This window comes from Phenylobacterium soli, assembly GCF_003254475.1.
In the GTDB taxonomy this organism is placed as follows: Bacteria; Pseudomonadota; Alphaproteobacteria; order Caulobacterales; family Caulobacteraceae; genus Phenylobacterium; species Phenylobacterium soli.
Genome location: NZ_QFYQ01000001.1, coordinates 1 through 53450, shown reverse-complemented (window position 1 = coordinate 53450; position 53450 = coordinate 1). Strand labels below are relative to the sequence as shown.

Annotated in this window: 56 protein-coding genes and 1 tRNA gene (1 of these 57 running past the window's edge); 33 read left to right on the top strand and 24 right to left on the bottom strand. The window is 70.5% G+C overall.

Annotation, left to right across the window (positions count from 1 at the left end):
- The 4 genes in view from DJ017_RS00285 to DJ017_RS00270 are tightly spaced (at most 25 nt apart) and all read right to left on the bottom strand, a layout consistent with a single transcriptional unit that may run on beyond the window.
- On the bottom strand, nt 1–194 hold the start of the coding sequence (locus tag DJ017_RS00285) for a glycosyltransferase family 2 protein (protein ID WP_111526831.1). Its footprint begins 577 nt before the window's first position; the window shows 194 of its 771 coding nt (coding positions 1–194); its start codon is at nt 192–194; its stop codon lies off the left edge, out of view.
- Nucleotides 194–811: a class I SAM-dependent methyltransferase gene (locus tag DJ017_RS00280; protein ID WP_226999962.1), complete on the bottom strand. Its 618-nt coding sequence runs from the start codon at nt 809–811 to the stop codon at nt 194–196. Before DJ017_RS00280 ends, DJ017_RS00285 begins: the two co-directional genes overlap by 1 nt.
- A 25-nt stretch (nt 812–836) precedes the next feature.
- A complete protein-coding gene (locus tag DJ017_RS00275) occupies nt 837–1637 on the bottom strand; it encodes a DUF72 domain-containing protein (protein WP_111526829.1) in 801 nt (266 codons plus the stop codon).
- Between the two features lie 17 nt (nt 1638–1654).
- Nucleotides 1655–3307 (bottom strand): M28 family metallopeptidase, encoded by a 1653-nt coding sequence (locus DJ017_RS00270; RefSeq protein WP_111526828.1) that lies wholly within the window; start codon nt 3305–3307, stop codon nt 1655–1657.
- Between the two features lie 302 nt (nt 3308–3609).
- Here DJ017_RS00270 and DJ017_RS00265 point away from each other — a divergent pair, with 302 nt between their 5' ends.
- The 4 genes from DJ017_RS00265 (at nt 3610) to DJ017_RS00250 (ending at nt 10376) form a co-directional block, all read left to right on the top strand.
- The gene (locus DJ017_RS00265; RefSeq protein WP_111526827.1) at nt 3610–5028 is read left to right on the top strand and encodes an efflux transporter outer membrane subunit; all 1419 of its coding nucleotides are present in this window, start codon (nt 3610–3612) and stop codon (nt 5026–5028) included.
- A 7-nt stretch (nt 5029–5035) separates the two neighbouring features.
- Nucleotides 5036–6109, top strand: a complete 1074-nt coding sequence (locus DJ017_RS00260) for an efflux RND transporter periplasmic adaptor subunit (protein ID WP_111526826.1) — start codon at nt 5036–5038, stop codon at nt 6107–6109.
- Nucleotides 6106–9267: an efflux RND transporter permease subunit gene (locus tag DJ017_RS00255; protein ID WP_111526825.1), complete on the top strand. Its 3162-nt coding sequence runs from the start codon at nt 6106–6108 to the stop codon at nt 9265–9267. Before DJ017_RS00260 ends, DJ017_RS00255 begins: the two co-directional genes overlap by 4 nt.
- A 101-nt stretch (nt 9268–9368) precedes the next feature.
- The gene (locus tag DJ017_RS00250; protein ID WP_111526824.1) at nt 9369–10376 is read left to right on the top strand and encodes a glutathione S-transferase N-terminal domain-containing protein; all 1008 of its coding nucleotides are present in this window, start codon (nt 9369–9371) and stop codon (nt 10374–10376) included.
- Here DJ017_RS00250 and DJ017_RS00245 read toward each other — a convergent pair.
- Both DJ017_RS00245 and DJ017_RS00240 read right to left on the bottom strand, forming a co-directional pair.
- On the bottom strand, nt 10373–11353 hold the full coding sequence (locus tag DJ017_RS00245) for a threonine ammonia-lyase (protein ID WP_111526823.1): 981 nt from the start codon (nt 11351–11353) through the stop codon (nt 10373–10375). The two genes, DJ017_RS00250 and DJ017_RS00245, sit on opposite strands and share 4 nt — an antisense overlap.
- Nucleotides 11350–11769 carry a VOC family protein gene (locus DJ017_RS00240; protein WP_111526822.1) on the bottom strand — a complete coding sequence of 140 codons (420 nt, stop codon included), beginning with the start codon at nt 11767–11769 and terminating at the stop codon, nt 11350–11352. Before DJ017_RS00240 ends, DJ017_RS00245 begins: the two co-directional genes overlap by 4 nt.
- Nucleotides 11770–11863: 94 nt before the next feature.
- On the opposite strand from DJ017_RS00240, the gene DJ017_RS00235 reads away from it, so the two are divergent.
- From DJ017_RS00235 to DJ017_RS00225, 3 genes are all read left to right on the top strand, one after another.
- A complete protein-coding gene (locus tag DJ017_RS00235) occupies nt 11864–12499 on the top strand; it encodes an acyloxyacyl hydrolase (RefSeq protein ID WP_111526821.1) in 636 nt (211 codons plus the stop codon).
- 92 nt (nt 12500–12591) lie between these two features.
- Complete coding sequence (locus tag DJ017_RS00230) at nt 12592–13878, top strand: adenylosuccinate synthase (RefSeq protein WP_111526820.1); 1287 nt, start codon at nt 12592–12594, stop codon at nt 13876–13878.
- Nucleotides 13879–13967: 89 nt separating this feature from the next.
- On the top strand, nt 13968–14780 hold the full coding sequence (locus tag DJ017_RS00225) for a response regulator (protein ID WP_226999961.1): 813 nt from the start codon (nt 13968–13970) through the stop codon (nt 14778–14780).
- On the opposite strand, the gene rpoH is transcribed toward DJ017_RS00225, so the two are convergent.
- The gene (gene rpoH / locus DJ017_RS00220; RefSeq protein WP_111526819.1) at nt 14777–15664 is read right to left on the bottom strand and encodes an RNA polymerase sigma factor RpoH; all 888 of its coding nucleotides are present in this window, start codon (nt 15662–15664) and stop codon (nt 14777–14779) included. The genes DJ017_RS00225 and rpoH overlap by 4 nt on opposite strands.
- A gap of 336 nt (nt 15665–16000) precedes the next feature.
- On the opposite strand from rpoH, the gene DJ017_RS00215 reads away from it, so the two are divergent.
- Nucleotides 16001–16471: a VOC family protein gene (locus tag DJ017_RS00215; protein WP_111526818.1), complete on the top strand. Its 471-nt coding sequence runs from the start codon at nt 16001–16003 to the stop codon at nt 16469–16471.
- On the opposite strand, the gene DJ017_RS00210 is transcribed toward DJ017_RS00215, so the two are convergent.
- Nucleotides 16468–17490 carry an RluA family pseudouridine synthase gene (locus DJ017_RS00210; protein ID WP_111526817.1) on the bottom strand — a complete coding sequence of 341 codons (1023 nt, stop codon included), beginning with the start codon at nt 17488–17490 and terminating at the stop codon, nt 16468–16470. The two genes, DJ017_RS00215 and DJ017_RS00210, sit on opposite strands and share 4 nt — an antisense overlap.
- Complete coding sequence (locus DJ017_RS00205; protein WP_111526816.1) at nt 17480–17797, bottom strand: ferritin family protein; 318 nt, start codon at nt 17795–17797, stop codon at nt 17480–17482. Before DJ017_RS00205 ends, DJ017_RS00210 begins: the two co-directional genes overlap by 11 nt.
- A gap of 62 nt (nt 17798–17859) precedes the next feature.
- Between DJ017_RS00205 and DJ017_RS00200 the strand changes: the two genes are divergently transcribed.
- Nucleotides 17860–19527 (top strand): alkaline phosphatase D family protein, encoded by a 1668-nt coding sequence (locus DJ017_RS00200; RefSeq protein WP_111526815.1) that lies wholly within the window; start codon nt 17860–17862, stop codon nt 19525–19527.
- Here DJ017_RS00200 and DJ017_RS00195 read toward each other — a convergent pair.
- From DJ017_RS00195 to folE, 3 genes are all read right to left on the bottom strand, one after another.
- Nucleotides 19524–20150 (bottom strand): LysE family translocator, encoded by a 627-nt coding sequence (locus DJ017_RS00195; RefSeq protein WP_111526814.1) that lies wholly within the window; start codon nt 20148–20150, stop codon nt 19524–19526. The genes DJ017_RS00200 and DJ017_RS00195 overlap by 4 nt on opposite strands.
- The gene (gene hisI / locus DJ017_RS00190; protein WP_226999960.1) at nt 20147–20539 is read right to left on the bottom strand and encodes a phosphoribosyl-AMP cyclohydrolase; all 393 of its coding nucleotides are present in this window, start codon (nt 20537–20539) and stop codon (nt 20147–20149) included. The genes DJ017_RS00195 and hisI overlap by 4 nt, the downstream gene beginning before the upstream one ends.
- Nucleotides 20540–20702: 163 nt before the next feature.
- Nucleotides 20703–21332 carry a GTP cyclohydrolase I FolE gene (gene folE / locus DJ017_RS00185; RefSeq protein ID WP_111526812.1) on the bottom strand — a complete coding sequence of 210 codons (630 nt, stop codon included), beginning with the start codon at nt 21330–21332 and terminating at the stop codon, nt 20703–20705.
- 196 nt (nt 21333–21528) lie between these two features.
- Between folE and cysS the strand changes: the two genes are divergently transcribed.
- The 8 genes from cysS to DJ017_RS00145 all read left to right on the top strand — a co-directional run bounded on the left by cysS (nt 21529) and on the right by DJ017_RS00145 (nt 28663).
- Entirely contained in the window at nt 21529–22911 is a 1383-nt protein-coding gene (cysS, locus tag DJ017_RS00180) for a cysteine--tRNA ligase (protein ID WP_111526811.1), read from the top strand.
- On the top strand, nt 22911–23471 hold the full coding sequence (locus tag DJ017_RS00175; protein ID WP_165830479.1) for an SRPBCC domain-containing protein: 561 nt from the start codon (nt 22911–22913) through the stop codon (nt 23469–23471). Before cysS ends, DJ017_RS00175 begins: the two co-directional genes overlap by 1 nt.
- A gap of 22 nt (nt 23472–23493) precedes the next feature.
- Entirely contained in the window at nt 23494–24054 is a 561-nt protein-coding gene (locus DJ017_RS00170; protein ID WP_111526810.1) for an NADPH-dependent FMN reductase, read from the top strand.
- A gap of 54 nt (nt 24055–24108) precedes the next feature.
- The gene (locus DJ017_RS00165) at nt 24109–24570 is read left to right on the top strand and encodes an iron-sulfur cluster assembly scaffold protein (RefSeq protein ID WP_111526809.1); all 462 of its coding nucleotides are present in this window, start codon (nt 24109–24111) and stop codon (nt 24568–24570) included.
- A gap of 55 nt (nt 24571–24625) precedes the next feature.
- Nucleotides 24626–24898, top strand: coding sequence for a membrane protein insertion efficiency factor YidD (gene yidD / locus DJ017_RS00160; protein ID WP_111526808.1), 273 nt, complete (start codon nt 24626–24628; stop codon nt 24896–24898).
- Nucleotides 24895–26820, top strand: coding sequence for a threonine--tRNA ligase (thrS, locus tag DJ017_RS00155; protein ID WP_111526807.1), 1926 nt, complete (start codon nt 24895–24897; stop codon nt 26818–26820). Before yidD ends, thrS begins: the two co-directional genes overlap by 4 nt.
- A 61-nt stretch (nt 26821–26881) precedes the next feature.
- The gene (locus DJ017_RS00150) at nt 26882–27820 is read left to right on the top strand and encodes a glycosyltransferase family 2 protein (RefSeq protein WP_111526806.1); all 939 of its coding nucleotides are present in this window, start codon (nt 26882–26884) and stop codon (nt 27818–27820) included.
- Nucleotides 27821–27835: 15 nt separating this feature from the next.
- Nucleotides 27836–28663, top strand: a complete 828-nt coding sequence (locus DJ017_RS00145; protein WP_111526805.1) for a class I SAM-dependent methyltransferase — start codon at nt 27836–27838, stop codon at nt 28661–28663.
- Here DJ017_RS00145 and DJ017_RS00140 read toward each other — a convergent pair.
- Nucleotides 28660–29571 (bottom strand): hydroxymethylglutaryl-CoA lyase, encoded by a 912-nt coding sequence (locus DJ017_RS00140; protein ID WP_111526804.1) that lies wholly within the window; start codon nt 29569–29571, stop codon nt 28660–28662. The two genes, DJ017_RS00145 and DJ017_RS00140, sit on opposite strands and share 4 nt — an antisense overlap.
- Nucleotides 29568–31250, bottom strand: a complete 1683-nt coding sequence (locus DJ017_RS00135; protein WP_111526803.1) for an ArnT family glycosyltransferase — start codon at nt 31248–31250, stop codon at nt 29568–29570. Before DJ017_RS00135 ends, DJ017_RS00140 begins: the two co-directional genes overlap by 4 nt.
- 54 nt (nt 31251–31304) lie before the next feature.
- Between DJ017_RS00135 and DJ017_RS00130 the strand changes: the two genes are divergently transcribed.
- Nucleotides 31305–32057 carry a glycosyltransferase family 2 protein gene (locus DJ017_RS00130; protein WP_111526802.1) on the top strand — a complete coding sequence of 251 codons (753 nt, stop codon included), beginning with the start codon at nt 31305–31307 and terminating at the stop codon, nt 32055–32057.
- On the opposite strand, the gene DJ017_RS00125 is transcribed toward DJ017_RS00130, so the two are convergent.
- Nucleotides 32054–32455 carry an SRPBCC family protein gene (locus tag DJ017_RS00125; protein ID WP_111526801.1) on the bottom strand — a complete coding sequence of 134 codons (402 nt, stop codon included), beginning with the start codon at nt 32453–32455 and terminating at the stop codon, nt 32054–32056. The two genes, DJ017_RS00130 and DJ017_RS00125, sit on opposite strands and share 4 nt — an antisense overlap.
- 233 nt (nt 32456–32688) lie before the next feature.
- On the opposite strand from DJ017_RS00125, the gene DJ017_RS00120 reads away from it, so the two are divergent.
- Nucleotides 32689–33003 (top strand): DNA-binding protein, encoded by a 315-nt coding sequence (locus DJ017_RS00120; protein ID WP_111526800.1) that lies wholly within the window; start codon nt 32689–32691, stop codon nt 33001–33003.
- Here DJ017_RS00120 and DJ017_RS00115 read toward each other — a convergent pair.
- Entirely contained in the window at nt 33000–33323 is a 324-nt protein-coding gene (locus tag DJ017_RS00115; protein ID WP_226999959.1) for a hypothetical protein, read from the bottom strand. The two genes, DJ017_RS00120 and DJ017_RS00115, sit on opposite strands and share 4 nt — an antisense overlap.
- A 73-nt stretch (nt 33324–33396) precedes the next feature.
- Nucleotides 33397–34026 (bottom strand): polyhydroxyalkanoate synthesis repressor PhaR, encoded by a 630-nt coding sequence (gene phaR, locus DJ017_RS00110; protein WP_111526799.1) that lies wholly within the window; start codon nt 34024–34026, stop codon nt 33397–33399.
- A gap of 183 nt (nt 34027–34209) precedes the next feature.
- Between phaR and DJ017_RS00105 the strand changes: the two genes are divergently transcribed.
- The 3 genes from DJ017_RS00105 to DJ017_RS00095 all read left to right on the top strand — a co-directional run bounded on the left by DJ017_RS00105 (nt 34210) and on the right by DJ017_RS00095 (nt 37016).
- Complete coding sequence (locus tag DJ017_RS00105; protein ID WP_111526798.1) at nt 34210–35385, top strand: acetyl-CoA C-acetyltransferase; 1176 nt, start codon at nt 34210–34212, stop codon at nt 35383–35385.
- 61 nt (nt 35386–35446) lie between these two features.
- The gene (gene phbB / locus DJ017_RS00100) at nt 35447–36172 is read left to right on the top strand and encodes a beta-ketoacyl-ACP reductase (RefSeq protein WP_111526797.1); all 726 of its coding nucleotides are present in this window, start codon (nt 35447–35449) and stop codon (nt 36170–36172) included.
- Nucleotides 36173–36293: 121 nt separating this feature from the next.
- On the top strand, nt 36294–37016 hold the full coding sequence (locus tag DJ017_RS00095; RefSeq protein WP_226999958.1) for a DUF4908 domain-containing protein: 723 nt from the start codon (nt 36294–36296) through the stop codon (nt 37014–37016).
- A gap of 8 nt (nt 37017–37024) precedes the next feature.
- On the opposite strand, the gene gloB is transcribed toward DJ017_RS00095, so the two are convergent.
- Complete coding sequence (gene gloB, locus DJ017_RS00090; protein WP_111526795.1) at nt 37025–37786, bottom strand: hydroxyacylglutathione hydrolase; 762 nt, start codon at nt 37784–37786, stop codon at nt 37025–37027.
- A gap of 83 nt (nt 37787–37869) precedes the next feature.
- Here gloB and DJ017_RS00085 point away from each other — a divergent pair, with 83 nt between their 5' ends.
- Nucleotides 37870–38664, top strand: a complete 795-nt coding sequence (locus tag DJ017_RS00085) for a class I SAM-dependent methyltransferase (RefSeq protein ID WP_111526794.1) — start codon at nt 37870–37872, stop codon at nt 38662–38664.
- Nucleotides 38665–38712: 48 nt separating this feature from the next.
- Nucleotides 38713–39057, top strand: a complete 345-nt coding sequence (locus tag DJ017_RS00080; protein WP_111526793.1) for a P-II family nitrogen regulator — start codon at nt 38713–38715, stop codon at nt 39055–39057.
- Here the strand turns inward: DJ017_RS00080 and DJ017_RS00075 are convergent.
- The 4 genes from DJ017_RS00075 to metX all read right to left on the bottom strand — a co-directional run bounded on the left by DJ017_RS00075 (nt 39054) and on the right by metX (nt 42416).
- Nucleotides 39054–39566, bottom strand: coding sequence for a GFA family protein (locus DJ017_RS00075; protein WP_111526792.1), 513 nt, complete (start codon nt 39564–39566; stop codon nt 39054–39056). The two genes, DJ017_RS00080 and DJ017_RS00075, sit on opposite strands and share 4 nt — an antisense overlap.
- A gap of 74 nt (nt 39567–39640) precedes the next feature.
- Entirely contained in the window at nt 39641–40612 is a 972-nt protein-coding gene (locus tag DJ017_RS00070) for a M23 family metallopeptidase (RefSeq protein ID WP_111526791.1), read from the bottom strand.
- A 44-nt stretch (nt 40613–40656) separates the two neighbouring features.
- Complete coding sequence (metW, locus tag DJ017_RS00065; RefSeq protein WP_111526790.1) at nt 40657–41265, bottom strand: methionine biosynthesis protein MetW; 609 nt, start codon at nt 41263–41265, stop codon at nt 40657–40659.
- Nucleotides 41262–42416: a homoserine O-acetyltransferase MetX gene (gene metX / locus DJ017_RS00060; protein ID WP_111526789.1), complete on the bottom strand. Its 1155-nt coding sequence runs from the start codon at nt 42414–42416 to the stop codon at nt 41262–41264. Before metX ends, metW begins: the two co-directional genes overlap by 4 nt.
- A 92-nt stretch (nt 42417–42508) precedes the next feature.
- Here metX and DJ017_RS00055 point away from each other — a divergent pair, with 92 nt between their 5' ends.
- The 6 genes from DJ017_RS00055 to DJ017_RS00030 all read left to right on the top strand — a co-directional run bounded on the left by DJ017_RS00055 (nt 42509) and on the right by DJ017_RS00030 (nt 47850).
- Nucleotides 42509–43000: a SixA phosphatase family protein gene (locus DJ017_RS00055; RefSeq protein ID WP_111526788.1), complete on the top strand. Its 492-nt coding sequence runs from the start codon at nt 42509–42511 to the stop codon at nt 42998–43000.
- A 2-nt stretch (nt 43001–43002) separates the two neighbouring features.
- A complete protein-coding gene (locus DJ017_RS00050; RefSeq protein ID WP_111526787.1) occupies nt 43003–43341 on the top strand; it encodes a DUF952 domain-containing protein in 339 nt (112 codons plus the stop codon).
- The gene (locus tag DJ017_RS00045) at nt 43338–44384 is read left to right on the top strand and encodes a quinone-dependent dihydroorotate dehydrogenase (RefSeq protein WP_111526786.1); all 1047 of its coding nucleotides are present in this window, start codon (nt 43338–43340) and stop codon (nt 44382–44384) included. The genes DJ017_RS00050 and DJ017_RS00045 overlap by 4 nt, the downstream gene beginning before the upstream one ends.
- Before the next feature lie 74 nt (nt 44385–44458).
- Nucleotides 44459–45928: a sensor histidine kinase gene (locus DJ017_RS00040; protein ID WP_111526785.1), complete on the top strand. Its 1470-nt coding sequence runs from the start codon at nt 44459–44461 to the stop codon at nt 45926–45928.
- A 184-nt stretch (nt 45929–46112) separates the two neighbouring features.
- On the top strand, nt 46113–46703 hold the full coding sequence (locus DJ017_RS00035) for a PAS domain-containing protein (protein WP_226999957.1): 591 nt from the start codon (nt 46113–46115) through the stop codon (nt 46701–46703).
- The gene (locus DJ017_RS00030) at nt 46678–47850 is read left to right on the top strand and encodes a methyl-accepting chemotaxis protein (protein WP_133255354.1); all 1173 of its coding nucleotides are present in this window, start codon (nt 46678–46680) and stop codon (nt 47848–47850) included. Before DJ017_RS00035 ends, DJ017_RS00030 begins: the two co-directional genes overlap by 26 nt.
- On the opposite strand, the gene ggt is transcribed toward DJ017_RS00030, so the two are convergent.
- Complete coding sequence (ggt, locus tag DJ017_RS00025) at nt 47847–49589, bottom strand: gamma-glutamyltransferase (RefSeq protein ID WP_377284514.1); 1743 nt, start codon at nt 49587–49589, stop codon at nt 47847–47849. The genes DJ017_RS00030 and ggt overlap by 4 nt on opposite strands.
- 88 nt (nt 49590–49677) lie before the next feature.
- Between ggt and DJ017_RS00020 the strand changes: the two genes are divergently transcribed.
- Nucleotides 49678–50703, top strand: coding sequence for a P1 family peptidase (locus DJ017_RS00020; protein ID WP_111529893.1), 1026 nt, complete (start codon nt 49678–49680; stop codon nt 50701–50703).
- Here DJ017_RS00020 and DJ017_RS00015 read toward each other — a convergent pair.
- Nucleotides 50646–51773 (bottom strand): tetratricopeptide repeat protein, encoded by a 1128-nt coding sequence (locus tag DJ017_RS00015; protein WP_165830478.1) that lies wholly within the window; start codon nt 51771–51773, stop codon nt 50646–50648. The genes DJ017_RS00020 and DJ017_RS00015 overlap by 58 nt on opposite strands.
- A gap of 17 nt (nt 51774–51790) precedes the next feature.
- Between DJ017_RS00015 and DJ017_RS00010 the strand changes: the two genes are divergently transcribed.
- Complete coding sequence (locus DJ017_RS00010; protein ID WP_111526781.1) at nt 51791–52981, top strand: tetratricopeptide repeat protein; 1191 nt, start codon at nt 51791–51793, stop codon at nt 52979–52981.
- A gap of 50 nt (nt 52982–53031) precedes the next feature.
- Nucleotides 53032–53108, top strand: a tRNA-Arg gene (locus tag DJ017_RS00005).
- The last annotated feature ends 342 nt before the right edge of the window (nt 53109–53450 follow it).

The window sequence follows — 53450 nt, the reverse complement described above, 5'->3', positions numbered from 1 at the left end:
TTCTGGAAGTTCACGTCCGCGCCGATCACCAGCTGGATGCGGCCCGCTCCCAGCTGGCCGAAGACGCATCGCACTGCTCGGACGATGGACGGCCTCAGGAGCGTCGGCATGATCACCCCGATATCGGCCGGGGTCTGCGGCGGCTGGTCGTCCGGGAAGTAGCAGCCCAGGGACAAGGGCGGCGGCAGAGCCATCAGGCGCTCACCTTGCGGGCGTAGAGCTGGTAGAGCGGCGCGCCGAGCACCTGCAGCTTGCGCTGGAAGATGTTCACGAACGCGTCCACGGCGGGTTTCGGCATGTTGTAGAAGTCCTGCTGACCGCGGGGCTCCATCGACCACAGATAGTCGTCGAAGATCACGATCCCCCCGACCTTGAGCAGCCGGAACGCGAGGACGGCGTCCGTCAGCACGTCGGGCGCCTGGTGCGAGCCGTCGATGTAGATCAGGTCGAAGGCCTCGGACCGTCCCTCGGCCAGGTGGCGGGCGAGGGCCTCGTGCGAGAGCGCCTTCTGCTTGCGGACCGTCACCGGGTGGGCCGCCGCCTCGCAGGCCTTGCGCACGTTGGCGTCGAAGCGCGCCTCCACCGCGCTCATCGCCTCGCGCTCGTGCTCGACGCCGCCGGCCCAGGTGTCGACGCAATAGAGTTCGATCGCCCGCTCCGCCGCGCACTGGTCGATGATGAAGCAGGCCGAGCGGCCCTCATAGGAGCCGATCTCCAGGATCCGGCTCGGCGGAAACTGCTTGAGCAGCGCGCTCCAGACGGGCGCGAACCGGCTGAACCAGTCGGTGGTGAACTCGTACTCGGCGCTCAATGCGATGTCCCCCAACATCCAGCGGTCAGTCCACGCGCTTGATCAGCTCCATGGCCGCAGCCGGCGCGCGGATCTTCCCCTCGTGGATGACGAAGGCGTAGACGTCGCGCGGCGTCTTCGCCGCTTCTTCGGGCGCGATCGCCGGCAGGTCGGCCGGACGGCCGCCCGCAGCATAGGCTTTGAATCGTTCGGCCCACAGGTCCAGTGTTTCGGACGGATAGGCGGTGGGCACATCGTCCGAACCCGTCTGCAGACGGGCGTAAACGATCGGACCGGTGACGTCGGCGATCTCCGGATAGGTTTCGTGCGCCGCCAGGCAGATGGTCACCCCGTGCTTGCGGCAAAGGGCGATGAACTCGGGCGTCGCGAAGCTGTCGTGCCGCGGCTCGACCACATGGACGAGCGGAAGTCCGCCGACCTTGTCGGGCAGCAGCTTCAGGAAGCCCTCGAAGTCGTCCGGATCGAACTTCTTCGTCCCCATGAACTGCCACAGGATCGGCCCCAGCCGGTCGCCGAGCTCGGCGATCCCCTGGTTCAGGAACTTGTCCATGGACTCGCCCATGTCGGCGAGCACCCGGCGATTGGTGCAGAAGCGCGACGCCTTGACCGAGAACTTGAAGCCCTCCGGCGTCGCCTCGCGCCACTTGGCCCAGCTGTCGGGCTTGAAGGTCGAATAGTAGGTGCCGTTGATCTCGATGGCGGTGACGTGCCGGGACGCATACTCCAGCTCCGCCGCCTGCTTCAGGCCGTCCGGATAGAAGACCCCGCGCCAGGGCTCGAAGGTCCAGCCTCCCATGCCCGCCCGGATGCGTCCCGCCCCCGCCATCGGATCACGTTCCCCTGCTATTTCCGCAGCGACCTGGTCTTGTCGCGCTCGGCCTTGAACTCGGCGCCGGCCTTCCACTCCGGCCACTCGCGCGTGGTCGCGAGCCGGTGGCCCAGATCGTAGAGGACCTGCATCTCCTGGACCATGCCGGAGAGGTCCCAGTTGGGATCGTACTCGTCGGCCGGCTGGTGGTACTTGTCCTTGATGTAGGCGTCGGCCGCGGCCTTGCCAGCTTCCCGGCCGCCCTTCGCCATGTCCTCGCCCGCGCCGATCGACATGGCCGGCACGCCGCGCTTGGCGAAGGAGAAGTGGTCCGAGCGGTAGAAGGAGCCGGCCTCGGGGTTAGGGTCGCTCGAGAACGACATACCATGCGACTTGGCGACGGCGATCAGGTCGTCCTGCAGGGTCAGCGGCGCATTGCCTGAGGAGGTCACGTCCTTGGTCCGGCCGAGGACGTTCATGCCGTCCATGTTGATGTCGGCGACCGTCGTGGCCAGCGGATAGAGCGGGTTGGCGGCGTAGTATTCCGAGCCGAGCAGGCCCTTCTCCTCGGCGGTCACCGAAAGAAACACCACCGAGCGGTCGGCCCGCGGCGCCTTGGCGTAGAGCCGCGCCATTTCGATCAGCGCCGCCGTGCCCGAGGCGTTATCCACCGCGCCGTTGTAGATCTTGTCGCCCTTGGCGTCCGGCAGCCCGACGCCGAGGTGATCCCAGTGAGCGGTGTAGATCACCCGCTCGTTGGGATGGGTCTTGCCGGGCAGCACGCCGACCACGTTGTGCGAGACGACCTTCTGGGCCTTGACGCCCATGTCGGTGGACCAGGTGACGCCGTTCAGCGTCACCGGGCGGAAGTCGCGGGTCTGGGCGGCCTTCTTCAGACCGTCGAAATCGAGGCCGGCCGCCTTGAACAGTTGCACCGTCTGGTCGCGCTGGATCCAGCCCTCGAGCGGCACGTGGGCCTTGGCCGGGTCCTTGCGGATGATGTCGAAGATGGCGTTGGTGTTGGAGTTCTTGACCGTCGCCCAGCCGTAGGCGGCCGGCGCCCGCTCGTGGATGACGATCATGCCGAGGGCGCCCTGGCGCGCGGCCTCCTCGTACTTGTAGGTCCAGCGGCCGTAGTAGGTCATCGCCTTGCCGCCGAAGTCGCCTTCGCCCGTCTCGAAGTCGGGGTCGTTGACCAGGACCAGGGCGATCTTTCCGTGCAGGTCGACGCCCTTGTAGTCGTCCCAGTTGCGCTCCGGCGCCTTCACGCCATAGCCGACGAACACCACCGGCGCGTCCTTGATCGAGATGTGCGCCTGGCCGGTCTGGGCGGCGCGCAGCGCCACCTCTTCGCCCTGCTTCCAGCTCAGCGTCTCGGGGCCGGCCTTCACCGTCACCTGCACCGGACCCTCGGTCTCGAACTCGGCCAGCGGCACGTTCTGGTACCAGGAGCGGCCGGACTTGGTCTTGTCGCCGGCCGGCTGCAGCCCGATGGCCTTGTACTGCTGGGCGATGTAGGCGATCGCCTTGGCCTCGCCGGGCGTCGCCGGACCGCGGCCCTCGAAGGCGTCGGACGACAGCACCTTGATGTCCTGGGCCATCGCCTTGGGGTCGATCGATGCCGGGGCGGCCAGGGCGGAGCCGGAAATCAGCGCGGCGGCGGCCGCGAACAGGACAAGCTTTTTCATTCGGCGCTCAGTCAGGGGTGGAAAAGTGCGCCGGACCCTAGAGTGTGACAGCCAAAAGTGAAATGCGGTTTGTGCAGAACGCCGCTCGGCCTTGCCGTCACAGGTTTTGTTCACCGAATTCGGGTAGGTGGTGCGGCTCTTTGGTTTATATCGGCGCGGCAATCTGATCGCAGCATTCGCGTGCTCCTAGGCCGCGCCGTCGGCGTGCGCCGGGTCCGGACCGCTCCTTCGAATGGCGGCGCATCCGGACGGAGCGTCGGCGGCGACTAGTGACGAACGGGGGCTCCCAGCCTAGCCAATCCATGCGTATGCACCGCTCGGCAGTCCTGATCGCGAGCCTTGCGCTCGCCGGCTGCGCCTCGGCGCGCAAGCCCGACGTGCGCCTGCCCGCCACCTTCGAAGCTCCGCAGGCGGCCGCCAGCGCGCCGATCGCCCTTGACCGCTGGTGGACGGTGTTCGGCGACGACCAGTTGAACGGCCTGGTCGACAGCGCGCTCGCCGCCAATCCCGACGCCAAGACCGCCGCCGCCAGGCTCGCCGAGGCGCGGGCCACGGCGACCAGCGGCCTCACCCGCTTCCTGCCCCAAGGCGACGCCGCCGGCTCGGCCAAGCGCACCCACACGGAGCAGCTCTCCGGGACGGCGATCAACATTCCCGGTTTCTCGACCAGCGGCACGAGCGAGAACTACGCGGCCAACCTCAACGTGAGCTGGGAAGTCGATCTCTTCGGCCGGATCTTCGCGGTGAACCGCGCCGCCAAGGGCGACGTGGCCGCCGCCCGCTTCTCCTACGAAGGGACGCGGGCCAGCCTCGCGGCCCAGGTCGCCGACGCCTACTTCCAGGCGCGCGGCCTCGCCATCCAGCTCGCCGACGCCCGCGAGACGGTGCGGATCGAGGAGGAGCTCTACCGCATCGCCTCCAAGAAGGCGCAGGTCGGGCTCACTGCGGGATCGGACGCGGACCGCGTAGCCGGCGACCTCGCCCAGTCGCGCGCCCAGGCCGAGGCCCTCGCCGCCGAGCTCCAGGCCCAGCGCCGCACCCTGCTGATCCTGGCCGGCCGGCCGATCGAGCCCACCGCCAGCGTCAACGTCCCGCCGAACGTCGGCCGCATGCCGCCGGTCCCGGCCAGCGTGCCGAGCGAGCTCCTCGCCCGCCGCCCCGATGTGCGCGAAGCCCAGGCGCGGGTGCAGTCGGCGTCGGGCCGTCTGCTGTTGGCCGACCTCTCCTTCTTCCCGACCTTCACCCTGACGCCCGGCGTCGGCTGGTCGAAGGTGGTGCAGCCGGGATACCGCTCCACGACCGACAGCTGGACGATCGGCGGCAGCGTGAGCCAGCCGATCCTGTCGATCCCGCGGCTGCTGGCCGACCTCAAGGCCCAGAACGCCCGCACCGAACAGGCCGTGCTGGCCTACGAGAAGGCCGTGCAGACCGCCTTCGGCGAGGCCGAGAACGCGCTCGTCCGTCTCGACGCAGACGAGCGGCGGGTCACCGTGCTGGTCGAGGGCGAGCGCCGCGCCGCCCGCGCCTACGAGGCCGCCCGCAAGGGCTATTCGCTCGGGCTCACCGACCTGCAGACCGCCCTTTCGGCCGAGCAGTCCTGGCGGGCCACTCGCGCCCAGCTGACCACCGCCCAGGTGCAGGGCCTGCGGCAGAGCGTGACCACCTTCAAGGCGCTCGGCGGCGGATGGCCGGCCGAGCGCTATGCGACGCAAACGAAGTGAACCACCCATGAGCCGCCGCATCCTCCTCGTCTCCCTCGCCGCCGCCCTGGCGCTGGCCGGCTGCAAGAAGCCGCAGCCCGCCAAGGCCGCGCCCGCCGAGCAGTCGCGCGCCGTCAGCGTCGTGCGCGTCGAGCCGCATGCGATCCAGGGCGCCCTGGCCGCGAGCGGCGACCTGACGCCCCGCGAGGAGGCCGCCGTCCTGCCCGAGGTCACCGGCTACCGCGTGGCCAGCGTGCTCGCCGACGTCGGCCAGTTCGTGAAGAAGGGCCAGGTGCTGGTGCGCCTCGATCCGACCCTCATCGAGGCCCAGATCGCCCAGGCCCAGGCGCAGTACGAGCAGGCGCAGGACCAGGCCAACCGCGTGAAGGGCCTGGACAATCAGGGTGTGCTCTCGCAGGAGCAGATCGAGCAGCGCCGCATCCAGGCGCGCGTCACCGCCGCCCAGCTGCGCGACCTGAAGACCCGCTACGCCAAGATGAACGTCACGGCGCCGGTGTCGGGTCTGATCCTCGAGAAGACCGTGCGCCCGGGCGACCTGTCGGCCGGCGGCGCCACGCCCTGGTTCCGTCTCGCCCGCGATGGCGAGATCGAGCTCCAGGCTCAGCTCTCCGAGGACGATCTCGCCAAGATCCGCCCCGGCCAGGCGGCCCAGGTCAGCCTCCCGAGCGGCGCGGTGGTCAATGGCCAGGTGCGCCTGATCAGCCCGCAGGTGGATCCGCAGACCAAGCTCGGCTTCGTGCGCGTGCGCCTGCCCGTGCGGCCGGACATCCGCTCCGGCGGCTTCGCCCGCGCCGTGTTCAACGACGCCACCGGGACGGCGCCCGCCGTGCCGGACACCGCCGTCAGCTACGACGCCGACGGCGCCAGCGTCATGGTGGTCGGCGACGACAACAAGCTGAAGCGCGTGGCGGTCCAGACGGGCCAGCGCGGCGGCGGCTGGGTGCAGCTCATGAAAGGGCCGCCGGTGGGCACGCGCATCGTGCGCGCTGCGGGCACCCTGTTGCTGGAGGGCGATACGGTGAAGCCGGTCGAGGGCGCTCAGGCCCTTGCGGCGCCGGCCGCCGCGGGTCCGCGCAAATGAGCGATCCCATCCACCAGCCGCGGGTGAGGATCTCCGCCTGGGCGATCCAGAACCCGGTCCCGGTAGCGGTGCTGTTCATCGCCATCGTGCTGGCCGGGCTGGTCTCCTACACCGGCCTGCCGATCAAGCAGTTCCCGAACGTGAACTTCCCCGTCGTGGCGGTCACCGTGACGGAAAACGGCGCCGCGCCGGACCAGATGGAGACCCAGATCACCCGGCCGGTGGAGGACGCCATGGCCGGGATCGCCAACGCGCGGAACATCTATTCGGTCGTCACCCAGGGCGTCTCCACAACCTCGATCGAGTTCGAGCTGGGCGAGGACCTGCAGAAGAAGACCGACGAGGTCCGCTCGCGCATGGACCAGGTGCGCGCCCAGCTGCCCCGTGACATCGACGAGCCGACCGTCCAGCGGGTGGAGATGGAGGATCGCCCGATCCTCACCTACGCCGTGGCCGCGCCGTCGATGAACGTCCAGGATCTCTCCTGGTACGTCGACGACACCGTCGCGCGCACCCTGCAGTCGCTGAAGGGCGTGGCCGGGGTCGGGCGGGTCGGCGGCGTCACCCGCGAGATCAACGTCATCCTCGACCCCGAGCGCATGGCCGCCCGCGGCCTCACCGCGCCGCAGGTCAACAACGCCCTGCGCTCCGTCTCACTCGACGCGCCCGGCGGGCGCCTTCAGGTCGGCGGCCAGGAGCAGACCCTGCGCGTCCTGGGCTCGGTGAAGACGCTCGAGGCGCTGCGCGAGCTGTCGATCCCGCTCGGCGCAAATCGCTACGTGAAGCTGACCGACGTCGCCGACGTGGGCGACGGCTCCAGCGAGGCGCGCGGCTTCGCCCGGCTGAACGGCCGGCCGGTCGTGGGCTTCACCGTCTCCAAGACCAAGGACGCCAGCGACGTCTCCGTCGAGGACTCCGTCAAGGCGGCGCTGGACAAGCTGGCCAAGGCCAATCCGAACGTGAAGTTCACGCCCATCGCCCAGCCGGGCCAGGGCCTGTCCTTCGCCAAGATCTTCTCCTCGGTGGACGAGACCCGCGCCAGCTACCGCGCGACCCTGCACGTCCTGACCGAGGGCATGGTGCTGGCGGCCCTGGTGGTCTTCCTGTTCCTGCGCGACTGGCGGGCGACGATGATCGCGGCCCTGGCCATGCCGGTGTCGCTGATCCCGACCTTCTTCGTGATGAACATGTTCGGCTTCTCGCTGAACGTCGTCACCCTGCTGGCCCTGACGCTGGTCATCGGCATCCTCGTCGACGACGCCATCGTCGAGATCGAGAACATCGAGAAGCGCGTCGCCACCGGCGTGCGGCCGTTCCAGGCGGCCATGGAAGGCGCCGACGCCATCGGCCTCGCGGTGGTGGCGACCACCATGGCCATCGTCGTGGTGTTCACCCCGGTCAGCTTCATGAAGGGCATGGCCGGCCAGTTCTTCCGCGAGTTCGGCCTGACCGTCTCGGTGGCGGTGCTGTTCTCGCTGCTGGTGGCGCGCCTGCTGACGCCGCTGATGGCCGCCTACCTGATGAAGCCGACCGTGCGGCCGCACGAGCGCAAGCCGTTCCAGGGCTTCTATCGCAACGCCCTCGAGTGGGCGCTCGACCACCGCATCGTGGCCGCGATCCTCGGCGGCGTACTGTTCGTCGCCTCGCTGATGCTGGTGCCGCTGCTGCCCACCGGCTTCCAGCCGGCCGGCGACCCGGACTACCTCTATGTGAATATCCAGGGCCCGCCCGGCGCGACCGCGTCCGACATGCAGCGGGTCGCCGAGCGCATCGACGGCGTCTTCGCCGGCGATCCGGACATCACGGGCATCTTCGTCCAGGTAGGCTCCACCTCCGGCCAGGGCTTCGGCCCGGGGTCGGGCGGCGGCGGCAGCGACCTGCGCAAGGGCACGGCCACCATCCTGCTCAAGACCAGCGGGCGGCCGAGCGGCGACAAGATCCGCGCCAAGTACCGCACGGCCCTGCGCCAGATCCCCGACGCCCGCGTCGACTTCCTCGACTTCCAGGGTCAGGCCGGCGTCCAGCAGATCCTGGCGAGCGACAGCCCCGAGGCCCTTCAGCGCGCCTCGCTCGAGCTGCAGCGCGAGATGCGCACCATCCCGATCCTCTCCAACCCGCGGCCGGCCGTGCCGCCGTCAGGGCCCGAAGTGGTGATCCGGCCCAAGCCCGCCGAAGCCGCCCGCCTGGGCGTGTCGGCCGACTCCATCGCCTCCATCGCCCGCGTGGCGACGGTCGGCGACGTCGACGCCAACGTGCCGAAGATGGATCAGGGCGAGCGCCGGATTCCGATCCGGGTGCGCCTGCCCGAGGGCGCGCGCGCCGACCTTGCCCAGATCGGCGCCCTGCGGGTGCCGACCGCCAGCGGCGGGACCACGCGCCTCGACGAGGTGGCCGACGTGACCTTCCAGGCCGGCGCGGCTCAGATCAACCGCCTCAACCGCAAGCGCCAGCTCACCGTCGAGGCCGAGCTCAACGGCTCGACCCTCGGTCAGGCCACCCAGGCCATCCAGAAGCTGCCGATCATGAAGCACCTGCCGGCGGGGGTCAGCGGCGCCGACGTTGGCCAGCAGGAGGCGATGCGCGAGCTCTTCTCCTCGTTCGGCCTCGCCATCTTCGCCGGCGTCTCGATGATCTTCGGCGTGCTGGTGCTGCTGTTCCGCTCGTTCTTCAAGCCGGCGGTGATCCTCTCGGCCCTGCCGCTGGCGGTGGGCGGCGCCTTCCTAGGGCTGCTGCTCTTCCACCTGTCGCTGTCGGTGCCTTCGCTGATCGGTTTCCTGATGCTCCTGGGCCTCGCCGCCAAGAACTCGATCCTGCTCGTCGAGTACGCCATCGAGGGCGAGCGCGCCGGCCTTTCCCAGCGCGAGGCCCTGCTGGAGGCCTGCCGCGAGCGCGCCCGGCCGATCGTCATGACCACCCTGGCCATGGCCGCCGGCATGCTGCCCACGGCCTTCGCGCTCGAGAAGGGCGCGGAGTTCCGCCAGCCCATGGCCGTGGCGGTGATCGGCGGCCTGATCACCTCGACTCTCCTGTCGCTGGTGCTGGTGCCGGTGGTCTACGAGTTCGTCGACGACTTCGAGCAGTGGCTGCGGCCCAAGCTCGGGCGCCTGATCACCCCGCCGGAGGCGCCGGTCCAGGCGGCTCCGGAAGACCGGCTCTAGCGCCCGCCGAGGGGGTGTCCATAGCCGTAGGGCATGGACGCCTCGGCCCTGGATGACAGCGGCTCTTGGCGGCGCCACGCTGCCTCGCCAGGGAGGCGCTCATGTACAGGCTCTATGGTGGGCTCGGCTCGCCGTATTCGCTCAAGATGCGGGCGGTGCTCCGCTATCGACGGATCCCGCACATCTGGCTGGCCGGCAACGGTCCCGACGTCATGGGCCGGCTGTTCTCGCAGCTGAAGGCCCCCGTGATCCCCGTCCTGGAGTTTCCGGACGGTACGGTGATGAACGACTCCACCCCGCTGATTCGCGAGCTGGAAAGGCGCCTACCCGGGGAGCGCACCGTCGTGCCGGAGGACGAGGCCCAGGCCTTCCTCGCCTGGCTCCTGGAGGACATGGCCGACGAGTGGGGGACCAAGGCCATGTTCCACTACCGCTGGTTCCGCGAACGCGACCAGCTGATGCTCGGCCGCTGGCTCGCCTTCGACCGTCTGGCCGGCGCGGGCCGGCAGGCCATCGAACAGGCCGGCGAGGCCTTCCGCGAGCGTCAGGTCGGGCGCATGGCGCTGGTCGGCTGCACCCCGGCCAACGCCCCGCTGATCGAGGCGACGGCCAAGAAGGTCTTCGACCTCCTCGATCCCATGGCGACCGACGAGGGTTACCTGTTCGGCTCGCGGCCCTCCGTGGCCGACTTCGGCTGGTACGGCCAGCTCTCCCAGCTCGCCAGCGATCCGACGCCGCACGAAGTCATGGCCGAGCGCGCGCCGTTCCTGATGCGGTGGCTGGCGAACCTCGACGACGCCAGCGGGGTCGACGGCCGCTGGCGCGATCCGCCGGCCGATCCGAGTGCGGCGGTCATCGGACTCCTCAAGATGGCGGGCGAGATCTACCTGCCGTTCCTGCTGGCCAACGCCGCGGCGGCCCAGGCAGGCGAGGAGACCTTCACCGTGGAGCTTTGGGGCCAGCCCTACAGCCAGGGGACCTTCCGCTACCAGGTGAAGTGCCTGGCCGAGCTGCGCGCCGCCTATGCCGGGCTGTCCGCAGCCGCGCGCAAGAGCCTCGATCCGTTGCTGGAGGACGCCGGCCTGCGCGCGGCGCTGGCAGGCGGCTAGAGCTCGCCCTTGACGATCCGGGCGAAGAGGTCCGGGTCGACGTTGCCGCCCGAGAGCACCAGGCCGACCGTCGAACCGGCCGGCGGCTTGATCTTGCCGGCCAGCAGAGCGGCCAGTCCAACCGAGCCGCCCGGCTCGACCACCAGCTTGAGGGTGGTGAAGGCATAGCGCATCGCCTCGGCGACCTCGGCGTCGGTGACGGCGGCCGCGCCGGCGAGGCTCTGCTTGAGGATCGGGAAGGTGATCTCGCCGGGCGCCGGGCTTTCGAGGGCGTCGCACAGGCAGCGGCCGGGGACCTTCACGCTCACCCGCTCGCCCGCCTCCAGCGACAGGCGCAGGTCCTCGAAGCCGGCCGGCTCGACGCCCCAGATGGACGTCGCCGGGGACAGGGCCTTCATGGCCAGGCAGATCCCGGCCAGCAGCCCGCCGCCGCTCACCGGCGCCAGCGCCACGTCGAGCCCGGCGCCCAGGCCCTTGGCCTGGCGGATCATCTCCAGGCCCACCGTGCCCTGGCCGGCGACGATGTGCGGATCGTCGAAGGCGGGCACGAGCACCGCGCCGCGCTCCCGCGCGATCTCGGCGGCGATCGCTTCGCGGCTCTCCGTCAGGCGGTCGTAGAGGCGCACCTGCGCCCCATAGCCCTTGGTGGCGGCGACCTTGATCGCCGGCGCGTCGGACGGCATGACGATCAGGGCCGGCATGCCCAGCATGCGCGCCGCCAGGGCGACGCCCTGGGCGTGGTTGCCGGACGAGAACGCGACGACGCCGCGCTGACGCTCGTCGGCCGAGAGCTGGACCAGCCGGTTGTACGCGCCCCGGAACTTGAAGGCGCCGATCCGCTGCAGCGTCTCGGGCTTGATCAGCACCCGCGCGCTGATCCGCTCGTTCAGCGCGGGGCTCTCGATCAGCGGGGTGACGACGGCATGGCCGGCGAGCCGGGTCGCGGCCGCCTCGATGTCGGCGAAGCTGACGCTCATTTCGCGAACACCATCGCGTCGTCGGCGAACGCCTTGAACTCGAGCGCATTGCCCGACGGATCGAGGAAGAACATGGTCGCCTGCTCGCCGGGCTGACCCTTGAAGCGGATCTGCGGCTCGATGACGAACTCGACGCCGGCCGCCTTCAGCCGTTCGGCCAGGGCCTCCCACTCGGGCAGGGTCATGATCACCCCGAAGTGGCGGACCGGCACGTCCTCGCCATCGACGGGGTTGGTCGCCCTGTGCCCCGCCTCCTCGGGCGACAGGTGCGCGACGATCTGGTGGCCGCGGAAATCGAAGTCGACCCACTCGTCGCTGGAACGCCCCTCCGGACAGCCGAGCAGGCCGCCGTAGAAGGCGCGCGCCTCGGCGAGGTCGCGGACGGGGAAGGCGAGATGGAAGCGCGGGATGTCCATGACCCTGCGTCATAGATCGACCCTCCGCGGCGCGCGAGGCCCTTCCGCAGAACGCGGGTCACGCTAAGCTTGGCCGCGGGTCGGAGGGCGATTCATGTTCGGCAGGCTGGGAGGCGCCCTTGCGGCGCTCGGGATTGTTGCGCTCGGGACCGTCGGCCTGGGCCGGCCGGCCGGCGCCGCCGAGTTGATCCTCGGCGCCTACGGGCACGACGTCAGCTTCATCGGCAAGGTGGTGGGCTCCGGCTCCGCCAACCGCGAGGGCGGGGCCGACATCGAGCTCGGTGTCCGCTCGGATCGCATCGAGGCGCTACACGTGATCGGCGCGCCCCAGGCGCACGCCCTCCTCTCGCTGAACACCAACAACACCTCGAACTTCGTGGCGGCCGGCCTCTCCTGGCCGATGCGCCTGACCGACCGCTTCTATTTCCGACCGGGGCTGGGCCTCGCCTACACCGACGGCGAGGCGGGCCTGCCGCCGGTCAATGCGCCCGGCCTGACGCCGCAGGAGGTCCAGCGCCGCCTGCACCTCTACCGCACGCGCATCGACTTCGGCTCTCAGGTGCTGTTCGAGCCGGAGCTCAACCTCGGCATGAAGCTCGGCGGTCCGTGGAGCGCCGAGCTCTCCTGGGTGCACATCTCCAACGGTCAGGTGTTCCACCACGGCAAGAACCAGGGGCTTGACGACGCCGGGCTTCGGGTGATTTACGCCCTCGGCGCACGCGGCCGTTGACGGCCGCCGCCTAAAACCGATCTCAAGGCCTCCCGCCGAGCACCTGTCGAAGGGCGTGGGGTTCCAACCGGGCGGGTTGGAGGGTCGTATCCATGGCCAACGTCACCGTGATCGGCGCCCAGTGGGGCGACGAGGGCAAGGGCAAGCTGGTGGACTGGCTGTCCAACCGCGCCGACGTGGTCGTGCGCTTCCAGGGCGGCCACAACGCGGGCCACACCCTCGTGGTCGACGGCAAGGTCTACAAGTTGTCCCTGCTGCCTTCCGGCGTCGTCCAGGGCAAGCTGTCGGTGATCGGCAACGGCGTCGTCGTCGACCCGTGGCACCTCCTCGAGGAGATCGCCAAGATCGGCGACCAGGGCGTGGCGATCACCCCGGACCTGCTGGTGCTGGCCGACAACGCCTGCCTGATCCTGCCGCTGCACAAGGACCTCGACCAGGCCCGCGAGGCCGCCGCCACCAACAAGATCGGCACCACCGGCCGCGGCATCGGTCCGGCCTACGAGGACAAGGTCGGCCGCCGGGCGATCCGCGTCGCCGACCTCGCCGACCGCGAGGCGCTGGAGGCCAAGATCGACCGGCTGCTCGCCCACCACGCGCCGCTGCGCCGCGGGCTCGGCTTGCCCGAGGCCGACGGCGCCTCGCTGCTGGACGCGCTGGAGGAGATCGCGCCCAAGATCCTGCGCTTCGCCCAGCCCGCATGGCTGGCCCTGAACGAGGCCGCCAAGTCCGGCCGCCGCGTCCTGTTCGAGGGCGCCCAGGGCGCGCTGCTCGACGTCGACCACGGCACCTATCCCTATGTGACCTCGTCCAACACCGTCGCCGGTCAGGCCGCGGCCGGCTCGGGACTCGGCGCCAAGGCGACCGGCTATGTGCTGGGCATCGTCAAGGCCTACACCACGCGGGTGGGCGAGGGGCCGTTCCCGACCGAACTGTTCGACGAGATCGGCCGGCGTATCGGCGAGGTCGGCCGCGAGTTCGGCACGGTCACGGGGCGGGCCCGCCGCTGCGGCTGGTTCGACGCGGCCCTGGTCCGCCAGTCGGTGGCGCTGAACGGCATCGCGGGCATCGCCCTGACCAAGCTCGACGTCCTCGACGGCCTGCCGACGCTGAAGATCTGCACCGGCTACAGGCTCGCCGACCGGACGCTCGGCTACCTGCCCGCCGGCCTCAAGGCGCAGCGCGAGCTGACCCCGGTCTACGAAGAGCTGGAGGGCTGGAGCGAGAGCACCCAGGGCGCCCGTTCCTGGAAGGACCTGCCGGCCGCCGCCGTGAAGTACGTCCGCCGGGTCGAGGAGCTGATCGGCGCCCCGGTGGCCCTGCTCTCCACCAGCCCCGAGCGCGACGACACCATCATGATGCGCGATCCGTTCCAGGACTGAGCTCCAGGACCGAGCGTCGCGGGCCGCCGTCTCGTAATTCGCTGTTTACCGACGCACGCCTACGCAAGGCTCGAGGAGCCTCGCCTTTCGTGTTCGACAACGACGCCAAGATCATCGCACGCATGGCGCCCATGCTTCAGCGGGTGCTGATCGCCGATCCGCACACGGCGAACGCGCGCATGGTCGGCGAGCTGATCCGCTCGATGGTCCGCTGCCAGGTCTGGGCCGCGCCCACCACCGACAAGGCGCTGAAGCTCGCCGGCTCGGTCGAGCCCGACATCATCTTCGTCGAGATGTCGGCCGGCGAGATGGACGGCGTGGCCTTCACCCGCAAGCTGCGGCGCAGCCGGCTCTCCTGCCGTCAGGCGCCGGTGATCATGATGTGCGGCGAGGCCACCGCGGCCAAGATCCTGGCGGCCCGCGACTGCGGCGTTCATGAGTTCCTGCGCAAGCCGTTCACGGTGAAGGACCTGGTGCGTCGGCTGGAGGCCGTCACCCTGCGACCGCGCGACTGGGTCGAGGCGGTCGACTACGTCGGTCCCGACCGGCGGCGGTTCAATTCCGGCGACTACAAGGGCCCGCTCAAGCGCCGCTCGGACGCGCCGGCGACGCCGGACGCGGCCCGGGTCAGCCAGGCCTTGAAGATCGTCCGCTCGGCGATAGCCTCGGTGGACAAGGATCCGGCCCAGGCGCTGCGCGCGCTGCAGACCCAGGCCACCGACCTGCAGAAGGCCGGCGTCAAGGCGGGCGACATGAAGCTGACCACGACGGCGGTGGACTTCAACCGCTACCTCGCCGAGGTCGAGAAGGCCGGCGGCTTCGACAAGGCCGAACTGGCGAAGAAGGCCGCGCCGCTGCTCGCCTATCTTCCGAAGGACGGCAGCGGCTCGGCGGCGGCTTAGGCCGAGACCAGGTTCCGCTCGGTGGCGGCCGCCCGCATGGCCTTCTGCAGCTTTTCGAAGGCCCGCACCTCGATCTGACGCACGCGCTCGCGGCTGACGCCGTATTCCGAGGCGAGCTCCTCCAGGGTGGTGGGATCGTCCTTCAGGCGGCGCTCGGTCAGGATGTGCCGCTCACGATCGGTGAGTTCGGCCATCGCCTCCTCGAGCAGGCTCATGCGGATCGAGCGCTCCTCGTTCTCGGCGATGATGTTCTCCTGGCTGGGGGTGTCCTCGTCGACGAGCCAGTCCTGCCACTCGCTCTCGCCGTCGGCGCGCAGCGGCGCGTTCAGCGAGGCGTCGCCGCCGGCCAGCCGGCGGTTCATCGAGATGACTTCCTCGTCCAGCACGCCGAGCTTGGTGGCGATCTGGTGCACCTGGTCGGGGTGCAGGTCGCCTTCCTCCAGGGCGGAGATCTCGCTCTTGGCCTTGCGCAGGTTGAAGAACAGCTTCTTCTGCGCGGCCGTGGTGCCCATCTTCACGAGGCTCCACGAGCGCAGGATGTATTCCTGGATCGAGGCGCGGATCCACCACATGGCGTAGGTGGCCAGGCGGAAGCCCTTGTCCGGGTCGAACTTCTTCACCGCCTGCATCAGGCCGACGTTGCCTTCGGAGATCACCTCCCCGATCGGCAGGCCGTAGCCGCGGTAGCCCATGGCGATCTTGGCCACGAGACGCAGGTGGCTGGTGACGAGCCGGTGGGCGGCTTCGGGATCCTCATGCTCCTGCCAGCGCTTGGCGAGCATGAATTCCTCGTCCTTGGCCAGCATCGGGAACTTGCGGATTTCGGACAGGTACCGGCTGAGGCCGCCTTCAGGCGACATGACGGCGAGCGCGTTGGCGGCCATGGATTATCCCCTCTTCATTTCCCGGACGTTCGGGCCGTCGCGCGCGAGCCCGACTTGGCGCGCACAAGGACCATCCGCCCCCTCCAACCTGTTAGATAGGTACGAGGTTGCGGCAGCGGTAGATCACCGGGGAGGGCGACCCGAAAGTCCGACTGCTGTAGTCGGGATTTTTAAGCCCCGATATGGGCGCCTTCAAGGCAAGCTTTCTCACAAGCACCGTAGCAAAGCTTCACGAACGAGCGCCGCCTTGATGGAAATCAGGGGAATCCGGCCGGGGCCTGTCGGATCGCCGGCGGTCGGTTCGTCCTTGGCTCGATACGCAAGGGAGCGACAACCATGCCCAAGATCGTCAACTGCCTCTGGTTCGACACCCAGGCCGAGGAGGCCGCGAACCTCTACGTCTCGCTGTTCCCCAATTCGAAGATCGGCGGGGTGTCGCGCTATCCCGAGGGCCTGCCGGGCGATCGCGCCGGTCAGGTAATGACCGTCGACTTCGAGCTCGACGGCGTTTCGTTCCTGGGCCTGAACGGCGGCCCGCAGTTCAAGTTCGACGAGGCGATCTCCTTCCAGATCCTGGTCGAGGACCAGAAGGAGCTGGACCACTACTGGGACGGCCTGATCGCCGGCGGCGGCGAGGAGAGCCAGTGCGGCTGGCTGAAGGACCGCTTCGGCGTCTCCTGGCAGGTGGTGCCCAAGCGCATGCCGGAGTGGATGACCAACCCCGAGACCGGCGGCAAGGTCGCCGCCGCCTTCATGCAGATGAAGCGTCTCGACATTCCGACCCTCGAGCGCGCCGCGGCCGGCTAGAGCGCCGCCAGCAGGACGGCGAGCCGCGCCATGTCGGCGGGCAGGGGACTCTCGAAGCGCAGGGTCTCGCCGGTCACCGGATGCCGGAAGCCGAGCAGCGCCGCGTGCAGCGCCTGGCGGCCGAGGCCGGCCTCGACCATCGCTCGGCGCACGGACTCGGCCGGCGGGCCGGAGCCATAGACGGGGTCGCCCAGGCAGGGGCAGCCCTTCGACGCCAGGTGCACGCGGATCTGGTGGGTGCGGCCGGTCTCCAGCCGGCAGGTGAGGCGTGCGGCCAGCGGCTTCGCCTCGGGCCCGAACACCTCGTCGACCAGGTAGTGGGTGACGGCGTGCCGCCCGCCGGTCTTCACGATGGCCATCTTCTTGCGGTCGTTGGTGGAGCGGGCGATGGCCGCCTCGATCGTGCCGCTTCGCGCCGGCGGGGCGCCGCGCACCAGCGCCACATAGGCGCGCTCGATGTCATGGGCGGCGAACAGGGCGGAGAGCCCCTTGTGGGCGGCGTCGGTCTTGGCGGCGACGACGATGCCCGAGGTCTCCTTGTCGATGCGGTGGACGATGCCGGGGCGGGCGACGCCGCCGACGCCCGACAGGCTGTCGCCGCAGTGGTGCAGCAGCGCGTTCACCAGCGTGCCCCGCTCCGAGCCCGGCGCCGGATGCACGGCCATGCCCGCCGGCTTGTCGACGACGATCAGGTGGGCGTCCTCGAACAGCACCGTCAGTGGGATGTCCTCCGCCTGCGGCTCGGCCGGCGCGGGAGGCGGGACCTCGATGCGATAGTCGCCGGGCCCCGCCTTGGCCGAGGCGTCGGCCAGGGCCGCGCCGGCGCGGCTCACCCGGCCGTCGGCGATCAGCGCCTGGATGCGGGCGCGCGACAGCTCGGGCGCGAGGGCGGCGAGCGTCTTGTCCAGCCGCTCGCCCGCCGTCTCGGCGGTGACGGAGACGAGGATCGTCTGGCCGCCGGCCACGGAGGGCTCCGCAGCGTCGTCCTCCTCGGCGATGAGGTCGGCCTCAGAGGCCATGCTTGTCGCTGGCCTCCTCTTCGCGCCCGGCGATGGAGCCGGACTTGAAGAGATATTCCTTCAGCTGGGCGTCGGTCTCGCCGTCGTTTCGGCGGATCCATTCCAGGACCATGGCGGCGTGCTCCAGCTCCTCGCGGGCGTTGTGCAACAGGATGGCCTTCAGCTCGGTGTCTTCGGTGTCGTCGGCGCGCTGACGATACCAGTCCACGGCTTCGAGCTCCTCCATCAGCGAGGTGATCGCATAATGCATCTCGAGCGTCTTGCGGCTGAGTTTTTCGCGGGCGACGTGGAGGACTTCGCTGGACATCGGGTGTCATGCTCCTGTTGCTTGGCTTGGCCTAAGTGAAACGCGCACAGCGGGAGGGCTCCATGAACATCGATCGCCGCAAGGCTCTGGCGCTTCTGTCCTTCGGGGCCGCAGCCCCCGCCGTCGCGCAGGCCCAGAACGCGGGAAGCGTGCGTTTCGACCACGGCGTGGCTTCGGGCGATCCGCTCCAGGACCGGATGATCCTGTGGACCCGCATCACGCCCGAACAGGCGGGCGGGCCCGTCGCCTACCGCTGGCGTCTCGATCCAGTCGATCGCCGGGCCGGCGGCGCCAAGTCCGGCCAGGGCGTCACCGGGCCGGAGCGGGACTACACGGTGAAGGTGGACGTCACGGGCCTCGACGCCGGCCGCGCCTACACCTTCCAGTTCGAGTCCGGCGGCGTGAAGTCGCCGGTCGGCCGCACCCGCACCTTGCCGAAGGGGGCGGTGAAGGACGTCGTCCTGGCCGTGGCGAGCTGCACCCTCTATCCGAACGGCTACTTCAACGCCTACGGCGCGATCGCCGCCCTGCCGCGGGTCGACGCGGTGCTGCACCTCGGCGACTACATCTACGAGTACGGCGGGCCGGGCTCCTACGGGATGACTTCCGCCGTTGCCGGTGAGCGGCCGCACGACCCGCCGCACGAGCTCCTCAGCCTCGACGACTACCGGCGCCGCCACGCCCAGTACAAGGCCGACCCCCAGCTCCAGGCGGCGCACGCCCGCGCGCCCTGGATCGTCGTCTGGGACGACCACGAGACCGCCAACGACTCCTTCAAGGACGGCGCCCAGAACCACCAGCCAGCCACCGAGGGCGACTGGGACAGCCGCAAGGCCCGCGCCATCAAGGCCTATTACGAGTGGATGCCGATCCGCGAACCGAAGGGCGGCGGCTATGCGGTCTATCGCAGCTTCGACTTCGGCGACCTCGCCAGCCTGTTCATGTTCGAGACCCGGCTCACCGCGCGCGACAAGCAGCTGGTCTATGACCGCGACCTGCCCAACTTCGAGGACCCCGCCGCCCTGACCGCCTTCCGCGCCAAGCTCGCCGACCCGGCTCGCCGGATGATGGCCCCGGCCCAGGAGGCGTGGCTCGCCGAGGGCATGGCGGCCTCGGTGAAGTCCGGCCGCACCTGGCAGGTGCTCGGCAACGAGGTGGTCATGGCGCGAGTCGCCAATCCGCCGATCCGCAAGCTGATGGGCGAGGCGGCCTACAGGGCGGCGACGGCGGACATCTCGCCCGGCCGCAAGGGCACGATCGAGCGGATGGACAAGGCCGCGGCCCATGGCCTGCCCTGGGGCCTCGACATGTGGGACGGCTATCCCGCCGACCGGCAGCGGCTCTACGGGATCTTCCGCCAGGCGAAGGCCAACGCCATCGTCGTCTCCGGCGACAGCCATGCCTTCTGGGCCAACGAACTGTGGGACTCCGAGACCGGCGGCCATCGCGTGGCGGTGGAGTTCGGCACGACCGGCATCACCAGCCCCGGCGCCGAGGACGACGTGCCAAGCGTGCCCTGGGGCAGGCTGTTCGCCGAGGCCAACCGGGAGGTCGTGTTCAACGACCAGAAGGCCAAGGGCTTCGTCCTCCTCACCCTGACCAAGACCCAGGCCAAGGGCGAACTGATCGCGGTCTCCTCGATCACCGACAAGAGCTACACGGCCACGGCGCTGAAGACCTTCGTGGTGAAGCCGGGCAAGTCCGGCCCCTCGGCCGTGAAGGAAGCCTAGCGGCGCTCCATCGCCAGGCGGACGCCGAAGCCGAGGAACACCCCGCCGGTGATCCGGTCGAGCCAGCGCACGACGCTGGCCCGCTGCAGGACCCCGGCGATCGGCCGCGTCGCGCCGATCAGCACCGCGAACCAGACGAGGCCCATGGCCACGTGGATGCAGGCGAGGCCGAACATGAACGGCGCCGCCGGCACGTTGGCCGGCACGAACTGGGGCAGGAACGAGACGTAGAAGACCCCGGCCTTGGGATTGAGCAGGTTGTTGAGCGCGCCCTTCCACAGCCAGCCAAGGTCGCTGCGCGGTGCCGCCGCGGCCCCGTCCAGCTCGAAGCGCGTGCGGGGCTTCAGGATGAGGTTGAGGCCCAGCCAGACGAGGTAGGCCGCGCCCGCCCATTTGAGGATTTCGAAGGCCAGCTGCGAGGCGGCCAGCAGGGCGCCCAGCCCCAGGGCTGCGATCGCCCCCCAGCCGAGCGTCCCGATGCAGACGCCGAGGCCGGCCAGGCAGGCCTTCTTCGTTCCTTCGACGGCGGCGGTGCGCAGGACGAGCGCCACGTCGAGGCCGGGGGTGATGGTCAGCAGGCCTGCGGCGACGGAGAAGGCGATCAGGGCGGCGGTGACGGTCATGAGCGCTCCACGAGCCTGCCGTTTTCGATGACGCGGTAGAAGCAGGAGCGCGCGCCGGTATGGCAGGCGCCGCCGTCGCCCTGCGGCCGGACCTTCATCCAGACCGCGTCCTGGTCGCAGTCGATGCGGATCTCCGCGAGCTTCTGCACCTGGCCGCTGGTCGCGCCCTTGTGCCACAGCTCGTTGCGCGAGCGGCTGAAGTAGTGCGCCTCGCCGGTTTCCAGCGTCTTCGCCAGGGCCTCGGCGTTCATCCAGGCGAACATCAGCACCTCGCCGGTGTCGGCGTGGGTGGCGATGGCCGCGATCAGGCCACTGGCGTCGAACTTCGGGGCCAGCACATCCCCGTGCTCCAGGGCGTGCGTGTCGGGCGCGGTGGGGAAGCCGGTCATGGGCCGCATATGGCCTCCATGCGAGCGCACGCGCAAATCCTCCCCTCGAGGGGGAGGTGTCGCGTAGCGACGGAGGGGGCTGCAGCCATGAGCGTCGGACGCCCTGCCGTTCAGCCCCCCCAGTCCGTCCGGGGACAGCTCCCCGTGAGGGGGAGCCTTGGCCTCAGCGCTTGTTGACGAAGTCCAGGAAGCGCTGGCGCAGGCTGGCGTCGGTCTTGAAGACGCCGGTGAACTGCGTGGTGATCGTCGAGACGTGGCGGTGGTGCACGCCGCGCGTGGTCATGCACTGGTGCGCCGCGTCGATCAGCACCGCCACGCCCGCCGGGCGCAGGCTGTCGGTGATGGCGTCGGCGATCTGCTGGGTCATGGTCTCCTGGGTCTGGAGACGGCGGGCGAAGATCTCGACCACCTTGGCCAGCTTGGAGATGCCGACCACGCGGTTGGTCGGCATGTAGGCGACGTAGGCCTTGCCCAGGAACGGCGCCATATGGTGCTCGCAGTGGCTCTCCACCTCGATGTCGCGGAGCATGACGATGTCGTCGTAGCCCTGCACGTCCTCGAAGGTGCGGGAGAGTTCCTTGGCCGGGTCGAGCTTGTAGCCCTCGAACCATTCGGCATAGGCGTCGACGACGCGCTTGGGCGTGTCGATCACGCCTTCACGGCGGGGATCGTCGCCGGCCCAGGCGATCAGGGTGCGAACGGCCTCCATCGCTTCTTCGCGCGTGGGGCGCTTCACGGCTTCAAGATCAAGGTCAGAGGATCCGACCAGGGTTCGGTCGCGGATGGCGTCCATGTGTGAGAGCGGTTCTTTCCAGGGCTGAGTTGCGCCGGGACGACGGTCCCGGAAATGACGCGTGCCACCCTTTCACTTGGATGGGAAAGAGCCCCGAGAGTTCCCGTGGCTTCCCGTCCGGGCGAACTGTATATGGGCTGCCCGCCTTGCCCGGCAACTGTTCCGCTGGGTCAGCCCGCTCACAAGACTGCTCAAAATGACCTTGAAGCTCTACGACACCATGGCCCGCGAGAAGCGGGACTTCGCCCCCGCCGACCCCAAGCGGGTGACGATGTATGTGTGCGGGCCGACGGTCTACAACTTCGCCCACGTGGGCAATTTCCGGCCCGTCGTGGTGTTCGACGTGCTGTTCCGCCTGCTGCGCTTCACCTACGGCGAAGAGGCGGTGCTCTACGCGGCCAACGTCACCGACGTGGACGACAAGATCAACGCCAAGGCCGCCGAGGAAGGCGTGCCGATCGACACCGTCACCGACCGCTACCTCGAGGCCTACAACGGCGATGCGGAGAAGCTCGGCGCCCTTCGGCCGACCTTCCAGCCGCGCGCCACGCGGACCATGGACCAGATCATCGACATGATCGGCCGGCTGGTGCGCAACAACGCCGCCTACGCCGCCGAAGGCCATGTCCTGTTCAACACCCAGGCCTACGCCGAGTACGGCAAGCTCTCCGGCCGGCCGCTGGAGGAGATGATCGCCGGCGCCCGCGTCGACGTCGCCCCCTACAAGCAGAACCCCGCCGACTTCGTCCTCTGGAAGCCCTCCAAGCCGGGTGAGCCGGTGTGGGAGAGCCCCTGGGGTCCGGGGCGTCCCGGCTGGCACATCGAGTGCTCGGCGATGATCGAGCAGACCCTGGGCCTGCCCATCGACATCCACGGCGGCGGCATCGACCTCGTCTTCCCGCACCACGAGAACGAGCGCGCCCAGGGCGTCTGCGCCACCCACGACCACACCTACTCGCGGTTCTGGCTGCACAACGGCTTCCTGAACTTCGGCGAGGAGAAGATGTCGAAGTCGCTGGGCAACGTGGCGCTCGCCCACGAGCTGCTGAAGGCCTACCCCGGCGAGGCGATCCGCTGGGCCCTGCTCGTCGGCCACTACCGCGCGCCGCTCGAATGGAACGCCGACCTGCTCGACCAGGCCAAGCGCTCGCTCGACCGCCTCTATGGCGCGCTGGAGCGGGCGAAGGACGTGGAGGCCGCCACCGACGTGCCGTCGGCCGCCTTCGTCGCCGCCCTGGAGGATGATCTCAACACCGCCGCCGCCATGGCCGAGCTGTTCGGCCTGGCCTCCCGGCTGGAGACCGCGAAGGGCGAGAACAAGGCCCGCGCCAAGGGCGAGCTCCTGGCCTCCGCGCGGCTGATGGGCTTCCTCGCCGCCGATCCCGACAGCTGGTTCCAGGGCGGAGTGGACGAGAGCGTCAAAAGCCGCATCAATGAGCTGGTCGCCGCGCGCGACGCCGCCCGCCGCGCCAAGGACTGGCCCGAGGCCGACCGCATCCGCGGTGAGCTGGCGGCGTTGAACGTGGAGGTTCTCGACGGGCCGACTGGGGCGACCTGGCGCCTGAAGGAGCAAGCCTGATGCCCATCGCCCCGCCGCCCCAGCTCAAGGCCGGCCTCTTCGCCCGCAACGTCGGAGCCGGGAAGAAGGACGACAAGAAGAAGGACGCGCCCAAGGCCGCCGGCCCCAAGGGCTTCCCGATCGAGCATCGCATCGGCGTCCAGGCCCCGGCGGAGGTGATCTGGAACATCGTCTCCGACCTCGAGCGCTGGAGCGAGTGGAACCCGCTCTATCCAAAGGCGGCCGGCGCCATCCGCATCGGATCCCAGCTCACCCTGACCCTGGCCCTGCCGGGCCAGGCCCAGCGCCAGATCCAGCCGGTGGTGCTCGAGTGGGTGCCCAATGAGCAGCTCCACTGGCGGCTGACCATGCTCGGCGGGCTGGTGAACAACGTCCGCTACATCGAGATCGAGCAGCTCGCCGAGGAGAGCTGCATCGTCTCCAACGGCGAGATCTTCGGCGGCCTCATGGGCCCGACCGTCGCCAAGTCGCTGGGCCGCGCCGTGCACCGCGGCTTCCGCGAAATGAACGAGGCGCTCAAGGCCCGCGCCGAGGCGCACTGGAGCGCCGCCAAGGGTTAAGCCCTGACCTCAGGAGGCGAAGATGGCGGACGAGGTGAAAATTCTGGGATTTGCCGGCAGCCTCCGGCAAGGATCGCTCAACCGGGCCCTCTTGCGGGCGGCCCAGGCCGCCGCGCCCGGCGGCATGTCGATCGAGATCTTCGATCTGGCGCCGGTGCCGCTCTACAATGGCGACGTGGAGGCCGAGGGCGATCCCGCAGGCGTCGCCGCATTCAAGCGGGCGATCCGCGCGGCTGACGGCGTCCTGATGGTGACGCCCGAGTACAACCACGGCGTCCCCGGGGTGATGAAGAACGCCGTCGACTGGGCCTCTCGCCCGCCGCAAGACGCGGCCCTGAGCGGCAAGCCGGTCGGGATCATCGGGGCTTCCCCCGGCGCGACGGGTTCGGCCCGTGGCCAGAGCCAGCTGCGCCAGGCTTTCGAGTTCACCAATTCCTTCTGCATGCCTCAGCCGGAGGTCCTGGTGTTCCGCGCGCACGAGAAGTTCGACGCCGAGGGCAAGCTGACCGACGAGGCGACGGCGAAGTTCCTCGGCCGCTATCTCGAGGCGTTCAAGGCCTGGGTGCTGCGCTTCAATGGCTGAGCTGCGACGGCGCGGCGGTTTGACAGACGCGCTCCGGACCCCGACTTAAGGGCCATGATCGACGACCTCTATTCGGCCAAGGTGCTGGCGCTCGCCGCCAACCTGCCCCGGCTCGGCCGGCTGGCGGAGCCCGACGGCTCGGCCGAGAAGGTCTCCAAGCTGTGCGGCAGCCGGGTCATCGTCGACGTGAAGCTCGACGGCGACCACGTCGCCGACTTCGCCCAGGAGGTGAAGGCCTGCGCCCTCGGCCAAGCCTCGGCCTCCATCCTCGGCGCGCACGTCATCGGCGCCGGCGCCGAGGAGCTTGAAAGCGCTCGCGATCAGTTCCGTTCTATGCTGAAAGAGGGCGGTCCGCCGCCCGGCGGACGTTTCTCGGACCTCGCGATGCTCGCGCCTGTGAAGGACTATCCCGCCCGCCACGCCTCGACGCTGCTCGCGTTCGATGCAGTGTGCGAGGCCGTCCGCAAGGCCCTTGGGAACCATGGGGCGCGAACTAGCCCCGCCGGCGCGGCTTGATCCTCTCGGACGCCCGGCGTAAGCGCTGGGCGTCACCTCGAAGACCGCAGCCGGCATGACCTTCTACGAGAGCTGCGTCAGGGGCGCGCTTCGCGCCTACAAGCTGACGCTTTCGCCGCTGATCGGGCGGCAGTGCCGGTTTCTTCCGACCTGCTCGGAATACGCCGCCGACGCCCTGATCGGCCACGGCCCGTGGCGCGGGAGCTGGCTCGCCGCCCGCAGGCTGTGTCGCTGTCATCCCTGGGGCGGATCGGGCTATGACCCGCCGCCGCCTCCGCGCCGAGGGGCCAAGGACGGTCCGGCGCGCACCTGGACGTGTGAGACATGATCGAACTGGTTTTCCCCGACGGCTCCAAGCGCAGCTTCGACAGCGGCGTGACGGGGCGTGAGATCGCCGCCGGCATCTCGAAATCGCTCGAGAAGAAGGCGGTGCTGGTGAAGCTCGACGGCGAGCTTCTCGACGTCGACCGGCCGCTGGAGGCCGGCGGCAGATTCGAGATCCTGACGCGCGAGAGCCCCGAGGCCCTCGACACCATCCGCCACGACGTCAGCCACATCATGGCCGAAGCCGTGCAGGAGCTGTTTCCCGGCACCCAGGTGACGATCGGCCCGTCCATCGAGGACGGCTTCTATTACGACTTCGCCCGCGCCGAGCCGTTCAGCCTCGACGACCTCGAGAAGATCGAGCAGCGGATGAAGGAGATCGTCGACCGCGACGAGAAGATCGTCCGCGAGGTCTGGGACCGCGACGAGGCCATCGCCCACTTCAAGTCCATCGGCGAGGACTACAAGGCCGAGATCATCGGCGGCATCCCTGCGGGCGAGCAGGTCAGCGTCTATCGCCAGGGGAACTGGAAGGACCTCTGCCGCGGTCCGCACCTGCCGTCCACCAAGGCGGCCGGCAAGGCGTTCAAGCTGACGAAGCTCGCCGGGGCCTACTGGCGGGGCGACTCGCGCAACCCAATGCTGCAGCGGATCTACGGCACGGCCTGGGGCACGGAAGCCGACCTCGAGGCCTACCTGCACCGCATTGAGGAGGCCGAGAAGCGCGACCACCGCAAGATCGGCCGGGTCATGGACCTCTTCCACATGCAGGAAGAGGCCAAGGGCATGATCTTCTGGCACCCCAAGGGTTGGACGCTCTACCGGACGGTCGAATCCTACATGCGCCGCCGGCTGGACGCCGATGGCTACGAGGAGGTCAAGGCGCCCCAGATCATGGACCGCGAGCTCTGGGAGAAGTCCGGCCACTGGCAGAAGTTCGGCCAGAACATGTTCACCTGCGAGACGGAGGAAGGCGAGGTCCTGGCCGTCAAGCCGATGAACTGCCCGGGCCACGTCCAGATTTTCAAGCACGGCCAGAAGAGCTACCGCGACCTGCCCCTGCGCATGGCCGAGTTCGGGGCCTGTCACCGCTACGAGCCGTCGGGCGCCCTGCACGGCATCTTCCGCGTGCGCGCCTTCACCCAGGACGACGCGCACATCTTCTGCCGCGAGGACCAGATCGAGGAGGAGTCGACGAAGTTCGTGCGCCTGCTCGAGAGCGTCTATCGCGACTGCGGGCTGGAGCTGCACGCGGTGAAGCTGGCCCTGCGTCCGGAGCAGCGCTTCGGCACCGACGAGATCTGGGACGTCGCCGAGGCCAAGCTCGAGCGGGCGGCCAAGAACGCCGGCATCGCCACGGTCGAGCACCTGCCCGGCGAGGGCGCCTTCTACGGCCCCAAGCTCGAGTTCCACCTGCGCGACGCCATCGGCCGCACCTGGCAGTGCGGCACGCTCCAGCTCGACTACGTCCTGCCCGAGCGTCTCGACGCGGAGTACGTCGCCGAGGACGGCTCGAAGCAGCGTCCCGTCATGCTGCACCGGGCGATCTGCGGCTCGATGGAACGCTTCATCGGAGTGATGATCGAAAACTACGCTGGCGCGTTTCCCCTGTGGTTGGCTCCCGTTCAGGTTGTGGTTGCGACCATTACTTCGGACGCGGACGATTACGCCCACGAGGTGGCGGCGATGCTCAAGGCACAGGGGCTGCGGGTCGAGACGGACCTGCGCAACGAAAAGGTCGGCTACAAGGTGCGCGAGCACAGCCTGGCCAAGGTCCCGGTCATCGCCGTCGTCGGCCGCCGCGAGGCGGAGGAGAAGCGTGTCGCCCTGCGGCGGCTCGGCTCGGATCAACAACAGGTTGTGGACCTCGCGGACGCCGCAAAGGCGCTTGCCTTGGAGGCGACTCCGCCCGATCTTGCCTCATGAGCTTGGGACGGGGGGCCGTTCCCGCAGGGGTTTTCAGGGTGATCGGGGCAAGGGAGGCTGGATGAACGGCATCGCCGCACCGATCGTCGCCGCCGAGCCCGTCGAGGCGCCGGACTTCCTGGCGCCCCGGCGGAAAGTCTCGGTCGTCATGGTCGTCTACATGACCGGAGAGGCCCTGACCCAGAGCCTGGAATGCGTCCTGCGCGACCCCCTCGTCGACGAGCTGGTGGTGGTCGACAACGGCTCCACGCGCACCGAGGCCGAGGCGCTCCGGCGGCTCGCCGCGCGTGACGGTCGGGTGCGGCTGGTCACGGGCCACGGCAACATCGGCTTCGCGCGTGGCGCGAATCTCGGCGCCCGCGAGGCGGTGGGCGACATTCTCGTCTTCCTCAATCCCGACGCCTTCCTCCAGGGCGGCTGCGTGGCCGAGTTGGTCCGCGGCCTGGAGGCGGGCGCTTCGCCGTGCATCGTCGGCGGCCGGGTGCTGAACGCCGACCGCACCGAACAGCGCGGCGCCCGGCGCGGCGACATCACCCCGGTGAGCGCGCTGATGTCGCTCAGCCGCCTCTCGCAGCGGGTGCCGGGCTGGCGCCGCTTCGAGGTGCACTGGGAATCCGACGAGACGCCGAAGGAGCCGGTGGCGGTGCCGACCATCTCCGGCGCCTGCTTCAGCATGCGCCGCGAGGACTTCGACGCGGTGCAGGGCTTCGACGAAGGCTATTTCCTGCACGTCGAGGACGTCGACCTGTGCTGGCGCGTGCGCCAGCAGGGCGGCGAGGTGCTGTTCCATCCCAAGGCGGAGGTGATCCACCTGGGTCACACCAGCCACGCCAGCCCGATCCGCGTCGAGCTCTACAAGGGCCTCGGCCTCGCCCGCTATTTCCGCAAGCGCGCCGATGGCGTCGGCGCGGCGCTCCTCGCCTGGCTGCTGTCGCCGGTGATCGTCTGCACGGCGGTTGCCCGGCCCGTGCTCTGGCGCCTCACCGGCCGCGCGGCCTGACGGCCCGCGTCCCGAGTGATCCCCCGCTTCCTGAGGCCGCTCACCCATCTCGCGCCGCACCGCGTGCGCCGCGCCGCCATGGGCGCCATCGAGGACCTCAAGAGCCTTCCCGCCCGTCTCGTCGATCCGGAGCGGCGCGCCGAGCCCTGGTCGGTGATCCACCACGTGGGTCACGGCGGCTACGCCGCGACCGGCCGTTACCTGGCCGACCTTCTGCGGACCCAGGCGGGCTTGGTCGGGACCGAGGAGGTGCTCGACATCGGCTGCGGCACCGGCCGGGCGGCGCTGGGGCTCTCGGCCCTGCTGGCGGCCTGCGGCGGCGGCTATCTGGGGTTCGATGTCTCGGCGGCCGCGATCGCCTACTGCCGCCGGCGCTTCGCCGACGAGCCGCACCTGGCCTTCGCCCAGCTCGACGTCCGCCACCCGGACTACAATCCGACAGGCCGGCTGGACGAGCTCTCCGCGGTGTTCCCCGCGCGGGACGGCGCCTTCGACGTGGCCCTGGCGGCGTCGGTCTTCACCCACCTGCGCATGCCGGCCGTCCGCCGCTACCTGGGCGAAGCCCATCGCGCCCTTAAGCCGGGCGGCCGCTTCGTCTTCACCGCCTTCGCCCTCGAGACGGGCCGGGAGCGGAGCGCGACCTTCCCCTTCCAGCCCTTCGACGCGACCTCGGAGGTCGCCCAGCCCGATGCGCCGGAGGCCGCCATCGGCCACTACCGTCCGGCCCTGGAGCAGGCGATCGCAGAGGTGGGCTTCCGCATCGCCAGGTTCGAGCGCGGCGACTGGGCGCCCGGCGCCACCTACGCCGGCGGCCAGGATCTCTACGTCGTGGAGAAGGCCTAGGCCGCCTGCGGCCGGGGGAAGCCGCCGGCCCGGCTGACCGAGGCGGTCGGCGCCTTGCCGAGCAGGTTCGAGACCCAGCCGGCCGTCGCGATCAGGGCGTCGAGGTCGTAGCCGGTGGAGAAGCCGGCCCGCTCCAGCATGTAGACCAGGTCCTCGGTGCCGATGTTACCGGTGGCGTTCGGCGCGAAGGGGCAACCGCCGAGGCCGCCGCAGGAGGCGTCCAGGACGTCGATGCCGGCCTCGACGCTGGCGTAGGCGTTGGCCAGGCCCGTGTTGCGGGTGTCGTGGAAGTGCATGCGCAGCTTGGTGTCCGCGGCCACCTTGCGCACCGCCTCGATGCGGCGGCGCACCAGCCACGGATCGGCCACGCCGATGGTGTCGGCCAGGGCCAGTTCGTCCACCTTGGCCTCGACCGCCGCCTGGGCGATGCGCACCACCTGCTCGTCCGAGACCTCGCCGTCGAACGGGCAGCCGAAGGCCACCGAGATGGTCACGCTGATCGGCGGGCCGCCTTCGGCGTGCTTGCGCGCGGCGATGGTCCGCATGGCGGCGACCTGCTCCTCGACCGAGGCGCCCTGGTTGCGGATGCCGAAGCCGTCGCTGGCGCAGACCACGATGTTGGCCTCGTCGCACTCGGCCGCGACGCAGCGATCCCAGCCGCGCTCGTTGAGCACCAGGCCGATGCGGGACCGGCCGGCCTGATGCGGCAGGGCGGCGGAGATCTCCTCGGCGCCGGCCATCTGCGGCACGCGCTTGGCGTTGACGAACGAGACGGTCTCCATCCGCCGGGCGCCGGCGGCTTCGAGCCGGTTGATGAACTCGAGCTTCTGATCGATCTCGAGCAGGGTCTTCTCGTTCTGCAGGCCGTCGCGGGGGCCGACCTCGACGATCTCGATGTGGCGGCTCATGGCTGGCCTCCTTGCGCGCCCTCGGGCGCCTTGTAGATCCGAAGGGTCATCTTGTGACCGCTCGAATAGTCGAGACCCTTCACCTCCGCCACCAGGTCTGCCCTTGCGTGATCCGCCTTCAGCGCCTGCTGGAAGGCCGGCTCCTCGCGCGTCTCGACCACCGCCGGGCGATGCTCGGCGATGGCCTGGGCGGCCTCTTCCGGGCCGCCGAGTTCGGTCTCGGTGCCCAGGGCGAACACCAGGCTCGGCTCGGCGTAGCCGGCCACCGCGACCGGGGCGTCGGCGATCCCCTGCCGAGGCAGGAGCCGGGCCTTGCCCATGGCGGCCTCGGTCCGCTTCGACAGCCAGAGCGGGTCGAGCCGCGGCGCGAGGCCGGCCGCCAGGGCGGCGTGGCCGAGGAGGCCGAAGCCCAGCGCCGTGGCGACGGCGGGAAGCGGGCTCGTCTTCCTCAGCAGCATATAGGCGCCCCCGAGCCCCGCCGCAGCGAGGCAGGCGGCCGCCAGGATCGCAAAGGCGAGGTCGACGCCCTCGCCGTAGAGGCTGTCGAGATAGAAGACCGCCCCCGCCAGCAGCGCCCCGAACAGGCCGGCCAGAATCGCGCCGGCGATCTTCACCCGCTTGCCCAGGGGTTCGACCAGGGCCGCAGCGGCGAGCCAGCACACCGCGCCATAGGCGGGCAGGGTGTAATGGACGAGCTTGGTCGGCAGGAGTTCGAACACCAGCCAGGTGGGGATCAGCCAGGCGAGGGCGAAGCGCACCCCCGGCTCGGCCCGGCGCCGCCAACCGGTGACCAGAGCGGCGGGGAGCAGCAGGGTCATGGGGAACAGCAGCAGCGGCGCCAGCAGGGTGTGATAGCCGGGCGGCGCGCCGTGGGTCTCCTGGCCGCCGGCCAGCTTGGGGGCCAGGTCGCCGCCCACGGCCTTGCTCCAGAAGCCGCCGTCGGTCGCCACCGTCACAGCCCCGGCCCAGGGGCCGACGATCAGCAGGAAGACGATCAGGCCCCAATAGGGGCGAAGCTTGGCCAGCCAGCGCGGGCGTCGCTCCATGGCGAGCAGCATCAGGATCGCCAGACCGGCGACCATCGGCCCGACCGGGCCCTTCACCAGGGCCGCGACGCCCATCGCCGCCCAGAAGGTCATCGCCACGCGCCGGCCGGCGGACGGTCCTTCGCGCGCCGAGGCGTAGAGACGGGCCAGCGCCGCCATGGCCAGGGTCGTGGCCCCGCAGAGCACCGCGTCGGTCTTGGCGATCATCGCCTCGGTGGAGAGCAGGAACGTCGTCCCCAGCATGGCGCCGGCCAACAGCCCCGCCTCGGGGCCGAAGAAGGCCGCCGCGCCCCAGGCGCAGGCCGCGGCCGCCAGCATGGCGCCCAGCAGCGAGGGGATGCGGTAGGCCCAGATGTCCCGCGCCTCGGGACTAGAGAGCAGGCTGACGCTCGCCGCCTGCAGCCAATGAATGCCCACCGGTTTCTTGAAGCGCGGCTCGTCCTGGTAGCGGATCACCACGAAGTCGCGGCTCTCCAGCATCTGGGCGGTGGCCTGGGCGAATCGCGACTCGTCGCGGTCGAGCGGCGGCACGGCCAGCAGGCCCGGGAGGCCCGCCAGGAAGGCGATGAACGCCGCCGCCGCCGGCCCCCGCCAGCCGCGGCTCCACTTCGCCAGTTCAGCCTGAAGCGTCATTGGCCCCTGATAGCATGATCCTTCCCAAGGCGACCTTTTCCGCTATGGAGGGGCATGGCCCGATCCGCCGCAAACGCAGCGCCGCAAGTGTCCCCTCAGATCTCCGTAGTCGTCCCCGTGTTCGATGAGGAGGGCGCGGCGCCGGCCCTGGCGCGCGAGATCGCCGCCGCCTTCGCGGGCCGCAGCTACGAGATGGTGTTCGTCGACGACGCCAGCCGTGACGGCACGCGGGCCGCCCTCAAGGCCCTGCAGGGCGAGATTCCGCAGCTCCGCGTGCTGGCCCACCGCAAGAACGCCGGCCAGAGCCGCGCCATCCGCACCGGCGTGATCGGCGCCCGCGGCGAGGTGGTCGTGACCCTCGACGGCGATGGCCAGAACGATCCGGCTGACGGGCCCAAGCTGGTGGACGCCCTGCTGGCCGGTCCGCCGGAGCTCGCCCTCGTCGGCGGCGAGCGCGTCAAGCGCCAGGACAGCCAGGCCAAGAAGATCGCCTCGCGCGTCGGCAACGGCGTCCGCAAGCGGCTGCTCAAGGACACCGCCAACGATACCGGTTGCGGCCTGAAGGCGTTCCGCCGCGAGGCGTTCCTGCGGCTTCCCTACTTCGACCACATCCACCGCTACCTGCCCGCCCTGATGCTGCGCGAGGGCTATGAGACCGCCTTCCTGCCGGTGCACCACCGCCATCGCCAGACGGGCGTCTCCAAGTACACCAACCTCGGCCGGCTCTGGGTGTCGCTGTCGGACCTGATGGGCGTAATGTGGCTGCAGTCGCGGGCCCGCAACCCGGTCGGGGTCGACGAGGTCTAGGCCGGCACGCGGCCCAGCACGTCCTGGGCGGCGGTCAGGCCCGCCTCCATCCGACCGGCCAGGTAGTCCGCGACAGCGTCGGGAAGCACGTCGGCGGTCCAGACCAGGCGGGACTTGCCGCCCGTCTCGTCCAGCACCTGGAACGACGCCGAGTGGTGGGCGAAGCGCTCCGTCTGCACCGAATAGGCGAGGCGGCGATGGGCGTCGTCGCGCCCGAGGAACAGCTCCTTCACCACCATGCCGTCGCCGAAGGTGACCATGCGCGCGCCCTCGACCAGCTCGACGTCTGTGACGAAGCCGGGGGCGAAGCGGCGATGGACCGCCCCGAAGTCGGCGACCGCGTCCCAGACCGCGGCCGGCGCGGCGTCGACGACGATTTCCCTGATGATGCTGGCCATCGCCGTTCTCCGTTGCTGAGGCCCGGAGAATGGCCGCTGCGCGATCGCCTGGCTGGCGGGAAACGGACGGGGTCAGGCCGTCAGTTGAAACGCTTCAGGTGAGGGCGCTGAGGATCAGGGCGACGACGGCCACGTCGATGATGCGGAAGGCGATCTGGCTCATGCGCGGCCCCTTGGTCCAAGTGTGCGAACTTGGTTAAGCAAGACCGGTGCCAGACGGATCCGGATCGCCCATGGCCCTCTTCTTCGACGCGGAATGGTTCGACGCCCGTCTCGGTGAGCGCGGCCTCTCGCGCGCCGTCCTGGCGGCGGCCGCCGGCCTGAGCGAGGCGGACCTCGCGCTCGTCTTCAAGGATCAGCGGGAACTTTCCGCCCAGGAGGTGGCGTGTTTCGCCGAGCTGCTCGGCGTCGCGGCGGCCGAAGTCGCCGACCGCGCGGGGATCTCGACGCCCTTGCCGGGCGCGGCCTCGCCGGAGGCTCGGATCGCGGCGCTGGAGCGGCGAGTGGCGGCCCTGGAAGCCGCCCTGGCGGCCCTGAAGGAGGCCTAGACCTCGGTCCTGGCCTTGCAGCCCTTGGGCGCGCGGCGGTCCTTGGCGCCGGACCATTCGGTGCGGTTGTAGGTCACCCGGGCCGTGTCGAAGAGCTCCGGCCCGGCGCGCAGGCCGCGCTTCTGGCCCTCCTGGCCGATCAGGTGAGCGGCGAAGGCGGCGTGGGCGTCTGTGTCAAAACGGGGCTCGACGCGGACGACCCGGTCCACCGGCACGGGCAGGCGAACGACCTCGGCGGAGGGGGCTTCCTCGGCCTCCGTCTCGGGCTTGGCGGCCCTCTTCAGGAGGTCCGCGCGTCGGATCGGGTCAATTCGGGACATCATGCCTAACGAATTGCAAACCCTACGCCACCGTTGCGTGCGGAGCGAGTCCCTGAACGTTTGACGTTTGCGCTCAGCGCTTGGTCGCGAGCTTCTCGATCTGGGCCTGCATCTCGGCCATCTGCTTGCGCAGTTCCCCGAGCGCCTCGTCGGACGACGGCTCGGCGGCCTTGGTCGCCGGCGGCGGCGCGGGCTCCTCCGGCTTCGCATAGGCGAAGGGCGAGAACATCTTCATGGCGCGGTCGAAGAGCGCCAGGTTCTGGCGGATCTGCTCCTCGTAGGCGCCCATCATCCCGCCCTGCACGCCGGCGGGGCCGCCGGTCGGCGCCATAGAGGAGAACTGGTTGCGCATCCGCTCCTGCTGGTTGGCGAAGGTCGCCAGGCTCAGCTCCAGGTAGGAGGGCAGGAACGCCTGCAGGGAGTTGCCGTAGAAGCTGATCAGCTGGCGGAGGAACTGGATCGGCAGCAGGCTCTGCCCCTGGCTCTCCTCCTCGAAGATGATCTGGGTCAGCACCTGGCGGGTGATGTCCTCGTTGGTCTTGGCGTCATAGACCACGAAATCGACGCCCTTCTTCACCATGTCGGACAGGTGCTCGAGGGTGACGTAGGAGGACGAGGCGGTGTTGTAGAGCCGCCGGTTCGCATACTTCTTGATGACGACGCGCTCGCCCTGCGGCGCATCGGTCCCTTGGGTGTCGGCCATCCCAATTCCTTGTCGCGGGCGGCGTCTGGGGTCGCCCTTCTTCTGCACCGCAGTATCGCGGATGCGAGCGGAATGGCAAAGGGCTTGGAATGATTGCGCATCGCGGGGGTTGCCGAACGGCTGCTCGCTCCCGATAGAGTGACGGCAGGGCCCGCCAGCCTCTTCCCAAGGATCAGAAGTAACATGAGCGACATCGTCATCGTCTCCGCCGCCCGCACGCCTGTGGGCTCGTTCAACGGCGCCCTGTCGGCCGTGCCGGCGCACGAACTGGGCAAGGTGGCCATCCAGGCCGCGGTGGAACGGGCCGGCATCCAGGCCGCGGACGTCGAAGAGGTGATCATGGGCCAGGTGCTGCAGGCCGGCGCCGGCCAGGGCCCGGCCCGTCAGGCGGCGATCAACGCCGGCGTGCCCGTCGAGGCGCCCGCCTGGAGCCTCAACCAGCTCTGCGGCTCGGGCCTGCGCGCGGTCGCGCTCGCCGCCCAGCAGATCGCCGAGGGCTCGGCCCGGATCGTGGTCGCCGGCGGCCAGGAGAGCATGAGCCAGTCGCCGCACGCGGCCAACCTGCGCAACGGCCAGAAGATGGGCGAGTTCGCGTTCGTCGACACCATGCTGAAGGACGGCCTGTGGGACGCCTTCCACGGCTACCACATGGGCCAGACCGCCGAGAACATCGCGGCCCGCTGGCAGATCACCCGCGAGGACCAGGACAAGTTCGCAGTCGGCTCCCAGAACCGCGCCGAGGCCGCCCAGAAGGCCGGCAAGTTCAAGGAAGAGATCGCCCCGGTCACGATCAAGACCCGCAAGGGCGACGTGGTGGTGGCCGACGACGAGTACATCCGCCATGGCGTGACGCTCGACAGCGTCGCCGGCCTCAAGCCCGCCTTCACCAAGGACGGCTCGGTCACCGCCGCCAACGCCTCGGGGATCAATGACGGCGCCGCGGCTCTCGTCTTGATGAGCGCCGAGGAGGCCGAGAAGCGCGGCCTCAAGCCGCTCGCCCGCATCGCCTCCTGGGCCCACGCCGGCGTCGATCCGCAGATCATGGGCACGGGCCCGATCCCGGCCAGCCGCAAGGCGCTTGAGAAGGCCGGCTGGAGCGTCGGCGACCTCGACCTCGTGGAATCCAACGAGGCCTTCGCCGCCCAGTCGATCTGCGTCCTGCGCGACCTCGGCCTCGACCCCGAAAAGGTGAACGTCAACGGCGGCGCCATCGCCATCGGCCACCCGATCGGCGCCTCGGGCGCCCGCATCCTGACCACCCTGCTCCACGAGATGAAGCGTTCGGGCGCATCCAAGGGCCTGGCCACGCTCTGCGTCGGCGGCGGCATGGGCGTGGCCATGTGCGTCGAGAAGATGTGACGTACAGCAATCGGAGCCGCCGGGCGCAAGACCTGGCGGCCCTTTCAGGAGGAATAGCCGAATGGCCAGGGTTGCGCTCGTCACGGGGGGCACCCGTGGCATAGGTCGGGCGATCGTCGAGCGGCTGAAGGCCGACGGGATGAAGGTGGCCGCCGGCTATTCCGGCAACGACGCCGCGGCCGAGGCCTGCGCCCGCGAGCTGGGCGTGATGGTGGTCAAGGGTAACGTCGGCAATTTCGCCGACTGCCGGCACGCCGCCGAGGCGGTGGAGCGCGAGCTCGGCCCCATCGACGTGCTGGTCAACAACGCCGGCATCACCCGCGACGGGGTGTTCCACAAGATGACCTCCGAACAGTGGAGCGAGGTCATCCGCGTCAACATGGACAGCCTCTTCAACATGACCCGCCAGGTCATCGAGGGCATGCGCGACCGCGGCTGGGGCCGCATCGTCAACATCTCCTCGATCAACGGCCAGAAGGGGCAGATGGGCCAGACCAACTACTCCGCGGCCAAGGCCGGCATGATCGGCTTCACCAAGGCGCTGGCCCTGGAGAACGCCCGCAAGGGCGTCACCGTGAACTGCATCGCGCCCGGTTATATCGACACCGAGATGGTCCAGGCGGTGCCCGAAAAGGTTCTGGAAGGGATCATCGCCCAGATTCCCGTCGGCCGATTGGGTCGAGGAGAGGAGATCGCCGACATGGTGGCGTTCCTGGCGGGTGAACGGGCTGGCTATGTGACCGGGGCGACGCTCGCCCTGAACGGCGGCCAGTACCTGGTGGGCTGACGTTCTGTCGCAGCCCGCCTACAGCCTCTCCGACGTCCAAAAAGCGCCCCAGTCCAGCGGCATCTGCTGGTGCGTGATGGACGGCGGGCCGACGGCGGTAATGAGGTCGATCTGCGCAGCCTTGGTCTGCGCGCTCGTCGGATTCGCCGGCTCCGCCCAGGCGCAGTCCCTGCGCGCGGTGCTGTTCGGCGAGCATGGCCCCTCCATGGGGCGCGACTTCTCCGCCCCGCCCGTGGCCCGCTACGTCTCCGAGGACGGCGACGTCTTCACCCTCGACCTCACCCAGGGCCGGCCGCTCCTGAAGTTCGAGAACAGCCCCGAGGTCTGGGCCCTGCAGCCGCAGCCCGCCCCACGCGGCGACGTGATCTACAAGAACGACGTGGGCCAGCCGGTGCTGCGCGCCACCCGTCTCGGCGGCGTCACCGTCTTCACCACCCACCGCCCGGACGGCGAGGCCGCGGCCCTGGCCGGCGGCGGCGCGCCGCTCAGGCTGGCGCCGCTGGGCCCGCAGGCGCTGCTCGAGCGCCTCGGCCAGGCGTCCCTGCGGGCCAGCCGGGCGGCCAAGCACGTGATCCTGTTCGACGCCGAGGCGACGCCGGCCTCCTCGGCTGTGATCGCCGATGCGGCCACCGTGGCGAGCGTCGCGGTGGCGCGACTTTCCGAGCATCCGCAGGGCCGCAGCCGCCTGGCCGGGCTCAAACGCGTGTTCCTGGAGGAGGGCCGGCGTGTCGCCGCCACCGTCCAGAAGGGCACGCTGAAGATCACCGTGACGCCCAGCCAGGGCCTTGCCGGCCGTCCCTCGTCGGGCCGCATCGCCGCCGCGGTGGCCGCGCCGGACCGCTGAGGCCGGACCTAGCCCTTGAAGTTGTCCTTGGCCGCGCGCACCGCGCCGAAGGCCTCGTGGTCCGGCTTGCCGGCCGCCCCGACCCGGCCCGCCAGCGCCGGCGCGCGCAGGAACGGGTTGGTGGCCTTCTCCAGGGCGATGGTGGTCGGCACGGTGGGCTCCCCGCGCTCGCGGGCGGCGAAGATCTGCTCGGTGCGCGCCTTCACCGCCGGGTCGTCGTCCACCGAGAGCGCAAAGCGCGCGTTCGAGGCCGTGTACTCGTGCGCGCAGTAGACCTTGGTGTCGTCCGGCAGCGCGGCCAGGCGCTGCAGGCTCGCCCACATCTGCGCCGCATCCCCCTCGAACAGCCGGCCGCAGCCGAGCGCGAACAGGGTGTCGCCCACGAAGGCGATCCGGTCGGCGGCATCGAAATAGCTGACGTGGCCCAGGGTGTGGCCGCCGCTCTCGATGACCTGAAAGTTGGTGGCGCCCAGGGACACCACCTCGCCGCCGGCGACCTCGCGGTCGAGCGGCGCGATGCGGGTGACCTCCTTGGGGCCGACGATCTCGGCGCCGGTGGCGGCCTTGATCTCGGCGTTGCCGCCGGCGTGGTCCGGGTGCCAGTGGGTGTTGAGGATCAGCGCCAGCTTCCAGCCGAGCTTGTCGAGCTCCTTCAGGATGGCCGTCGCGTCCGGCGTGTCGATCGTCGCGGCGAGGCCGGTCGCCTCGTCGCGGATGAGGTATCCGTAGTTGTCGTCGAGACAGGGGAACTGATGGACGGTGAGCGGCATGGTGGGGCCTCCTGGCGCGACAACCGAAGGCAAGCCATTTAGGTTGGCGAGGGTGCTTCGTCGAGACCGACGCGAAGAGGGCCATGCGCCGCGACGTCCTTGAGCTACGCCAGTTCTACGCCTCCGACCTCGGCCGCGCCGCGCGCCTGATGGTCGGCCGCAAGGTCGTGGAGGCCTGGGGCGACGCGCGCGGCCTCGACGTGCTTGCCCTCGGTTATGCGACCCCCTTCGTGGCGACTCTGGCCCCCGCCGCGCGCCGCGTGGTGGCCGCCATGCCCGCCCAGCAGGGGGTGGAGATCTGGCCGGCCGGGGAGAAGAACCTGGCGAGCCTCGTCGGCGAGGACTGCCTGCCGTTTCCCAACGCCATGTTCGACCGCATCCTCCTCGCCCACGCCATCGAGGAGAGCCCCGACGCGGTCGCGCTCCTGCGCGAGGTCTGGCGCGTGCTGGCGCCCTCGGGCCGGGTGATCGTCGCCGTGGCCGCCCGCAACGGCCTTTGGGCCAACGCGGAGAAGACGCCCTTCGGCCATGGCCGTCCCTACACCCGCGGGCAGCTCGGCGAGCTGCTGCGCGAGGCCGAGCTCGAGCCCTCCGGCTGGACCCGGGCCCTTTATGTGCCGCCGGCGAACTGGCTGGCCGGCATGGCCGAGCTGTTCGAACAGGCGGGCTCGCGGCTGTGGCCGGGCTTCGCTGGGCTCGTCCTCATGGAGGCGGTGAAGCAGACCTTCGCGGTCAAGCCCAAGGGAGCGCGGGTGCGCGCGCGGGTGGCCAAGCCCATCCTCATACCCGCTCCGGGCGCAGCGCCGGTGTCCCGAAGCCCGGCGTCGCACAGCCCTGCGCGCCGCTCGGGTCTTGGAGCGAGCCGCCGGAGGCCTTAGCTTGGCGTCCGAGATTCCCGCGTTCCCGCGTTTCGGAGATCCCTCGCCATGAAGATGATCGTCGCGGTCATCAAGCCCAGCCGCCTCGACGCCGTGCTCGACGCCGTGACGGAGGCGGGGGCCTCCGGCCTCACGGTGACGGAAGTTCGCGGCTATGGCCGCCAGCGCGGCAAGACCGAGGTCTATCGCGGCGCCGAATACGAGGTGAAGCTGCTGCCGAAGGTGAAGCTGGAGTGCGCCGTGCCCTCCGACATCGCCGAGCGGGTGGTCGACGCCATCTCCAAGACCGCCAACACCGGCAAGATCGGCGACGGGAAGATCTTCGTCATGGATCTCGAGCAGGCGCTGCGCATCCGCACCGGCGAGCGCGACGCCGCGGCCATCGCCGGCTAAGGCTCGGCGTCTTCCTGCGTCGCGAACAGGCTGTCGATGCCGTCGGCCGCCTTCTTGCGCCGCGGCCGCTCCCACATCACGCCCGGATAGCCCTTCAGCGGGCTCAGCGCCTCGCCGGCATATTCCCAGTCCGCCTTCTCGGCGAGGTTCACGTGGTAGCGGGTGTCGCGCCCCGTGCGGGCGAGGAACAGGGCGCGCGGGATGTTGACGATCTTGGGCGAGCGGGCGCGCTCGTAGAGCATCGGCGTGCCGCAGCGGCCGCAGAAACTGCGCACCGTCCGCGCCGCCTCGTCGGCGTAGCGCACCAGCGCCGCCTCGCCCTCCAGGATGCGGAAGCGGCTCTTCCAGCTGCCCACATAGGTCGCGTAGGCGGCGCCATGGGCCTTGCGGCTGCGCTCGGAGTGGTCGTGCCAGGCCCAGACCGCGGGCACGTCGATCTCGACGCGAACCGTCCCGCACTGGCAACGCGCCTCGGCCTGCACGGCGGATCGTCTGGCGGGGCTCGGCATCAGCGTCCTTCGGCGGCGGCGTTCGGCTCGGAGCCCTAGCCTGGCCCGCCGTCAGCGTCCTGTCAGCAGCCGCCTCAGCCGATCCGGATCCGCCAGCTTCGCGTGACGGCCGGCCGGCCCTGCCGCGTGACCGTGTAGCTGGCCTTGTAGGTCCCGGCCGGCCAGCCGGCGGCGGGGCGCTTCACGCCGATGTAGGCGATGTGCTGGGCCTTGGCCGATTCCAGCGGCGGCAGGCTGCGCTGGGCGAGCGTCGCGCCGGTCGGCGAGACGAGGCTCAAGGCGATGACGTCGCCGGCCTGCAGGTCGATGGCCCGAGCATAGGCCACCACATAGGCCGCGCCGGCGCCGGGCGGCGCGACGCCCCCGGCCTCGACGTCTTCCATCTTCACCGGGCCAGCCGCGAAGCCGGCGTTCAGCACGGCGCCCTGCTTGTAGCCGAGCTGGGCCATGGCGGCCGGCGTCCACAGCGGCTTCTTCAGGGCGCAGCCCGCCTCCGCGGGGTCGGGCGCGAAGGGATCCACCACCTTGCCGTCGCGGCGGACCGTCACGTGCAGGTGCGGGTATTCGGTGTTGCCCGACAGGCCGACCCGGCCCAGCGGCGCGCCCGCCGCCAGCTTCTGCCCAGGCTTCACCGCGATGCTGCCCCGGGCCATGTGGCAATACTGGGTCTCCCAGCCGCCGCCGTGATCGACGATCACTCCGTTGCCGCACTCCTGGCCCTTCACCGACGCCGCCCCGGCCGCCCGCACCGAGACGTCCGCCACCCCGTCCCGCAACCGGCTCACCACGCCGGGCGCGGCGGCCAGCACCGTCACGCCCTTCTTCTGGGCGGCCATGTCGAGCAGCCGGATGTCGACGCCGTTGTGGTCCTGATAGGTCTCGCGCCCGCAGCGGTAGTCCGCGGCCCCGGGGCCCGGATCGCGGTCGACGTAGTTCTGCACCTCGCAGCTCACGCCGATCCGGCAGGAGAGGGGAAAGCCGAGGGACGGCGGCGCGGCGGCCGGGGTCGCAGCCGCCAGGAGGAGAGGGGCGAGGGCTCCGATCATGGGGCCAGCTTCGCGTCAGGGCGCGACGCAAATGTGGCCGATGTTCAGGCCTTGCTGAGCAGGAAGATCGCCGTCTCGGCCCGCCAGTTCTCCAGCACCCCGTGCGGGTTCATCGGCCGGGCGGGCTTGCCGCCGGACAGCGCCGCGCAGGCGTCGATCCGCAGGGCGAGGTCGCCGCAGAGGTCGGTGAAGTCCTTTAGGGTGCACAGGTGGATGTTGGCCGTCGCCCACCAGGGATCGGGCAGGGCGCGGGTTTCCGGCATCCGGCCGCGGGTCATCAGCGACACCCGCATCCGCCAGTGGCCGAAGTTCGGCACCGAGACGATGGCCTGGTCGGCGATGCGCAGCAGTTCGGAGAGCACGTGCCGCGGCTCGCGCATCTGCTGCAGGGTCTTGGAGAGGATTGCGTAGTCGAAGGCGCGGGTCGGGAAGTAGTCGAGGTCGCGGTCGCCGTCGCCCTGAACCACCGCCAGACCCTTGGCGAGGCAGGCGGCGACGTTCTCGGTGTCGAGCTCCAGGCCCTGGCCGTCGACGCCGCGCTCCCGGGTGAGCAGCTCCAGCAGCTCGCCATCCTCGCAGCCGACGTCCAGCACCCGCGCGCCCGGCTTCACCAGCCTCAGGATCTCGCGGAAGTCCTCGCGCACGGCGCTCACTTCAGGCCCCGCGCGTGGGCCGCCGCGCCGATGAAGCCGCGCAGCGTCGAGTCGAGCTGCGGCTCGTCGAGGAAGAAGGCGTCGTGCCCCTTGTCGGTCTCGATCTCGACGAAGCTCGCCCGTGCGCCGGCCGCGTTCAGCGCCCGCACCAGATCGCGGCTCTCGCCGGTCGGATAGAGCCAGTCCGAGGAGAAGGAGAGCACGCAGAAGCGCACTTGCCGCGCCTTCTGGAAGGCGTGCGCCAGCACCCCGCCGAACTGGCCGGCGAGGTCGAAGTAGTCGAGCGCCCGGGTGATGTAGAGGTAGGAATTGGCGTCGAAGCGGTCGACGAAGGCCGCCCCCTGGTGGCGCAGGTAGCTCTCCACCTGGAAGTCGGCGTCGAAGCCCCACGACAGGCCGTCGCGTTGCAGCTCCCGCCCGAACTTCCGCTGCAGGGCCGCTTCCGACAGATAGGTGATGTGGCCGGCCATGCGGGCGACGGCGAGACCCTTCTCGGGGCGCACGCCATGCGCGTCATAGGCGCCGCCGCGCCAGTCGGGATCGGCCATGATCGCCTGGCGGCCGACCTCGTGGAAGGCGATGTTCTGGGCCGAGTGGCGGGGCGCGGTGGCGATGCAGACGCAGGAGAACAGCTTCTCCGGATAGTCCGCCGCCCACTGCATGGCCTGCATGCCGCCCATCGAGCCGCCGATCACCGCGAACAGGGTCTCGATGCCCCAGGCCTCCATCAGCATGGCCTGGGCGCGCACCATGTCGGCGATGGTGATCACCGGGAAGGTGAGGGCGTAGGTCTTGCCGGTCGCCGGATCGATCGAGGCCGGGCCGGTCGAGCCCATGCAGCCGCCGATGACGTTGGTGCAGACGATGAAATAGCGGCCGGGGTCCAGCGGCTTGCCGGGCCCGACCATACGGTCCCACCAGCCCGGCTTGCCGGTGAGCGGGTGTGTCGAGGCTAGGTGCTGGTCGCCGGTCAGGGCATGGCAGACCAGGATGGCGTTGGACTTCTCGGCGTTCAGCCGGCCGTAGGTCTTGTAGCCGATCTCCAGCGGGCTGAGGGCCGCGCCCGAGTCCAGGCGCAGGGCCTGCTCGGCCGGGAATCGCCAGATTCCGCCGTCCTCGTCCGCGAAGCTCTGCGCCGTCGCCTTGCCCATGCGGCCTTGGACCGCCAAGCCCCTTCACTGTCAATGCTTCGCAGCGGGCGCGGGCGCCGCTATGAGGTCTGCCGCAACCGGGTGGAGCGTCCATGGATCGGCTGATCCTCTTCCGACACGGCAAGGCCGAAGCCGAGAGCGCCAGCGGCGAGGATTTCGATCGCCGGCTGGAGCCGCGCGGCCTCGAGGAGTCGCTCGAGATCGGCGAGACCCTCGCGCGGCTGGGCTTTTCGCCGGACCTCGCCCTCGTCTCGCCCGCCGCCCGGGCCCGGGAGACCTGGGCCGCCGCCGAGCCCGCCTTCCCCAACGCGCGCTTCCAGCTGGAGCCGGAGCTCTACAACGCCGACTCCGGCACGGTGCGCCACGCCGCCGAGACCGCCGGCAAGGGCTGCTCGACCGTGATGGTGGTGGGCCACAACCCGGGCCTCCAGGAACTCACCGTCCGGCTGCTGATGGAAGGCTCGGCCCCGCCGCAGCTCATCGATCGCGCCCGGCGCAAGTTCCCCACCGCGGCCGCCTCGGTGTTCCTGATCGACGCCAACGGCCGCCCTGCGTTCGACGGCCTGTTCTTTCCGGAGCGCTGAGCATGCGGATCTACAAGATCCTGCCCCGCCGCGACTGGGAGCAGGCGTGGGGCGCGCAGGTCTACGAGGGCTCTGAGCTCGACCGCGCCGACGGCTTCATCCACTTCTCCACCGCCGCCCAGGCGCAGGAGACCGCACGTCGCCACTTCCATGGCCAGAAGGACCTCGTGGTCCTTGAGATCGAGGCCGACGACCTCGGCGCCGACCTCAGGTGGGAGCCCTCGCGCGGCGGCGATCTCTTCCCGCACCTCTACGCCGCCCTTCCTGCCTCGCTGGTGCGCGGGGTCGCCGACGCGCCGCTCGACCCGGACGGGACGCCGCTGATCGGGATCCTGCCTTGAGCCTGCTCCACGGCCTGGCCACCCGCGCCCTGCGCGGCCTCGACCCGGAAGACGCCCACGGCCTGGCCATTCTCGGCCTGAAGATGGGGCTCGGCCCCTGGGGCGGCGCCGACGATGCGATCCTCGCCGGCTCGCTCGGCGGCATCGCCCTGCCGAACGTCGTCGGCCTCGCGCCGGGTTTCGACAAGAACGCCGAGGTCTTCGGCCCCATGCTGCGCGCCGGCTTCGGTTTCGTGGAGTGCGGCACGGTCACGCCGAAGCCCCAGGCCGGCAACCCGCGCCCGCGGCTGTTCCGCCTCAGCGAGGACCGGGCGGTGATCAACCGCATGGGCTTCAACAACGACGGGCTGGAGGCCTTCGCGAGCCGCCTGGCGCAGCGCGGCCCGACCGGCGTCGTGGGGGCCAACATCGGCGCCAACAAGGACGCCGAGGACCGGATCGGCGACTACGTCACCGGCCTCAAGCGCCTCTGGGGCATGGCCTCCTACTTCACGATCAACATCTCCTCGCCCAACACGCCGGGGCTGCGCGCCCTGCAGACCAAGGCCGCGCTCGAGGAACTGCTCGGTCGCCTCGCCGAGGCGCGCGACGCCCTGCCGCCCCAGGGGCGCGTCCCGATGTTCCTCAAGGTGGCCCCCGACCTGGAGACGGGGGAGGTCGAGACCATCACCGAGACGGTCCTCGCCCACGGCCTGGCGGGGATCATGGTCTCCAACACCACCGTCTCGCGGCCGGCGCTCAAGTCGCGGTTCCGCGAGGAGACCGGCGGCCTCTCCGGCGCGCCGCTCATGGGCCTTTCCACCCGCGTGCTGTCCGAATTCGCCGCCGCGGCGCAGGGCCGGCTGACGCTGGTCGGCGTCGGCGGCGTCGCCTCGGGCGCCGACGCCTACGCCAAGATCCGCGCCGGCGCGGAGGTGGTGCAACTCTATTCGGCTCTGGTCTTCGAGGGGCCCGGCCTCGTGACGCGCATCAAGCGCGACCTTGCGGCGCGCCTGCGGGCCGACGGTTTTGCTTCCGTCGCCGAAGCGGCGCAGGCGAGATAGGGGCTGGCCGCCCGCCGGACCGACAGCGTGACCTGCGTTGCCGAAGCCGGCCGGCTGGACTATCGGAATTGAGTATGGCGGACGCGCCCACGCCGCAGGAGCCTCCGATCCCGGAACGGCCCCGCTTTTTCTGGCCGGGCGGCCTGTCCGCGCGCCTGCTGACGCTCACCATCCTGTTCGTGGCGTTCGGCGGCGCACTGTCGCTGCCGCCGGCGCTCGCCGCCTTCGAGGAGCAGTGGCTGCTGGACCGCGTCCGCGCCGCCGAACTCGCCTCCCTCGCCCCCGAGGTCGCGCCCGACCGGGTGGTGTCCGAGCAGCTCAAGACCGAGCTCCTGCGCGGCGCCGGGGTGGAGATCGTGGCCATCTCCAACGAGAAGATCCGCAGCCTGGTCTTCGCCTCCACGGACCGGACGGCCAAGGCGCCCTACCTCGTGGACCTGCGCGGCAACGTCGGCCTCGATCTCCTCGCGCCCTTCCGCACCCTGTTCAGCGCCCCGGACAGCCGCATGCGGGTCATGGCCGCGCCCCGCTTCCGCAAGGCCGACTTCGTGGAGTTCGTGGCGCCCGACGCCGAGCTGAAGAAGGCGCTCGTCGGCTATCTCTGGCGCGTCGTGCTGATCATCGCCTTCGTGTCGGCCATGGCCGGCGTGCTGGTCTATCTGACGCTCAACTACTTCCTGGTCCGCCCGATGCAGCGGATCACCTACGCCATGGAGCGGTTCCGCGCCGACCCGGACGATCCCCAGGCCCGCGTGCCGTTGTCCGGCCGTCGCGACGAGATCGGCCGCGCGGAGTCCGAGCTCGACCGGATGCAGGCTGACCTGCGCGTCGCGCTCAACTCCCGGGCCCGCCTGGCGGCGCTGGGCGAGGCGGTGGCCAAGATCAACCACGACCTGAAGAACATGCTGACCTCGGCCCAGATCGCCTCCGAGCGGCTGGCCGCCCTGAAGGACCCCAAGGTCAGCCAGGCCCTGCCGCGCCTGGAACGGGCGCTCGACCGCGCCGTCAGCCTCGCCTCGGGCGTGCTCGCCTACGGCAAGACCCAGGAGCCCGCGCCGGAATCCCGGCCCGTCCGGCTCGCCGCCGTGCTCGAGGCCGCGGCCGAAGAGGCGCGACTGACGCCGGAGGGCGTCCGCCTAGCCAGCGATGTCGATGCCGCCGACCAGGTGGTGGCCGATCCGGACCAGCTGCACCGCATCCTCGTCAACCTGCTGCGCAACGCCCGCGAGGCCATCGAGCACCAGGAGGGCCGCGATGCCCCCGGCGAAGTGGCCGTCTCGGTCGCCTATCCCGACAACTTCACCGTCATCCGTGTCGCCGACAATGGGCCCGGCCTGCCGGAGCGCGCCAGGGACCGGCTCTTCCAGCCCTTCGCCGGGTCGGGACGCCCGGACGGCGCAGGCCTTGGCCTCGCCATCGCCCGTGAGCTCGCCCAGGGCCATGGCGGAGATCTGGTGCTCGCCGAGAGCGGGCCGGCCGGCGCCGTCTTCGAGGTGCGTCTGCCGGGAGCGCCGCCGCGGGCCCGCAAGGCCTCCGCCAGCTGACGCGCATGTGGTGATTCATTATTCCCCGCGCGCAATTCTTAATTCGCCAGGGATAACACCATGATCCGTTCGGGTGGATCTTGAATGTCTTAGAAGAAGAATTCGGAACATCAATAACAGATCAAAGTCAATTTAGGTACATTACGAGGTGGAGGCGCATTGATGCATTTCGTATCCATCTTATGTGACCGACACGAACACCTTTGAAACGACGCAGGTCGGCTCGGCGGAGCGGTCGGCCCAGCTTCGGAAATTCATGCAGACGGCCCAGCCGTCTGGTCGCGAGCGAACCTTCGGCGAGGATGAGATCATCGTCTCGAAGACCGACACGCGCGGAACCCTCACCTACGTCAATCCGGTGTTCCTGCGCCTGGCGGACCTCGAGGAGCGGGAGGCGATCGGCGCGCCGCACTCGGTGATCCGCCACCCGGACATGCCGCGCGGCGTCTTCAAGCTGCTCTGGGACCGGATCCAGAGCGGGCAGGAGGTGTTCGCCTACGTGGTCAACATGGCCCGCAACGGCGACCACTACTGGGTCCTGGCCCATGTGACGCCGACCTTCGACGCCGCCGGCCGGATCACCGGCTACCACTCGAACCGTCGCGCGCCGGATCGCGCCGCCCTCGCCGAGGTCCAGGCCATCTACGCCCGGATGCGCCAGGTGGAGGCGACCGCCGGGGCCAAGCAGGCCGCCGCCGATGCGTCCGTCGCGGCGCTCACCTCGATGCTGGCCGACCAGGGGCTCACCTATGATCAGTTCATCTTCAGCCGCTGAGACGCCGGCCGCGTCGCAGGTTCCCGCCGACGAGGACTTCGCCCGTATCTGCGAGGTGATGCGGCGGGCGTCGGAGGGCGATCTCGAAGGGCGGGTCTCGCCCATGCCGGAGGATCCGGTGCTGCGTGGCCTGGCCCTGTCGCTCAACGCCCAGCTCGACCTCACCGACGCCTACGTGCGCGAATCCCGCGCGGCGCTCGAGCACGTGGCCCGCGGCGTCTACTACCGGCGGGTCATGGAGCGCGGGCTGCTGGGATCGTTCGCCCAGGCCGCCGGCGTCATCAACCAGGCCATGGGCGCCATGGGCGCCAAGGTCGCCGGCATGGAGGCCCTGCGCGGCAGCCTGCTGGAGATCGCCGACCGGGTCGCCTCCTCGGCCCAGGAGCTGGAGGCCACCGCCCAGAGCCTCGCCGGCGTGGTCACCCAGGTGCGTCAGGGGACCACCGCGATCGACGAGAGCGCGCGGGCGACCACGGAGAACGTCGCCGGCGTGGTTTCGGCGACCGAACAGCTCACCGCCTCGATCACCGAGGTCGGGACCCTCGCCGGGTCCACCTCCGAGGTTTCGCGCGACGTCGTCGGCCGCACGCGCAGCACCGCCGACTCCATGCTGCGGCTCAAGGAGGCCTCCGACCAGATCGGCGAGGTCGTCGACCTGATCCGCACCGTCGCCAGCCAGACGAACCTGTTGTCGCTGAATGCGATGATCGAGGCCTCGCGGGTCGGGGAGGCGGGCCGCGGCTTCGCGGTGGTCGCGGCCGAGGTCAAGGCGCTGGCCCGTCAGACCGGCGACGCCACGGTGGAGATCACCCGTCAGGTGCAGTCGGTCCAGGATCTCAGCGGCGTCGTCACCGGCGCGCTCGAACAGGTGCGCGCGACCATCGACCGGCTGGCCGGCATGTCCGAGCAGGTCTCGGTGGCGGTGGAGCAGCAGAGCGCCGCCACCCAGGAGATCTCGGCGCACATGCAGCAGGCCGCCGACGGCGCCCGCGACGTGGCCGGCGGCATCAGCCAGGTGGCCGCGGCCATCGGCGAGGCGGACAACGCCGCCCAGAACATGTTCGACGCCGCCCGCGAGGTGGCCGACCAGGCGAGCCGCCTGCGCTCCGAGCTCGACAACTTCCTCGGCGCGTCGGCGACCGACTAGAAGCCGCGCGCCACGCCCTCGCGGCGGGGATCGGCCGCGCCGGCCAGCCCCTTGGGCGTGCGCATGATGCCGTGCAGGCCCGAGCCCTCGGCGCCGAAGCCGGAGGTCAGCTTGACGCCCTTGGCGGCGAGCCCCTCGGTGACGGCCGGCGGCATCTTGTCCACCTCGCTCGCGTAGATCGAGCCGGAGGCGATCACGTTGGGCAGGCTGATGGCCTGCTGCATGGGCAGGTTCCAGTCGATCACCCCGACCAGGGCCTTCAGGGTGTAGGCGACGATCGCGGGTCCGCCGGGCGAGCCCACGGCGGCCACGAACCGCCCTTGCCGGTCGAGCACGATGGCCGGGCTCATCGCCGAGCGCGGCCGCTTGCGCGGCGCCACGGCGTTGGCGGCCGGCGTGCCGTCGGCCTGGGTGGGCGAGAAGGAGAAGTCGGTCAGCTGGTTGTTCAGGAAGAAGCCGCCGACCATCCGCCCGTCGCCGAAGATGCTCTCGACCGTGGTGGTCATGGAGACCGCGTTGCCGTCGGCGTCGACGATGACGAAGTGGGTCGTGCCGCCGGGCTCCTGGGTGTGGTCGGGGCCGAAGTTCGGCGCGCCCTTCGGCTTGCCCGGCGCGGGCGGCGGACCGGCCATCGGACCGATCAGGGCGGCGCGCTCGGCGGTGTAGGCCGGGTCGAGCAGGCCCGCGGTCGGCACCTGAACGAAATCGGGGTCGCCGATGTAGCGGTCGCGATCGGCGTACATCAGCCGGCTCGCCTGGGTGAACAGGTACCAGCCCTGCGCATCGTCGGGCCCGTGGTTGCCGATGTCGGTGTGCGAGAGGATGCCGAGCGCCTCGAGCACCGCCGGCCCGCCCGAGGGCGCCGGCGGCAGACAGACCACATAGACCCGGTAGGGACGGCAGAGCGCCTCGCTCTCCTCCGGCTTATAGGACTTCAGATCTTCGAGGGTCATGCTCCCCGGAACCGGCCCTTCGTGCAGCTTGGCGACGATCTGTTCGGCGATCGGCCCCTCCAGCAGCGCTTTCGGCCCTTCGGCCGCCAGCTTGCGCACGGTCGCGGCGTAGGCCGGGTTTCGCATGATGTCGCCCTGCTTCACCTTGGTCCCGTCAGGCTTGGTGAAGTAGGCCACCGCGTCCGGCGTCTTCGCCTGCGGGTAGGGCGAGGCGGCCGACATCGCCATCCGCCCGGGAACCGGGAAGCCCTGATCGGCCAGCCGCTCGGCCTCGCCGAACAGTTGGCTCCACGGCAGCTTGCCGTGCTCCTTTTGGGCCAGGGACAGCATGGCGATGGCGCCGGGCACGCCGGCCGAGCGGCCGGAGGTCATCGCGGCTCCGCGGTCCATGGGGCGCCCGTCGGGCGTCAGGAACATGTCTGGGGTCGCCCCGGCCGGCGCGGTTTCACGGCCGTTGTAGGCGGTCACCTTCTTCGTTCCGGCGTCGTAGAAGACCATGAACGAGCCGCCGCCGAGGCCCGAGCTCTGCGGCTCCACCAGGCCCAGCACGGCCTGCACGGCCACCGCCGCGTCCACCGCCGAGCCGCCGGCCTTCAGCACCTTCAGCCCGGCCTCCACGGCCATCGGATTGGCCGCCGCGACCATGGCGTGGGGGGCGAGGCCCTCCTGACTTGCAGCCGTCGGGGCGGGCGCCGCGGCGATCGGGGTCTGCGGCGCCGGCGAGGTGGCGCAGGCGGCGAGCAGGCCGGCGAGGGCGAACGGCAGGAGGCGGCGGTACGAGGACACGTTCAAGCAGCTCCGAACTTGAGGAAGCGTCACCTTTAAGGTGTGCGCGCGTGGACAACAAACCTCGCGGCGTGCGAGGTCCTGAAGAATGGAACGATCCGAAGGGGGCGCGTCGCCCGGCGCCCGCAATCTGATCACCGATGTTCCCGGCCTGGGCGTGGGCCAGGCCGAGGACGCCCGCGTCCGCACCGGCGTCACCGTCATACTGCCGCAGGACCGCGCGGTCTGCGCGGTCGACGTCCGCGGCGGCGCGCCTGGCACGCGCGAGACCGACGCCCTTGCCCCCGAGAACCTGGTGGAGGCCGTGGACGCCGTCGTGCTCTCCGGCGGCTCTGTCTATGGCCTGGCCAGCGCGGACGGCGTCGTCGCCTGGCTCGGCGCGCGCGGCCGCGGCTACGGCCTGGTGGCCGGGATCCCGCCCTCGCCGGTTGTGCCGGCGGCGATCCTCTTCGACATGGCCAACGGCGGCGACAAGGCCTGGGGCGAGGCGCCGCCCTATCGTGCGCTCGGCGCGGCGGCGGTCGCCAGGGCCGGCGCCGATTTCCAGCTCGGCACGGCCGGCGCCGGCTACGGCGCCATGGCGGGATCGCTGAAGGGCGGCCTCGGCTCGGCCTCGATCGTCGCGGCGGATGGCTTCACGGTCGGGGCCATCGTGGCGGTCAATTCCTGGGGCTCGGTGGTCGCCCCCGGCGGCCGGACCTTCTGGGCCGCCCCCTACGAGATCGGCGAGGAGTTCGGCGGCCTCGGCGCCGCGGGCCTTCGCGGGCCCGCCGACCACTGGGGCCTCGCCAAGGGCCAGGCCTCGACGCGCAACACCACCATCGCCTGTGTCGCCACCGACGTGGCCCTGACGCCGGCCCAGGCCAAGCGGCTGGCGGTGATGGCCCAGGACGGGCTCTCGCGCGCCATCCGCCCGATCCACGCGCCCTTCGACGGCGACGTGGTCTTCGCCCTCTCCACCGCCCGCCAGCCCTGTCCGGAGGCGAAGGACCTGACGCTCGCCCGTCTCGGCGCGCTCGCCGCCGACACCCTGGCCCGCGCCGTCGCCCGCGCCGCCTACGAGGCGAGGCCCTGGCCGGGCTCGGACGTCCCCTGCTGGCGCGACCTGACGTAGGCCGCGAACGCCGCCTCCACCCGGTCCAGCACCGCGCGCCAGTCCTCGCCTGCCTGCTGCCGGAAGAGGCGGATCGACGGGTACCAGGGCGAGTCGCTGCGCTCGAGCAGCCAGCGCCAGTCGGTGTCCACCGCCGGCAGCAGCACCCAGCAGGGCTTGCCCATGGCGCCGGCCAGGTGCGCCACCGAGGTGTCGACGCAGATCACGAGGTCGAGCTGATCGAGGATCGCCGCCGTGTCGGCGAAGTCCTTGGCGCCGGTCGCCGCGGGGTCGAGGTCGATCACCCGCGCCGGCAGTCCCTTCAGCCGCTCGGCCTCGGCGGCCCCCAGGGAGCGGTTGCGGTCGTTGGAATGCCCGGGGTTGCCGTACGGCTTGATCCCCATCTTGAAGCCCTCGCCCAGAGACGGCCACGGGCTCACCGCCCGCAGGTAGGGCGCGTTCGGGAGCTCCTCGGGCGTGCGGCAGCCGAGCCGCGCGGCCAGCGAGCCCTGCATCACCCAGAAGTCGGGATCGGGGAACTCCACCGCGCCCGAGGCGGCCAGCGCCCGCACGCCGAGCGCGCCTTCGAACAGGCGCACCAGTTCAGGGTAGCAGAGCAGGGTCACGTCCGCCCCCCGCGCCTTCAGCACCCCGGCGAAGCGGGCGTACTGGATCTGGTCGCCGAAGCCCTGTTCGGGCCAGATCAGCAGGCGCTTGCCGGCCACCTCCTCGCCGCGCCATTCGGCGAAGGGCAGGGCGGGCTTGCGCATCCCGTCGAGGACGTGCCGCGCCTCCAGCAGCTGGAAGCCCTCTTCATAGCGGCCCTGGGCGAGCAGGGTCACCGCCAGTACCCGCGCGCTCGCCGCCGCGCCGGGCGCCAGCGCCAGCACGCGGCGGTACTCCGCCTCCGCCTCGGCCAGGCGCCCCTGCATCCGCAGGACCCCGGCCAGATGGTGCCGCGGCTCGGGCTCCTCAGGCGAAAGCGCGACCGCCTCGCCATAGAGGCGCTCGGCCTCGGCGAGCCGGCCGGCCCGCCGCGCCACATCGGCCGTCGCCAGGAGGGCCTTGAGGTCGTTGACTTCCGCTGTCACGCCGCCACCCATGGCCCATGCGCCTGACGCAAGACAACATCCTTGGCGAGTTCATGCGCGCCGGCGAGCTGCAACAGGCCGGCCGCTGGAGCGAGGCCGCCGAGCTGTGGCGCGCCATCGCCGCCGCCGCGCCGCAGAGCCCCGAGGCGCACGCCAACCTCGGCGCGGCCCTGCTGGAGCTCGGCGCGTTCGCCAACTCGGAGGCCGAGCTGACCAAGGCCGCAGGCCTCGCGCCCGAAGCCTCCTGGGCGCACTACCACCTGGCCCGCCTGTTCCACCTTACCCATCGGCCGCAGCCGGCGGAGGCCGAATACCGCCGGGCGCTCGCGGTGGCGCCCGACGATGCGAAGGTTCGCCTGGGGCTTGGCCAGCTGCTCCTAGGGCTTGGCCGCTACCCCGAAGGCTGGCCGCTCTACGAGGCCCGCAAGGACATCCCGTCCCAGAACGCGCCCCGGCTCGACCTGCCAAACGAATGGCGAGGCGAGACGGTCGCCGGCAAACGCCTTCTGATCTGGCCCGAGCAGGGCTTCGGCGACCAGATCCAGTTCGCCCGCTTCGCGCCGGTCCTGCAGGCGATGGGCGCGGAGGTGACCCTCGTCGCCCCGCCCGAGCTCGCGGCCGTCTTCGCCAGCCTGGGCGTCACCGTCGTCGAGCAGGCCGAGCGCCTCAGGCTGGAGACGCCGGACCACTGGACCCTGCCGCTCTCGATCCCCGGTCGCCTGGGCGTGACCCTCGAGACCGTCCCGGCCACGCCCTACCTGTCCGCGCCCGCCGACCGCCGCGCCAAATGGGCCGGCTACGCGCCGCAGGGCGCCGTCGGCGTCGTCTGGCGCGGCCGGCCGACCCACGGCAACGACGCCCATCGCTCGCTGCCGTCCCTGGCCGCCTTCGAGCCCCTCGCCGACGCAGGCGCGACGCTCCTCGACCTCACCGAGCCCCGCGGCGACTTCGCCGACACCGCGGCGATCCTCGACCAGCTCGATCTCGTGGTCACCGTCGACACCGCAATCGCCCACCTGGCCGGCGCCATGGGCAAGCTCTGCTGGGTGCTGCTGCCCTGGTTCCGCACCGACTGGCGCTGGCTCGAGGACCGCGCCGACAGCCCCTGGTATCCAAGCCTGCGCCTCTTCCGCCAGCCGGGCCCAGGCGCCTGGGATCCGGTGCTTCAGGAGGTCGCTTCCGCCTACCGGACGAAATTCGGCAGTTGAAACCCGCCGCGTCGGTCGCTAGATAGCCGCCTCTCGCCGCAAGGCGGTGCGCGCCCGTAGCTCAGCTGGATAGAGCATCAGACTACGAATCTGAGGGTCGGACGTTCGAATCGTTCCGGGCGCGCCATTTTCTCCTGAAACTCAGCATCTTAGATCAACTCGGCGTCGCCGGGCTTTTACAGAGCTAGCCCTCCTTGGCTCGGCTCGATCTCTCTAAGTATCAGAGCTTGCTCGTATTTTCCGCGCTCTGACAGTCTGGGGTTCAGCCTGAAGCGGCAGCCGCACCCTCGCCCGCTGCCGTGCCCGGCAGCAGAAGTTCCTATTTTGTTCTTGACGAGCCGCGGGGGACCTATATACATCTGTGACCCATCGGGTTTGCGTCAGGCCGGGTTAGGCGCCAAGCTCTCAACCGGGGAATGAACCGGGGGGCTTATGACTACTGCACCGATTAGTCTGTATTTCGATCTAG

What these genes read in the sequence shown, in the direction of transcription:
- DJ017_RS00275 (WP_111526829.1), bottom strand. Translation starts at nt 1,637, where the DNA reads ATGGCGGGGGCGGGACGCATCCGGGCGGGCATGGGAGGCTGGACCTTC.
- DJ017_RS00270 (WP_111526828.1), bottom strand. Translation starts at nt 3,307, where the DNA reads ATGAAAAAGCTTGTCCTGTTCGCGGCCGCCGCCGCGCTGATTTCCGGC.
- DJ017_RS00265 (WP_111526827.1), top strand. Translation starts at nt 3,610, where the DNA reads ATGCGTATGCACCGCTCGGCAGTCCTGATCGCGAGCCTTGCGCTCGCC.
- DJ017_RS00260 (WP_111526826.1), top strand. Translation starts at nt 5,036, where the DNA reads ATGAGCCGCCGCATCCTCCTCGTCTCCCTCGCCGCCGCCCTGGCGCTG.
- DJ017_RS00255 (WP_111526825.1), top strand. Translation starts at nt 6,106, where the DNA reads ATGAGCGATCCCATCCACCAGCCGCGGGTGAGGATCTCCGCCTGGGCG.
- DJ017_RS00250 (WP_111526824.1), top strand. Translation starts at nt 9,369, where the DNA reads ATGTACAGGCTCTATGGTGGGCTCGGCTCGCCGTATTCGCTCAAGATG.
- DJ017_RS00245 (WP_111526823.1), bottom strand. Translation starts at nt 11,353, where the DNA reads ATGAGCGTCAGCTTCGCCGACATCGAGGCGGCCGCGACCCGGCTCGCC.
- DJ017_RS00240 (WP_111526822.1), bottom strand. Translation starts at nt 11,769, where the DNA reads ATGGACATCCCGCGCTTCCATCTCGCCTTCCCCGTCCGCGACCTCGCC.
- DJ017_RS00235 (WP_111526821.1), top strand. Translation starts at nt 11,864, where the DNA reads ATGTTCGGCAGGCTGGGAGGCGCCCTTGCGGCGCTCGGGATTGTTGCG.
- DJ017_RS00230 (WP_111526820.1), top strand. Translation starts at nt 12,592, where the DNA reads ATGGCCAACGTCACCGTGATCGGCGCCCAGTGGGGCGACGAGGGCAAG.
- rpoH (WP_111526819.1), bottom strand. Translation starts at nt 15,664, where the DNA reads ATGGCCGCCAACGCGCTCGCCGTCATGTCGCCTGAAGGCGGCCTCAGC.
- DJ017_RS00215 (WP_111526818.1), top strand. Translation starts at nt 16,001, where the DNA reads ATGCCCAAGATCGTCAACTGCCTCTGGTTCGACACCCAGGCCGAGGAG.
- DJ017_RS00210 (WP_111526817.1), bottom strand. Translation starts at nt 17,490, where the DNA reads ATGGCCTCTGAGGCCGACCTCATCGCCGAGGAGGACGACGCTGCGGAG.
- DJ017_RS00205 (WP_111526816.1), bottom strand. Translation starts at nt 17,797, where the DNA reads ATGTCCAGCGAAGTCCTCCACGTCGCCCGCGAAAAACTCAGCCGCAAG.
- DJ017_RS00200 (WP_111526815.1), top strand. Translation starts at nt 17,860, where the DNA reads ATGAACATCGATCGCCGCAAGGCTCTGGCGCTTCTGTCCTTCGGGGCC.
- DJ017_RS00195 (WP_111526814.1), bottom strand. Translation starts at nt 20,150, where the DNA reads ATGACCGTCACCGCCGCCCTGATCGCCTTCTCCGTCGCCGCAGGCCTG.
- hisI (WP_226999960.1), bottom strand. Translation starts at nt 20,539, where the DNA reads ATGACCGGCTTCCCCACCGCGCCCGACACGCACGCCCTGGAGCACGGG.
- folE (WP_111526812.1), bottom strand. Translation starts at nt 21,332, where the DNA reads ATGGACGCCATCCGCGACCGAACCCTGGTCGGATCCTCTGACCTTGAT.
- cysS (WP_111526811.1), top strand. Translation starts at nt 21,529, where the DNA reads ATGACCTTGAAGCTCTACGACACCATGGCCCGCGAGAAGCGGGACTTC.
- DJ017_RS00175 (WP_165830479.1), top strand. Translation starts at nt 22,911, where the DNA reads ATGCCCATCGCCCCGCCGCCCCAGCTCAAGGCCGGCCTCTTCGCCCGC.
- DJ017_RS00170 (WP_111526810.1), top strand. Translation starts at nt 23,494, where the DNA reads ATGGCGGACGAGGTGAAAATTCTGGGATTTGCCGGCAGCCTCCGGCAA.
- DJ017_RS00165 (WP_111526809.1), top strand. Translation starts at nt 24,109, where the DNA reads ATGATCGACGACCTCTATTCGGCCAAGGTGCTGGCGCTCGCCGCCAAC.
- yidD (WP_111526808.1), top strand. Translation starts at nt 24,626, where the DNA reads ATGACCTTCTACGAGAGCTGCGTCAGGGGCGCGCTTCGCGCCTACAAG.
- thrS (WP_111526807.1), top strand. Translation starts at nt 24,895, where the DNA reads ATGATCGAACTGGTTTTCCCCGACGGCTCCAAGCGCAGCTTCGACAGC.
- DJ017_RS00150 (WP_111526806.1), top strand. Translation starts at nt 26,882, where the DNA reads ATGAACGGCATCGCCGCACCGATCGTCGCCGCCGAGCCCGTCGAGGCG.
- DJ017_RS00140 (WP_111526804.1), bottom strand. Translation starts at nt 29,571, where the DNA reads ATGAGCCGCCACATCGAGATCGTCGAGGTCGGCCCCCGCGACGGCCTG.
- DJ017_RS00135 (WP_111526803.1), bottom strand. Translation starts at nt 31,250, where the DNA reads ATGACGCTTCAGGCTGAACTGGCGAAGTGGAGCCGCGGCTGGCGGGGG.
- DJ017_RS00130 (WP_111526802.1), top strand. Translation starts at nt 31,305, where the DNA reads ATGGCCCGATCCGCCGCAAACGCAGCGCCGCAAGTGTCCCCTCAGATC.
- DJ017_RS00125 (WP_111526801.1), bottom strand. Translation starts at nt 32,455, where the DNA reads ATGGCCAGCATCATCAGGGAAATCGTCGTCGACGCCGCGCCGGCCGCG.
- DJ017_RS00120 (WP_111526800.1), top strand. Translation starts at nt 32,689, where the DNA reads ATGGCCCTCTTCTTCGACGCGGAATGGTTCGACGCCCGTCTCGGTGAG.
- DJ017_RS00115 (WP_226999959.1), bottom strand. Translation starts at nt 33,323, where the DNA reads ATGTCCCGAATTGACCCGATCCGACGCGCGGACCTCCTGAAGAGGGCC.
- phaR (WP_111526799.1), bottom strand. Translation starts at nt 34,026, where the DNA reads ATGGCCGACACCCAAGGGACCGATGCGCCGCAGGGCGAGCGCGTCGTC.
- DJ017_RS00105 (WP_111526798.1), top strand. Translation starts at nt 34,210, where the DNA reads ATGAGCGACATCGTCATCGTCTCCGCCGCCCGCACGCCTGTGGGCTCG.
- phbB (WP_111526797.1), top strand. Translation starts at nt 35,447, where the DNA reads ATGGCCAGGGTTGCGCTCGTCACGGGGGGCACCCGTGGCATAGGTCGG.
- gloB (WP_111526795.1), bottom strand. Translation starts at nt 37,786, where the DNA reads ATGCCGCTCACCGTCCATCAGTTCCCCTGTCTCGACGACAACTACGGA.
- DJ017_RS00085 (WP_111526794.1), top strand. Translation starts at nt 37,870, where the DNA reads ATGCGCCGCGACGTCCTTGAGCTACGCCAGTTCTACGCCTCCGACCTC.
- DJ017_RS00080 (WP_111526793.1), top strand. Translation starts at nt 38,713, where the DNA reads ATGAAGATGATCGTCGCGGTCATCAAGCCCAGCCGCCTCGACGCCGTG.
- DJ017_RS00075 (WP_111526792.1), bottom strand. Translation starts at nt 39,566, where the DNA reads ATGCCGAGCCCCGCCAGACGATCCGCCGTGCAGGCCGAGGCGCGTTGC.
- DJ017_RS00070 (WP_111526791.1), bottom strand. Translation starts at nt 40,612, where the DNA reads ATGATCGGAGCCCTCGCCCCTCTCCTCCTGGCGGCTGCGACCCCGGCC.
- metX (WP_111526789.1), bottom strand. Translation starts at nt 42,416, where the DNA reads ATGGGCAAGGCGACGGCGCAGAGCTTCGCGGACGAGGACGGCGGAATC.
- DJ017_RS00055 (WP_111526788.1), top strand. Translation starts at nt 42,509, where the DNA reads ATGGATCGGCTGATCCTCTTCCGACACGGCAAGGCCGAAGCCGAGAGC.
- DJ017_RS00050 (WP_111526787.1), top strand. Translation starts at nt 43,003, where the DNA reads ATGCGGATCTACAAGATCCTGCCCCGCCGCGACTGGGAGCAGGCGTGG.
- DJ017_RS00040 (WP_111526785.1), top strand. Translation starts at nt 44,459, where the DNA reads ATGGCGGACGCGCCCACGCCGCAGGAGCCTCCGATCCCGGAACGGCCC.
- DJ017_RS00030 (WP_133255354.1), top strand. Translation starts at nt 46,678, where the DNA reads ATGATCAGTTCATCTTCAGCCGCTGAGACGCCGGCCGCGTCGCAGGTT.
- DJ017_RS00020 (WP_111529893.1), top strand. Translation starts at nt 49,678, where the DNA reads ATGGAACGATCCGAAGGGGGCGCGTCGCCCGGCGCCCGCAATCTGATC.
- DJ017_RS00010 (WP_111526781.1), top strand. Translation starts at nt 51,791, where the DNA reads ATGCGCCTGACGCAAGACAACATCCTTGGCGAGTTCATGCGCGCCGGC.